Below are 55,469 nucleotides of genomic sequence, written 5' to 3'. Positions count from 1 at the left end.
GCACGGTGACGCCGCGCGCGCAGGCGGGCAACCCGAAGCCGCGCATGTTCCGTGTCCCGGCCGCGCAAGGCATCATCAACCGCATGGGCTTCAATAACGGCGGCGTCGACGCGTTCGTCGCGAATGTGCAGGCGTCGCGCTTCTACCAGGAGCAGCAGGGCGTGCTCGGCCTGAACATCGGCAAGAATGCCGACACCCCGATCGAACGCGCGGCCGACGACTACCTGGCCTGCCTGCGCAAGGTCTACCCGTACGCGAGCTACGTGACGGTCAACATCTCCTCGCCCAACACGAAGAACCTGCGCCAGCTGCAGGGCGCCTCCGAACTCGACGCCCTGCTCTCGCAGCTGAAGCTTGAGCAGACCCGCCTCGCCGACCAGCACGGCCGCTACGTGCCGCTGGCGCTGAAAATCGCACCGGACATCGACGCCGAGCAGATCCAGAACATCGCCGGTGCCCTGCTGCGCCACAAGATCGACGGCGTCATCGCTACCAACACCACGCTGAACCGGCGCGATGTCGAGCGCTACCGGCACGGCATGGAGACGGGCGGCCTCTCGGGCGCGCCCGTGTTCGACCTGTCGAACATCGTGATCCGCGCGATGAAGAAGGAACTCGGCGATGCGATCCCGATCATCGGCGTCGGCGGCATCCTGTCGGGCCGCGACGCGAAGGAAAAAATGGCGGCCGGCGCCCAACTGGTACAGCTGTACAGTGGCCTGATCTACCGTGGCCCGGCCCTGGTGCGCGAATGCGCCGACGCGCTGCGCGCATAAGGAGAGTTTTTATGGAACGCAAACGGCTCGGGCGCAGCGAGCTTCTCGTATCGAAGGTCTGCCTCGGCACGATGACTTTCGGCGAGCAGAACACGGAGAGTGAGGCCCACCGCCAGCTCGACTATGCGGTGGAACGCGGCATCAACTTCATCGACACGGCCGAGATGTACCCCGTTATGGGCCGCGCCGAAACCCAGGGCTCGACCGAGCGCTTCATCGGCAGCTGGCTGAAATCACGCGGCCGGCGCGACGAGCTGGTGATCGCCTCGAAGATCGCCGGCCCGAACGCGAACATGAACTGGATCCGCGGCGCGGCGCACGATCTCGACGCCGCCAACGTGCGCGCCGCCGTCGAGACCAGCCTGCAGCGCCTGCAGACGGACTACATCGACCTGTACCAGATCCATTGGCCGAGCCGCAACCTGCCGATCTTCGGCGCCAACAGCTTCAACCCGAAGCGCGAGCGTGCGGGCGTGCCGATCGAGGAAACGCTGGGTGCGCTGGGTGAGCTGGTCAAGGCGGGCAAGATCCGCGAGATCGGCGTGTCGAACGAGAGTTCCTGGGGCGTGTGCGAATATGTGAAGCTGGCCGAGACGCACGGGCTGCCGCGCATCGCCACCATCCAGAACCTGTACAACCTGACGGCGCGGGCGTTCGAAACCTCGCTGCTGGACGAGACCTGCTTCCGCTCGGACGTGAGCCTGCTGGCCTACAGTCCTTTGGCGTTCGGGCAGCTGACGGCCAAGTACCTGGATAATCCGAAGGCGCATGGCCGCCTGACGATCTTTCCGCCGAACTGGAGCCCGCGCTATGTGCGGCCCGAGGTGCTGGCGGCGACCGCCGAGTATGCGGCGCTGGCGCGTTCACATGGCATGTCGCCGGCGCAGATGGCGCTGGCCTGGTGTTATTCGCGCTGGTTCGTGGGCTCGACCATCATCGGGGCGACGACGCTGGAGCAGTTGAAGGAGAATATCGATGCGGCGGAGATCACGCTGTCCGCCGAAGTCGTTGCGGCGATCGATGCCATCCACGCTCGGATCACGAATCCGGGGCAGTAAAAACCGCGCGGTGTCTCGACGACCGTTGAACGCGTGGACGGCGGAGCCGTCCACCCTACATCAGTCAAATCCCCACCGCCTCATCCGCCGCCAGCGAGCGCTCGATATCCTGCTTCGTGAACCCCGGCGCAAAACGTTCGATGAAGTGATAGGCATACGCCCGAAGATATGCCCCGCGCCGCACGGCCAGGCGCGTCACGTTCGGCGCAAACAGGTGCGAAGACTCGATCGCCCTTAGTCCCCTGTCGCGTCCATGGTCGAAGGCCATCGAGGCGATAATTCCGACGCCCATCCCCAGCGACACATACTGCTTGATGACGTCCGAGTCCATGGCGGTGAGCACCATGTCCGGCGCCAGTTCGGCTTTACTGAAAGCCTCGTCGATGTGGCTGCGGCCCGTATAGCCGACGTCGTAGGTGATCAGCGGATGCTCGGCCAGGTCTTCCAGGCGCAGCGGCGTCTTACTCAGCAGCGGATGGCCGTCGGGCGCGACCACCACGTGGCTCCAGCGATAGCACGGGAAGGACACCAGGTCCGGGAAGGCTGTCAAACCCTCGGTCGCGATGCCGATGTCGGCGCGGCCCGAGAGCACATATTCGGCGATGTGTTCCGGTGCGCTCTGCTGCAGGGCGATGCGCACGTTCGGAAAGGCGTTGCGGAAGGACTGCACCACTTGCGGCAGCGCGTAGCGCGCCTGGGTGTGGGTGACGGCGATGGTCAATGTGCCGCTGTCCTGGGCCGAATATTCCTGGCTGGCCTGCGCCAGGTTTTCCGCTTCCACCAGCAGGCGCTCGACGATTTTTAAAATGCCCTTGCCCGGCGCAGTGAGGCCGGTCAGGCGCTTGCCGTTGCGCTCGAAGATGACGACGCCGAGTTCGTCTTCGAGTTCGCGGATCTGGCGCGACACGCCAGGCTGCGAGGTGAACAGCGCACTGGCGACGTCGGTCAGGTTGAAATTGCGGCGCGCGGCTTCACGCACCGAGCGCAGCTGCTGGAAGTTCATATGCCGCCTCCCTCGTCGACGAAGACTTGGATCTGGCGCGGCCGCACGACCAGGGTCTCGCCTTCCTTGAGACCGAGGCCGGCGAAGCGCTCGTTCGGTATCACGGCTTCGATCAGCTGGGCATTGTCCGTGCGCTCGAGGTCGAGCTGGGCCAGCGGGCCGATCGCATGCGCGCGGCGCAGCTTCACCACGATGCCCTGCTTGCCTGCCGCATAGCGTTCGACGTCGAGGTCGTGCGGACGTACGTAGCCGATGCCGTCGGCGTTCTGCACGCCGCCAAAACCGGGCGCGTCGAACAGCGCGTCGCCGCTGGCCAGCACGCCATCGTGCACGCGGCCGTGGAACAGGTTGACGTTGCCGAGGAAGCTGTACACGAAGGGCGACGCGGGCGCGTTGTACACGCTCTCCGGCGTGCCGAGCTGCTCGACGCGGCCCTTGTTCATGACCACCACCTGGTCCGCCACTTCCAGCGCTTCTTCCTGGTCGTGGGTGACGAAGATCGAGGTCACGTGCAGCTCGTCGTGCAGGCGGCGCAGCCAGCGGCGCAGTTCCTTGCGCACCTTGGCGTCCAGTGCGCCGAAGGGCTCATCCAATAACAGCACGCGCGGCTCCACGGCCAGGGCACGGGCCAGCGCGATACGCTGGCGCTGGCCGCCGGACAATTGCGGCGGATAGCGGTCGGCGATCCAGTCCAGCTGCACCAGTTCCAGCAGCTGCTTGACCTTGTCGCGGATCTGCTGCTCGCTCGGACGCTCGCGGCGCGGACGCACGCGCAGGCCGAAGGCCACGTTCTCGAACACCGTCATGTGTTTAAAAAGCGCGTAATGCTGGAACACGAAGCCGACCTGGCGCTCGCGCACGTGGCTGCTCGACGCATCCTGGCCGTCGAGCAGCACGGAGCCGCTGTCGGGATGCTCGAGGCCGGCGATGATGCGCAGCAGCGTGGTCTTGCCGCAGCCCGAAGGGCCGAGCAAGGCGGTCAGCTCGCCATTCGGGAATTGCAGCGAGACGTCGTCGAGCGCCTTGAACTGGCCGAACTGCTTGCGGATGTGTTGGACTTCGATCGTCATTGCGTGCGCTCCGTGGTACCGGTGTCTGCGCTCCTGGATTGGTGCAGACGCCATTCGATAAAGGTCTTGATGGCCAGCGTCACCAGCGCGAGCAGCGCCAGCAGGGATGCGATCGCGAACGCGGCCGTGAAGTTGTATTCGTTGTAGAGGATCTCGACCTGCAGCGGCATGGTGTTGGTCTCGCCGCGGATGTGGCCCGAGACCACCGACACCGCGCCGAACTCGCCCATCGCCCGCGCATTACAGAGAATGACGCCGTACAGCAGGCCCCACTTGATGTTCGGGAGTGTCACGCGCCAGAAGGTCTGCCAGCCCGAAGCGCCCAGTACCAGCGCGGCTTCTTCTTCCTCGGTGCCCTGCTGCTGCATCAGCGGAATCAGCTCGCGCGCGACAAACGGGAAAGTAATGAAGACGGTGGCCAGCACGATGCCCGGGACCGCGAACAGGATCTTGATGTCGTGCTCCATCAGCCATTCGCCGAACCAGCCCTGGGCGCCGAACAGCAGCACGTAGATCAGGCCCGCAATCACGGGAGACACCGAGAACGGCAGGTCGATCAGCGTGAGCAGCACGCTCTTGCCCTTGAAGTCGAACTTCGCGATGGCCCAGGCCGCAGCCACGCCGAACACGAGGTTCAGCGGCACCGCGATGCCGGCCGCGATGAGCGTGAGCTTGATGGCCGAGATGGCGTCCGGGTCGAGGATGGACTCGACATAGGTGTCCCAGCCGCGCTTCAAGGCCTCCGTGAACACGGCCACCAGCGGCACGAACAGGAACAGGGTCAGGAAGATCAGCGCGACGGCGATCAAGGTGTAGCGCACCCAGTTCGGCTCGAAGGCATTCGTCTTCACGCGGCGTGTGGTCGTTTGTGGCGTCACGAGTGGTTTATCGAGGACTGCACTCATTTCTTGCCTGCCCTTCTACGGGTCCAGGCCTGCAACAGGTTGATCGTCAGGAGCAGGATGAAGGACACGATCAGCATCACGACCGCAATCGCGGTGGCGCCGGCGTAGTCGTACTGTTCCAGTTTGGTGATGATGAAGAGCGGCGTGATTTCCGAGACCATCGGCAGGTTGCCGGCGATGAAAATGACGGAGCCGTATTCGCCGGTGGCGCGCGCAAAGGCCAGCGCGAAGCCGGTCAGCAACGCCGGCACGATCGAGGGCAGGATCACGCGGAAGAAGGTCTGCAGCGGGCTCGCGCCCAGGCTGGCCGCCGCTTCCTCGAGTTCGCGCTCGGCTTCTTCCAGCACCGGCTGCACCGTGCGCACCACGAAAGGCAGGCCGATGAAGGTCAGCGCCACCACCACGCCCAGCGGGGTGAAGGCGACCTTGATGCCAAAGGTTTCCAGGTACTTGCCGATCCAGCCGTTGTTCGAATACAGGGCGGTCAGCGTAATGCCGGCGACGGCGGTCGGCAGTGCGAACGGCAGGTCGACCAGGGCGTCGACGAAGCGCTTGCCGGGAAATTTATAACGCACCAGCACCCAGGCGACGATGCCGCCGAACACGACGTTCAACGCGGCCGCGATCAGCGAGGCGCCGAAGCTGAGCTTGTAGGACGCGACCACGCGATCGGACGAGACCGCCGTCCAGAACGCGTCCCAGCTCATCGTGAAGGTTTTCAGGAAGACGGCCGACAGCGGGATCAGCACGATCAGTGCAAGATAAAAGATCGTGAACCCGAGCGACAGCCCGAAGCCGGGGATGACCCGGCCTGGTGCGCGCGGCTGCAGTATGTTCATGGAGGCCTTATTACAAATTCTTCTAACGGACTGTAATAATCTCACTTCCAACTCATAAAACAAACGAAGGAATCTTCATTTGCATAGACGAATTACGCTATTAGCGTGGTGAACCTTACATCGCTCAGTAGATGAGTTTTACTGCAACGCCGGTCAAGGTCATCGCCAGCAGGGCGCGCAGGAAGCGCTCCGGTACCTTGCGCGCCAGCATGGAACCGAGGGTAATGCCTGGCAGCGAGCCGATCAGCAGAGTCACCAGCAGCGTCCAGTCGATCGAGCCCAGCCACCAGTGACCAGCGGCCGCAATTGCGGTCAGCGGCACGGCGTAGGCGATGTCGGTACCGGCCACTTGCGCCGGGGTCAGCTTCGGATACAGCAGCACCAGCAAGGTGGCGCCGATGGCGCCCGCGCCGATCGAGGACACGGTGACGAGGGTGCCGAGGATGGCGCCGGCAAGGATGGTAGCGGCGCTCAGCTTTCTCCCCTGCAGCTGGCGCTCCGGGTGGGCGTTAACCCAGGCAATCATGCGGCGGCGGAACAGCAGCGCGACGACGGTCAGCATGACGGAACCGGCGATCGAATAGCGGATGAGCTGGCCGATGGCTGCGTCGAGAGCGCCGTAGCGGCTCAGGATCAGGGTGGCGATCAAGGCCGCGGGCAGCGCGCCCAGGCACAGGCGGCGCACGATGGCCCAGTCGACGGTGCCGTTGAAACGGTGGGTAATGGTGCCGGCGCTCTTGGTGATCGAGGCAAAGGCGAGATCGGTGCCGACCGCGACCGTGGGAGAGACGCCGAACAGCAGCGTCAGCAGCGGCGTCATCAGCGAACCGCCGCCTACGCCGGTCATTCCGACCAGCAAGCCGACCGCGAAGCCGGCGGTAATATAGGTCATCAACATGCCCCAAGAGTAAGCCGGGTCAGCCGTGGGACAAACGATGAGATTCTTATTTGCTTATGCGGGGCGCGGGAATGGGGGGTGTAGGGTGGGCACTCCGTGCCCACGCGGTTAAACGTTTGAATATCGAAACGTGTTTAAGGCCGCAAATAATCAAGCGGTAAGACCGCGTGGGCACGGAGTGCCCACCCTACAGCTTCGGCGTACGTTTCGTAGACGCCGCCGGAGCGATGTCGATTATTTGTTGGGCTGCGGCGTCAGGCGCAGGTATGGGCGTGGCGACGTAAAACCTTTTGGATATTTCTCGGCCAGCACCGCCGGATCCTGCACGGTCAGCGGAATGATCACGTCGTCGCCATCCTTCCAGTTGCCCGGCGTGGCCACCGTGTAGCCGTCGGTCAGCTGCAGCGCGTCGATCACGCGCAGCACTTCGTCGAAGTTGCGGCCGGTGCTCATCGGGTAGGTGATGGTCAGGCGGATTTTTTTCTTCGGATCGATCACGAACAGCGAACGCACGGTTGCCGTGGCCGACACTTCCGGGTGGATCATGTCGTACAGGGTAGAGACGGTCTTGTCGGCATCGGCGATGATCGGGAAGCCGACCACGGTCTGCTGGGTTTCCTCGATATCCTTGATCCAGTTCTTGTGCTGCTCGGCCGGGTCGACGGAGAGCGCGATCGCCTTCACGTTGCGCTTGTCGAATTCCGGCTTCAGCTTGGCCGTCAGGCCCAGTTCCGTCGTGCAGACCGGCGTGAAGTCGGCCGGGTGCGAGAACAGCACGACCCAGGAATCGCCCGCCCACTCGTGGAAGCGGATACGGCCGATGGTGGAATCCTGCTCGAAATCAGGTGCGGTGTCGCCGAGGCGTAAGGTCATGGTCATCTCCAGGGTTTGTCAGGAACAGGCGTGACGGCGGTAGACGACGCCGCAAGCCATCCGGCTATTTTGCGGCATTTTCGACAAGCTTGCTGTGCTGTTATCGCAGTTCCTTAGGCGAATCGGTTATATAGCACCGTGCCCCAGGTGATCGCGGCCAGCAATACCGTCAGCCCGACGGCGGCGCTGCCGAAGTCCTTCGCGTTCTTCGACAGCGGATGGCGCTCGAGCGAGATACGGTCGACGATGGCCTCGATGGCCGAGTTGATCAGTTCGACGATCAGCACCAGCAGCAGCACCCCGATCAGCACCAGGCGCTCGAAGCCCGAGACCGGCAGCACGAAAGCGAAGATGAGGCCGAGCGCACAGACCAGCACTTCCTGGCGGAAAGCGTGCTCGATACGCCAGGCCATGGCCAGGCCCTGCACTGTATAGCTCGATGCGTCCAGGATGCGCTTGAAGCCGCCCTTGCTCTTGAATTCGCTGGTCTGATGTTCCATCATATTTCTAAGAAGACATGAAGCTGCCATTATGCCCGTTCTACGCGAGGCCGGGAAACGGTGTGTGTTAGACGAACAATACTAGCGAATCGATCGCTGCTTTTCGCATTATGGTATAAAGTAGGGACGATACCGCACTGCACCAACCACATCATGAAAATCGAAACACTTGAACCGCCCAAGACATCGATCCAGGTGATTGAACGCATGGTCGCCCTGCTCGATGCGCTGGCGACCTATCCCGATCCGGTGAGCCTGAAGGAATTGTCGAAGGTCTCGGGCCTGCATCCCTCCACCGCGCACCGCATCCTCAACGACATGGTCGTGACCCGATTCGTCGACCGCGTCGAACCCGGCACCTACCGGCTCGGCATGCGCCTGCTAGAACTGGGCAACGTCGTGAAAAGCCGGCTCTCGGTACGCGAAGCGGCGCTCGACTTCATGCGCGCCCTGCACAAGAAAACCCAGCAGACGGTGAACCTGTCGGTGCGCCAGGGCGACGAGATCGTGTATATCGACCGTGCCTTCTCCGAGCGCTCGGGCATGCAGGTGGTGCGTGCGATCGGCGGACGCGGTCCGCTCCACCTCACCTCGACCGGCAAGCTGTTTTTATCGGTGGACGAGGCCAAGGCGATCCGCGCCTATGCCACGCGCACGGGCCTCGCAGGACACAACAAGAATTCGATCACAGATCTCACCAAGCTCGAACGCGAATTGAGTCTGGTGCGGGCGCGCGGCTATGCGCGCGACAACGAGGAACTGGAACTGGGCGTGCGCTGCATGGCCGCGGGCATCTACGACGACGGCGGCAAGCTGGTGGCGGGATTGTCGATCTCGGCGCCGGCCGACCGCCTGCAGGAAGACTGGCTCGACGACCTGGCGCAGACAGCCAGCCAGATTTCGGCGGCGCTGGGGTTCCGGCCTGCCTCGGTTGCCTGAAGCGGCTTCATGAACAAGAACGGCGCCCGCGGGCGCCGTTGTTCTTTGTTTTCGTCAAATTATCGTTTCTGCAATATCGCGCCGGCCGACAAGGTCGAAAACGAGGTCGGGGTGGCGTCGTTCGTGCTGACCGGGCTCGCGACCGGCACGCTGATGCTGTCCGGCGTCAGCGCTTCCAGCCAGCGGCGCATGCGTCCCGCGTCTGCGGTACGCGACATCTTGCCCTTGGAATCGAGGAAGACCATGATCACGTTGCGGCCCTGGATCATGGCCTGCATCACAAGGCAGCGCCCTGCTTCGTTGATGAAGCCGGTCTTTTGCAGGCCGATGTTCCAGTCCGGCAGCGCCACCAGGTAATTCGTATTGTTGTAGCGCATCGGACGGCCGCTGGCTTCGACCACCCAGTTCGGATCGGTCGAGTACTGGCGCAGCAGCGGCTTCTGGTGCGCGTAGGCCACCAGCTTCGCCAGGTCGCGCGCACTGGAAACGTTCTGGCTCGACAGGCCGCTGGAATCGACATAACGCGTGTCGTTCATGCCCAGCTCGCGCGCCTTTGCGTTCATCGCCGCGACAAAGGCATTGATGCCGCCCGGGTAGTTGCGTCCGAGGGCCGATGCGGCGCGGTTTTCCGAACTCATCAGCGCGATGTGCAGCAGGTTGTTGCGGGTCATGCGCGCGCCCACCGGCAGGCGCGAGCTGCTGTACTTGTGGCGGTCGACGTCGTCGTTGGTGATGGTGAGGGTTTCGTTCAGGTTCTGCTCGGCCTCGACCACGACCAGGCCCGTCATCAGCTTGGTGATCGAGGCGATCGGCAGCGCGACATTCGCATTCTTTTCGAACAGCACTTCCGAGCTGTTCTGGTCCATCACGAAGGCGACGTTCGAGCGCAGCGACAGCGGGTCGCCCGTCTTGTTCAGGCCGGCCAGGTCGCCGGCGGTACGGGCCGCGGGAATGGCCAGCACGGCCGGTGCGGCGCGGCGGATGGTCTGGTACACGACGCGGCGCTTGCCGTTGACTTTCACGACCCGGCGGATCAGACGCGGACGGTCGTCGGCGGCGGCAACGGTGGCAGCCTCTTTTCGCTTGCCCTTGGCCGTCGTCTTCTTGACGGCCTTTTTCTTGACCGCCTGGCGCTTCTGCTTGCTCGAACTGGCCTGCGCACCGGCACCGGCGCCAGCGGCCGACACAGGCTCGGCAACCAGGAACAGCGATACCAGGACAGACAACAGGAGCTTCAACATGGGTACTTCCTTTTTCACGCGAACCGATCAGGCACTAATCAAGTGTATTCGTCCGCAACTCAACTGCAAGCGAATTTAACACCCTCGCGTCTATTTTGCCGCACAACAACGGACTCATGCACAACGCATGGCCGCGTGTGCGGCGAACTTCTTCAAATGTGTAACGAGCGCAACACTTAATTTACAAAATGAACAAAGGCCGACAGCGGTTCGCGTTCGGTCACCAGCGTGTTCTCGATTTTCGACGGATCGGCCCAGCCCAGCGCCATGCCGCAGACCACCGTTTCGTTTTCCGGCAGTGTCAGTTGCTCGGCAATGATGCGGTGGTATTGCGTGAAAGCCGCCTGTGGGCAGGTGTCGAGACCGCGTCCGCGCGCCGCCACCATGATGTTCTGCAAAAACATGCCGTAGTCGAGCCAGGAACCCTGCTCCATGATGCGGTCGATCGTGAAGATCAGCCCGACAGGCGCATCGAAGAAGCGGAAGTTGCGCGCATGCTGGGCCGCCATGCCGGCCTTGTCTTCGCGCGTCAGGCCGAGCAGGCTGTACAGGTCCCAGCCGACCTTGCGGCGGCGGTCGATGAAGGGCGAGACCCACTCGCGCGGATAGTAGGCGTATTCCTCGGTATGCTGGCGCGACTGTTCGGGATCGAGATGCACGGCGAGGATCGCATCGGACAGCGCGACCCGCGCCGCTCCCGTCAGCACATACACCTTCCATGGCTGGGTATTGGTGCCGGACGGGGCGCGCGACGCCACTTCCAGGATGCGCGCGATGTCGTCCTGCTCGACCGGCTTGTCGAGGAAGGCGCGGATCGAACGGCGCGAGGTGATGGCGGCATCGACCGCTTCTTGTTGCTGGCTTGAGATCATGAGTGCTCCTGTTTCTTGACGACGAATGCGACACCGGTGACGGCCACCGCCATGCCCAGCAGTCCGAGCGGGCTGAGCGACTCGCCGAACAGCAGCCAGGCCATGACGGCGGTGGTGGGCGGCGTGAGGTACAGCAGGCTCGTTACCTCGGTAGCGTTGCTGCGGCGGATCAGGCTAAACAGCAGGAAGATCGCGCCGATCGACAGCGCAAATATCGACCACAGCAGCGCGGCGACGAAGTCGGCGTTCCACCTTACTTTAGACAAGGATGGGTCCAGGTGTTCAAATAGGATCGCGCAGGGCAGCAAGGCGGCGACGGTGGCCGCGAACTGGATCACGGTGCCGGTGCGCAGGTCGAAACTCGGGCAGTAACGGCGCTGGTACATGGTGCCGATCGTGATCGACAGCAGCGCGAACAGGCAATACCCGATCGCGAGCGTCGACAGCCCGCTGAGATTGATCTTGGCTGCCACCACCAGCGCCACGCCGCCCAGGCCGAGCAGCAGGCCGATCCACTGGCGCGGCCGCACCCGCTCGCCGATCAGCGGCGCCGCCACGGCAGTGAGGATGGGCTGCATGCCGACGATCAGGGCCGACAATCCCGCCGGCATGCCGATCTTGATGGCGCTCCAGACGCCGCCCAGGTAGCCGGCCTGCAGCAGCAGGCCCGCCACCGCCACGTGGCCCATGCGCCCGTGCGGCCAGGGCGCGCGCGAGACCAGCACCAGCGGCACCAGCACCAGCAACACGCCGAGGCAGCGCAGCAGCAGGAAAGTCAGCGGCGGCGCATACGGCAGGCCGAACTTGGCCACGATGAAGCCGGTACTCCAGAGGAAGACGAAAAAGGCGGGCACCAGCCAGCGGTGCTGCGTGAGGGATGCGCCTGGACTTGCGGTGGTGTCGGCCATGATCTCTTTAGTCGGGCGCTGTGACACCGGATGGCGAATAGCGCAATGGCAAGTCTAACATGGGCGGCAAAAGCCTTCCGGCCACTGCCTTTGTCTGTCCAACAATGGCAAACAGGCGATAAAAGTTGTCGGCAAGTATTTCTTCCGATGCAAGAACACAACAAAGATTTCCAGCATGGTGCGTCGCACCAAAATCGCTTGACGGGGTCGTCAAAATGGGCAAAACTGCGCTCTGTTGCGGTGCACAATGTCTAGTTCACCCGTTTCACAGCACAGATTTCAGCAACATATTCCCAGCAGCAAAACTCGCAGCAAAACTTCTTATAACGTCTTGTTTGGAGAATCTCATGTTTGCAATCCCAGAGCAGTTCTCGAATGCCACCAAAGCCAATTTTGAATCGCAATTCGCCCTGCTGTCCTCGCTGACCGCGAAGACCTTCGAAAGCATGGAGAAGCTGGTGGAGCTGAACATCAGCACCGCCCGTGCGACCCTGGCTGACAACTCGAACACCGCCCGCCAGCTGCTGTCGGCCAAGGACCCGCAAGAGTTCTTCCAGCTGTCCGCCGCCCAGGCCCAGCCTGCCGCCGAGAAAGCCGTCGCCTACAACCGCCAGCTGGCCGCCATCGCCACTGCCAATGGCGCCGAGTTCTCGAAAGCCGCCGAAGGCCAGATCGTCGAAGCCAACCGCAAGGTCATCGCCCTGGTCGACGAAGTGAGCAAGAACGCCCCTGCCGGTTCGGAGACCTTCGTCGCCGCCGTCAAGACCGCGATCAGCAACGCCAACGCCGGCTACGAGCAGTTCAGCAAGACCACCAAGCAGGCTGTCGAAGCCATCGAAAGCAATGTGAACGCCGCCGTGTCGCAGTTCTCGCAGGCTGCCGCCAAGGCGCCGGCTGCTGCTGCCAACGCTGCTGCTGCCGCTGCTGCCTAAGTAATACCGGCCCGCTTCTGCGGGCTGTAAAACAAAAGGGCCGCCTGATAAATCAGGCGGCCCTTTTGCATTGTCGGTCCAAAATCGGCGATACGGTATGGACGCTCTGTACGCGCGGGCATGCCCGCCCTACGTGCGCCACAGCAAACTACTGACGGTTGCGTACCGTAGGGCGGGCATGCCCGCGCGTTTTCACCGCATGCAATCCGGCGCCGGCTTACTCACCCAAATACGCCGCCTGCACCCGCGGATCGTTCAACATCGCCTGCGCGTTCCCAGTCATCGTGATCGCGCCGGAATCCATCACATACCCGCGATGCGCGGCCTGCAGCGCCAGCTTCGCGTTCTGTTCGACCAGCAGGATCGTGATGCCCTGCTGCGACACGTCGCGAATGACCTCGAAAATCTTCTCGACCATGATCGGCGCCAGGCCCATCGAGGGTTCGTCCAGCAGCAGCAGGGTCGGGTGGCACATCAGGGCGCGCGCCATCGCCAGCATCTGCTGCTCGCCGCCGGACAGGGTGCCGGCCAGCTGGCTGGAGCGCTCCTTCAGGCGCGGGAAGACGCCGAACCATTTCTCGATGTCGGCCTCGATCCCCGCCTTGTCGTCGCGCGTATAAGCGCCCATCAGCAGGTTTTCGTGGATCGACATGCGGGTGAACACGCCCCGCCCTTCCGGCACCATGGCCAGCTTCTGCTGCACCAGGCGGAAGGATTGCGTGCCCGTCAGGGGCTGGCCGAGATAAGACATCGTCCCCTCGACCTTGCAGGCCGGCAGGGTGCCAGTGATCGCCTTCAGGGTCGTGGTCTTGCCGGCGCCATTGGCGCCGATCAGGGTGACCAGTTCGCCCTTGTTGACCTCGAGGTCGATGCCCTTGACCGCCTTGATGCCGCCGTAAGCGACTTTCAGGCCGCTGATTCTCAATACGTTGTCGCTCATCAGTGCGCACCTCCCAGGTAGGCCGCGATCACCGCCGGATCCTTCTGGATGTCGGCCGGGACGCCTTCGGCAATGCGCTTGCCGTACTCGAGCACGGTAATGCGGTCGCACAGGCCCATCATCAGTTTCACGTCGTGTTCGATCAGGAGCACGGTCTTGCCTTCGTTCTTGATCTTCACCAGCAGCTCGCGCAGCGCCAGCTTTTCGGTGGCGTTCATGCCGGCCGCCGGTTCGTCCAGCGCCAGCAGCTGCGGATCGGTGGCCAGGGCGCGTGCGATTTCCAGGCGGCGCTGGTCGCCGTAGGACAGGTATTTGGCCGTGCGCTTGGCAAACTGCCCGATGCCGACGAAGTCCAGCAATTCCTGGGCCCGGGCGCGGATCGCCGCCTCTTCCTCGCGCGCCGCCTTGTGGCGGAAGATCGCGCCGAACACGCCCTGCTTCGAGCGCACGTGGCGCCCGACCATCACGTTTTCCAGCGCCGTCATCTCGCCGAACAGGCGGATGTTCTGGAAGGTGCGCGCGATGCCCGCCTTGGCCACCGCATGCGGGGCCGAGGGCGAATACGGTTTGCCGCCGAGTTCGAACTTGCCGCTGTCCGGCTGGTAAAGGCCGGTGATGACGTTGAAGAAGGTGGTCTTGCCGGCGCCGTTCGGGCCGATCAGGCCATAGACCTGGCCGGGACGAATCTGGATGCCGACGTCGGTCAGGGCCTGCAGGCCGCCGAAGCGTTTATTCACGCCCGCAATATTCAAGAGAAATTCGCTCATGGGGTATCCGGCGCCTCAGACGGCCGCCGCCTCCTGTTCTTCTTCGCGCGCATTCGCCACGTTGGGCCGGTCTTCCTTGTTCGGCGACGGCCACAGGCCGGCCGGACGCACCAGCATGATGGCGACCAACGCCAGGCCATACAGCAGCTGGCGCAGCACCTCGGCTTCGATGATCACCTTGCCGAACATCGCCATCTGCGCCGGCTCGACCACGTGGCGCAGCACTTCCGGCAGCGCCGCCAGCAGCACGCCGCCCAGCACCACGCCCGGGATGTGGCCGATCCCGCCCAGCACCACCATCGCCAGGACCGCGATCGATTCGGTCAGCGAGAACGATTCCGGAGAAACAAAGCCCTGGAAGGCGCCGAACATCGCACCGGCCACGCCGCCAAAGGAGGCGCCCATCGAGAAGGCCAGCAGTTTCACGTTGCGCGTGTTGATGCCCATCGCCTTGGCTGCGATCTCGTCTTCGCGGATCGCGACCCAGGCGCGGCCCAGGCGCGAATGCTGGAGGCGGCTGGTCACGAAGATGGTCGCGATGCACAGGAACAGGAACAGGAAATAATAGGCGTTCACCGAGGGCATGCCGTAGCTGCCGATATAGACCGTCGATTGCGAACCCGCTTCGCCGGCCAGCGACACGCCGAAGATGCGGATCGGATCGATCATGTTGATGCCCTGCGGCCCGTTCGTGAAATTGATCGGGTCGTTCAGGTTGTTCATGAAGATGCGGATGATCTCGCCGAAGCCGAGCGTGACGATGGCCAGGTAGTCGCCGCGCAATTTGAGCGTCGGCGCACCGAGCAGCGCGCCGAACAGGGCTGCAACGAGACCGGCCAGCGGCACGATCGCCCACACCGACAGGTGGATGCCGTTCTGCTGAATCTCCGGGCCGAACAGGGCGACGAGCGACTCGCCGATCGCCGGGTGGTAGTTCACCACCGATTCCAGCAGGGCCGCGAACTGCGGCGAGGAAAACAGTCCGGTCAGGTAGGCGCCGACGGCGAAGAAGGCGATGTAGCCGAGATCGAGCAGGCCGGCAAAGCCGACCACGATGTTCAGGCCCAGCGCCAGCATGATATACAGGAGCGCGATGTCGATAATGCGCACCCAGGAATTGCCGTACTGGGCGGCAAAGAAGGGAAACGCCAGCATCACGGCCAGCAGCAGGCCCATCGTGACATAGGCCTGGCGCTTGTTGTGGTGGACGTCGAAGGTAAGGAAGGCCATGTCCGACTCCTTATGCGCGGTCGGCTACGCGCTCGCCCATGATGCCGGACGGACGCAGGGTGAGCACCAGGATCAGCACCACGAAGGCGAAGATGTCCTGGTAATGGCTGCCGAGGAAGCCCCCGGTCAGGTCGCCGATATAGCCGGCGCCGAGCGCCTCGATGATGCCGAGCAGAAGGCCGCCGATCATGGCGCCGTAGATATTGCCGATCCCGCCCAGCACCGCCGCGCAGAAGGCTTTCAGTCCAGGCAGCACACCCATCGTGAACGTGATCGAGGCATAGTTCGCGCCCCACATGACGCCGGCCACGGCCGCCAGCGCGGCGCCGATGGCGAAGGTGGCGACGATCACGCTGTTCGAATCGACACCCATCAGCCCCGCGACGCGCGGATTCTCGGCCACGGCGCGCATCGCACGCCCCATTTTGGTGCGTTCGACCAGCAACACCAGCCCCACCATGGCGAGGGAGGCCAGCACCAGCAGCAAGACCTGGGTTTGCGAAATCATGGCGCCGCCGACCATGATCGGATCGGAGGACAGCAATTGCGGGAACGGCAGCGGGCTGCGGCCCCACCAGGGCATGGCCATGACGAAGGTCTGCAGCAGGATCGAGACGCCGATCGCGGTAATCAGGGGGGCCAGGCGCGGCGCATTGCGCAGGCGGCGGTAGGCGACGCGTTCGATCAGGACGTTGACCAGCATCGCCACGGGAATCGCACCGAGAATGGCGACGGCCAGCTGGACGAAGCCCGGTAGGCCAGGGAAATAAGCTTCAAGCAGCTGCAGGATCGACAGGCCGACCATGGCGCCGATCATCAGCACGTCGCCGTGGGCGAAATTGATGAGGTTCAGCACCCCGTAGACCATCGTGTACCCAAGCGCGACCAGTGCATACATGCTGCCTAGCACCAGCCCGTTGAGTATCTGCTGGACAAAAGTCTCCATCGTTTCCGCACCTCTAGATTTCGATAACAAAAACGGCACCCCGAGAATCCCGAAGTGCCGCTCATTGGCCTGACACAGCTGCCGTCAGCAGGAAAAACAGTTGCCACGACAAAAATTCCGAGCGTCGCCATCATAGCGAGCTTTTTGAGAAACTAACAACGGAAAATTGGCCTGACAACTGCGTTATCGAAAACCTTGCAAAACCTATGCCACCTCAGCCTTGGCGCCATCCAGCCCCTTCGGCAGCGGGAAGGTGACGTTCTCTTCCACGCCTTCGAGCGCACGCACGCTGGCCGCCCCCAGTTGCTTCAGGCGGTCGATGACGGCCTGCACCAGCACTTCCGGGGCCGAGGCGCCGGCAGTGAGCCCGATGCGCTTCTTGCCGGCGATCCATTCCGGATTGATCAGCTCGGCCTGGTCGACCATGTAGGCCGGGGTGCCCAGCTTGTCGGCCAGCTCGCGCAGGCGGTTCGAGTTCGAGCTGTTCGGGCTGCCGACCACGATCACCACTTCCACCTGCGGCGCCATGAATTTCACGGCTTCCTGGCGGTTGGTGGTGGCGTAGCAGATGTCGCCCTTCTTCGGCTCCATGATGTTCGGGAAACGTGCCTTCAACGCCGCGATGATTTCGGCCGTGTCGTCGACCGACAGCGTGGTCTGCGAGACGTAGGCGAGGTTGTCCGGGTTCGCCACCTGCAGGGTCGCCACGTCCTCGACGGTCTCGACCAGGTGCATGCCCTCTTCCGCCTGGCCCATCGTGCCTTCGACTTCCGGATGGCCGTCATGGCCGATCATGACGATTTCGGCGCCCTGCTTGCGCATCTTCGACACCTCGACGTGCACCTTGGTGACCAGCGGGCAGGTGGCGTCGAAGATCTTCAGGCCGCGCGAATCGGCTTCCGCACGCACGGCCTTCGAGACGCCGTGGGCCGAGAACACCAGCGTGTTGCCGGCCGGGACATCGTCGAGGTTCTCGATGAAGATCGCGCCCTTGTTGCGCAGGTCTTCCACGACATACTTGTTATGGACGATCTCGTGGCGCACGTAGATGGGCGCGCCGAACTGCTGCAGGGCGCGCTCGACGATCTCGATGGCACGGTCGACGCCGGCGCAGAAGCCGCGCGGCTGGGCAAGAAGAATCTCGTTTTCCACGTTTTCCATAATATTCCTGTTACAGGACCGAAATCAGTTTCACTTCGAACTGCAGATCCTGGCCGGCGAGCGGATGGTTGAAATCGAACAGCGCCGCGTCCTCGCCCATTTCGCGCAACATGCCGGCAAAGCGGCCGCCGCCGGGCGCGGCGAAGTCGACCAGGTCGCCCGCCTTGTAGTCGGCGTCGGGGACCGAATTTTCCTCCAGGGTCTGGCGCGAGACCCACTGGATCAGTTCCGGATTACGCTCGCCGAAAGCGTCAAGCGCCGTCAAGGTGAACGTCTTGTGCTCGCCCTCAAGCATGCCGAGCAGGCGCTCTTCAAGAAAGGGCGCGAGCTGCCCCTGGCCCAGCATCAGTGTGGCCGGGTTGGTGCCGAAGGTGGTGACGATGTCGGTGCCGTCCGCGCCGGCAAGGCGGTAATGCAGGGTCAGGTAAGCCGATTCGGTGACGACAGCAGGAGAAGCGTTGGACATGGTGTTCGCGTTTTTCGTAGAGCGGGCAAACCGCTATTGTAAAGCCTTGTGTCCGTTCCCGCCCGAGTGTCGCACCCGCGCATCGCCTATGATGTCAAGCAAACATTTGAACAGGCATGCGTTATTCAACAGCGCGCCCAGCCTGCCAAGTGCTAATGTTGTTCGGATTTCCCGCAAGCAATCCCCCACTACTGAGGAGTGAACGATGGCACATCCGGAATCCGAACTGATCTACGCTGGCTTTTGGCGCCGCGTCGGCGCCTATTTTCTCGACACCGTTCTCATTGCTGTGCTGAGTTTTGCTCTGTTGCTCATGGCGTATGGCCTGAGCTACATGGACGACCCGAATGCCTATTGGGGGCCGATGCAGGCACTGATCTCCTACGGCTTGCCGCCGGCCTTGATTCTGTCGTTCTGGATCCAGAAATCGAAGACGCCGGGAAAAATGGCCGTTGCCGCCACCATCGTCGACGCCCAAACCGGCGCCAAGCCAAGTACGAAGCAATTCGTGATCCGCTATGTTTCGTATATCGTGTCGGCGCTGCCGCTGTGCCTCGGTTTTCTCTGGATCGTTTTCGATTCGCGGAAACAGGGCTGGCACGACAAGCTCGCCGGAACGGTCGTCGTTCAGCGCAAGGCGGGCAGCTCGGAACCGGTACGCTTCGACACGCCAATGACCGGCCCTGTGGCCTGAACGCAGTACGCCTGCGCCGTTCAAAATTATTTACCGATCGTTCCAAAATAGTTATTGACCACCCGTTCCAGAATCGGCAGAATGGGTTCGTCAACACTACGCTGGAACCGATCACATGGCCCGTCCCCGGAATTTCGAAGAAGACACCGTCCTCGCCCAGGCCGCGCAATTGTTTGCAGGCCTGGGTTACAACGGCGCTTCGATCGACGATCTGTTGACCGCCACCGGCCTGCAGCGCGGCAGCCTGTATAAAGCCTTCGGCTCGAAACGCAATCTGTTCGAAAAGGTGCTGGCGGCCGCACTCGCCCCGGGCTGGACGGACAGGCCGGCCGCGGTCGATCTCCTGATCGTCGCCTTGAAGGAACTGGCTTCCGAGGATGCGCCGATTGCCGCCCTCTGCCGCCAGGCGATCCTCGAATCCGGCACCGACACCGCGCAGCTGCTGGGCGCGCGCCTGCTTGCACATCTCGACTGAAAGGAAGGCCATGCCTGTACTGGAATTGACGAAGGACGAACTGGTGGTGCACCTGAAGGCCTGGGAGGCGGTGGCTTCGCTCCAGCGCAGCATTCGCATTCCGCTGGCGAACGTGCGCGGCGCGAGCGAGGATGAGGGTTTCCGCGGCCGCGAACTGGGCTTGCGCGCGCCGGGAACCGGACTGCCGGGCATCCTGCATGCCGGCACCTTTTACAAGGATGGCGACCGGCAGTTCGTCTTCATCGGTCCCAACACCCATCCGGTCGTGATCGAATTGGCCAACGAAAAGTGGAATCGCATCGTATTGGGCGTCGAGGATGCGCGCCGTACCGCGGCCGAGGTGAGCAGCGCTATTCAAGCCTGAACAGCGAGGCCTGAACAGCGAAGCTTGAACAGCGCATCCATTGCACGCGGCGCGCCGTGATGCTACCGTGGGTCGCGGCCATTCCGGCCGCGCTGACTGGAGCATATTGAGCATGACGGTGGTCGACGAAGCAGAATACGAATATGCCGGTTTCTGGGCGCGCGTCGGCGCCGCCCTGATCGATACGGTCCTGACGATTTGCCTGACGCTGCCACTGCTGAGGCTGGTGTACGGCGAAGGCTATTGGGAGAGCGAACAATTTCTCCTGGGGCCGGCCGACTTCCTGATTTCCTATGTGCTGCCCGCGGTCGCCGTGATCGCCTTCTGGGTCGCGCGCGGCGCGACGCCCGGCAAGATGGCGGTCGGGGCCCGGGTCGTCGACGCCCGCACCGGCGCCAAGCCGACGACCGGCCAGTCGATCGGGCGCTATCTCGGCTACTACGTCTCGACCATCCCGCTCGGACTCGGCCTGATCTGGGTCGCCTTCGATCCCAGGAAACAGGGTTGGCACGACAAGCTGGCCGGCACCGTCGTCATCCGGCGCAAGGGCGGCGCGGCGCGGCCGGTGAGCTTCGAAGGCGCCGCCAGGGACACGAAGTCCTGAGCGCTTCCCTGCCGCACCTCAGCGGCAGATCAGAACCGCATCCGCCCGGATGCCGATAATCGGCTCTCCCTCATTCATTCTCATGGAGCGCTATGGGCATCAACGACTGGCCGGAACAGCACCGGCCGCGCGAACGGCTGGCGCGCGAAGGATCGGCGGCCTTGTCGAACGCCGAATTGCTGTCCATTTTTCTGCGCGTCGGCGTGCGCGGGCGCAGCGCTGTCGAACTCGGCAGCCACATGCTCGATCACTTCGGCTCGCTGCAGCGCCTGCTGCACGCGACACCCCAGGAATTCTCTCAAGTGCACGGCCTCGGCCTGGCGAAATATGCGCAGTTGCAGGCCGTCATGGAATTGTCGCGCCGCGCGATCTCGGAAGAATTCTTTCGCCAGGCCCTGTGTTCGCCTGACACCGTGAAAGCCTATTTGCGCGCCAAGTTCGGCTTGCAGGCCTATGAATCCTTTGTGGTCCTGTTCGTCGACGTGAAAAATCGCCTGATCGACGCCCAGGAAATGTTCAAAGGCACCCTCACCCACACCAGCGTCTATCCGCGCGAAGTCGTGATGGCGGCGTTGCGCCGCAATGCCTCGGGCGTGATGCTGGCGCATAACCATCCGTCCGGCATTCCCGAACCGAGCGAGGCCGACCTGCAGCTCACGCGCGCCCTGGCGCAGGCCCTGGCCCTGGTCGACGTACGCGTGCTCGACCATTTTGTGGTGGCGGGAACACAGGTGCACTCGTTTGCCGAGCACGGCCAGCTCTAGCGCCATCGTTCAATTAACTGCGTCAAAACAAGGCGCTAGCCGCGATTTTACAATTGTTAAATTTAACCGCATGAGAAAGACACAATTGTTTTTCGCAAGTGATTGATTCCGCGATGGTTTTCACGCTATACTCTCGTTTTTCCGAATTCGGAAGTTTATCTTTAAGGAGTGCACTATGGCACGTGTCTGCCAAGTTACCGGCAAGGGTGTGATGGTTGGCAACAACGTCTCCCACGCTAACAACAAAACCAAGCGTCGTTTCCTGCCGAACCTGCAGAACCGTCGCATCTACGTGGAATCCGAAAACCGCTGGGTCTCGCTGCGTTTGTCCAACGCCGGCCTGCGCGTCATCGACAAGCTGGGCATCGACGCCGTTCTGGCCGACATGCGCGCTCGTGGCGAAAAAGTCTAATTAGGGAGCTATCATGGCAAAAACTGGCCGCGACAAAATCAAGCTGGAATCGACCGCAGGTACCGGTCACTTCTACACCACCACCAAGAACAAGCGCACGATGCCGGCGAAGATGGAAATCATCAAGTTCGACCCGAAAGCTCGCAAGCACGTTCCGTACAAGGAAACCAAGATCAAGTAATTGGTCCGGTTGCTGTACAAGAAAAGCCGCCCACGCAAGTGTGCGGCTTTTTTGTTTATGTGTCCGTTATGCACCATGTGTGACAATTGGTGCATTTTTAGCAATCCTGAATGGGTATAGTGGAGGGGTTCGTAACCCGACAACCCCCCCCCCGCCATGCGACGCCCTCACGTCCTTCGCTCCGCTGCCCTGGCCGCCCTCTTGACGTGGGCCGGCGCCACGCATGCGGCCCAGCCGGCCGTTCCCTACCCAAATACTGAGGGCTTCGGCATCGATTTCGAGAAGAGCGAGGACTGGTACCAGAACTGCATGCGCGCACTGCGGGCTGCGCCTCCCCCCTCCCCTATACTTGGCAAGCTGCGCTGCGATGCGACTGACCTGTATTACCGGAAACGGGACCAGGAAAGCACCTCGAGCGCCGAGTGGCGCGAGGTGCACGACTGCGCCGAAGCGACGGGCGACGACGCCGTCCTGATGATGCTGTACGCAAACGGCTACGGCGTCGCGCGCGACCTCGAGCGTGCGGTCTATCATGCCTGCAAACTCGACAGCGCAAAGGCCGAAATGGAAATACGGGTCGGCTACCTGGCCTCCCCTGCCGCCGCCTCCGACGGCCAGGCTTTCGATCTGTGCGACCACATCACGAGCGGACGCATGGGCGGGGTGTGCGCCGCCATCAGCCAGACCCGCGCCGAGCGTGTCCGCGCCGCACGCCTGGACCGCTTCGCTGCCGGCTTACCGCCCCGCGCCCGGCCAGCCTTCGCGCGTCTGCGCGAAGCCGCCGCCGCATTCACGCGAAAGTCGGCCGGCGAAGTGGACATGACGGGCACGGGCGGCGCCGGCTTCACCTTCCGGCACAGCGGCCGCCGGGCCGAAGAGTTCCTGGACACCCTGTTCAAGGCCGCCGGCGGCAAGCTTCCCGTTGCCAGTCCGGCCCAGTTCGCTAAGCTGGACCGCGAGCTGAACGATGCATACCAGAAGGTGCTGGCGCTTCCATCGGAACAGGACACCCATCCGGAACGGATTCGCGGCTCGACGGTAAAGCGCGCGGATGTGCGCGATGCGGAACGTGCCTGGCTGGCGTATCGCGATGCCTGGGAACCGTTTCTGGCCACGGCCGGCCTGCCCACCGATGCGCTCACCGTCAAGGCCCTGCTGACGCGCCAGCGCATCGCCCAGCTGAAGCGGCTCTGAAAATAACAACGGCTCCCGCAGGAGCCGTTGTTCATTACAGCGCAGTAGCGCTTATGCGTAGCTACGCAGGCGCAGCGAGAAATCCTGCAGTGACTTGATGCCCGAGGCTTCGGCGCGGGCGCACCAGTCCTGCAACTGGTGCAGCAGCTGGTCGCGGGTCGAGTGCGAACGCTCCCAGATCGCGCCCAGCTCCACGCGCATCTGGTGCATGGTTTCCAGCGCCTTGCTGTGCTTGAACAGCTCGATCAGCTGCTGCTTGTGCGCCAGATCCAGCTTGCCCGGCTCGCGCTGCAGCAGCTTGCGCGAGGACTTGAGGAAGCGCTTTTCCAGCTGGGCCTTGTCCTTCAGGTGTTCCAGCTCTTCGCGGAAGGCATGCTTGACCGACTTGGCATACTTGGCCATCACATCGTAGCGGTTGGTAATGACCGACTGCAGGGTGTCGAGGTCGGCCACGGTTTTTCCCTTGGCGAACTTCGGCTCCGGTGCGACTTTCTTCACTTTCGCCAGGCCCAGCATTTCCAGGCCGCGGATGTAGGCCCAGCCGAGGTCGACTTCATACCACTTGCTCGACAGCTTGGCCGAGGTGGCATGAGTGTGGTGGTTGTTATGCAGTTCTTCGCCACCGATCAGGATGCCCCATGGGAAGACGTTGGTCGCCGCATCGCTGCAATCGTAGTTGCGGTAGCCCCACCAGTGGCCCAGGCCATTGATGATGCCGGCCGCCGTGATCGGAATCCACAGCATCTGGATCGCCCAGATGGTGATGCCGATGACGCCGAACAGGACGAAGTTAATCACCAGCAGCGCGGCGACGCCGAACCAGCTGTACTTGGTGTACAGGTTGCGCTCGATCCAGTCGTCCGGGGTGCCGTGGCCGTACTTCGCCATCGTTTCCAGGTTCTTGCTTTCGGCACGGTACAGTTCCGCGCCTTCCAGCAGCACTTTCTTGATGCCGCGGGTCACCGGGCTGTGCGGATCTTCCTCGGTATCGCATTTCGCGTGGTGCTTGCGGTGGATGGCGGCCCATTCCTTCGTGACCTGGCCCGTGGTTAGCCACAGCCAGAAGCGGAAGAAGTGGCTCGGGATCGCATGCAGTTCAAGTGCGCGGTGAGCCTGGTGGCGGTGCAGGTAAATCGTGACGCTGGCGATCGTGATGTGGGTCACGACCAGGGTGTACAGAACGACTTCCCAGCCGCTCAGGCCGATGAGGCCGGTATTCAGGAATTCCAGGACGGAATGCAGGATGTTGCTAAAGCTCATTAAGGCTCCAAGAGTAATTGCTGTCTGGTGCACGCCGTCTTTTCTGGGAGAGGGTCGTCAGGGACGGGCCGGAATGGCCCGGATCGCCAAGCACGCATTTTACGCACTTCCAGTGACGCACGGCATGACGAACGCAGCTAAATTGCGTCGAAATGCGAAATGTGCGCCACATTCATGGCAGATGTGCATCAAACCTGGGGGATTTGTGGCGGCAAGCCCAAACGGATGCTGCCCGAATGAACAAGAGAATAGATATTCTTGTTCACGGCCGAGATCACGCCGCCCGTACCCTTCTCGGCATCAATGATCGAAAAGCCCAGTTCCAACTCATAGCCGGCCGGTCCGAAAGCATTCAGCTGGACCGATGGTGCCGGGTCCGCGATCACGCGCTCGACATTGTCCGCCTGGCGCACCAGCAGGTTCATGACTTCGTCCAGGTCGCTGTCGTAGGCCACCGTGATGCGCGTAGTCAGGCGCACCGCCTTGTTGGTGGCGGCCTGGTTCAGCACCACGCCCGTGATGAGCATTTCGTTCGGCAGCAGGGTTTGCGTACCGTCAAGCGCCTGCAGGACCGTGGTACGGGTGTTGATGCGCGCCACCCGGCCGGAGTATTTGTCGACCGTGATCGGATCGCCGATCGACAGGCTGCGCTCCAGCAGGATGATGAAGCCGGACACGTAGTTACTTGCGATCCTTTGCATGCCGAGACCGAGACCGACGCCGAGGGCGCCGCCGAACACCGACAGCACGGTCAGGTCGAGACCGACCAGGTTCAGGCTGACCAGTACCGAGACCAGGATCAGCAGCGCCCGCGCCACGCGCGCCAGAACCACGCGCGAGGAGGTGTGCATCCCCTGCAGGCCCATCAGGCGTTCCTCGATGGCCGCACCGGCCCACAGGGCCAGCATCATCAGCACGACGACCGACACGGCCCCCTGCAGGATGTCCAGCAGGGTCGCCTTGTGTTTGCCGATCGGCAGCACTTTACTGTCGAGGAACTGGACGATGTCCGGCCACATGCCGGTCAGGTAGAGGGCGACGCCGAGCCAGACCACCAGCGCCAGGATCTTCTCGAAGGTCTGCAGCGCCGTACCCAGGGGACCATGACGCGCGAACACCCGGCGCAGCAGGTAGAACACGATACGGATCAGCGCCATCGAGGTGAACAGCGGCAAGGCCACGCGCAGCAGGTGCACGCTTTGATGCTTCTGCAACGCGATCTTCGCGCCCCAGACCAGGGCCGCGATCAGCAGCGGTGCCAGCACGCGGCCGAAGCCTTCCACGCCGATGCGGCGGATCGCATTCTGGGAATCGTCTTCATGCAGCCAGCTGCGCCGGATCAGGCGCGCCAGCAGCAGGCCGACGAGCACCGCGCCGACGATGGCCAACGCCTGCCACAGGATGCGGGGATTGCTGATGTCTTCCAGCAGGTCCTGCAGCAGGTCGGTGATCGGCATCGGGCTGCGGCTCCTCAATTACGCTTCGGTATCGTCAGTGTCGGCAGCGTCGGCCTTCGGCTTTTTCGCGGCCATTGCCTTACGCTCCAGCACGGCGGCGAAGAAGCCGTCGGTGTTGTGCTTGTGCGGCAACAGTTTGAGGTAGCGGTCCATCTCGAGATCGATCTTCTGCTCGGCCAGCACCTTGCTCATCGGCACCAGTTCGAAGTCCGGATGCGAAGCCAGGAATTGCTCGACGATGAAGTCGTTCTCTTCGTTCAGCAGCGAGCAGGTGGCGTAGACCAGGCGGCCGCCGCCCTTCAGGAGGCGCGCGGCGCCGTCCAGGATCGACGCCTGTTTTTCCTGCATCTCCGCCACGGCGCTTTGCGGCTGGCGCCATTTGACGTCCGGATTGCGGCGCAGGGTGCCGAGGCCCGAGCATGGAGCGTCGACCAGCACGCGGTCGATCTTGCCGGCCAGGCGCTTGATCTTCGCATCGCGTTCGTGCGCGATCAGGACCGGGTGCACGTTCGACAGGCCGCTGCGCGCCAGGCGCGGTTTGAGCTTGCCGAGGCGTTTTTCCGAGACATCGAAGGCGTACAGGCGGCCGGTATTGCGCATCGTCGCGCCCAGGGCCAGGGTCTTGCCGCCGGCACCGGCGCAAAAGTCGACCACCATCTCGCCGCGGCGCGCGGCCAGGATCTGCGCCAGCACCTGGCTGCCCTCGTCCTGCACCTCGATCGCGCCTTCTTTGAACAGCGGCAGGTTCTGCAGTGCCGGCTTCTTCTTGATGCGCAGGCCGAGGGGCGAATACGGAGTCGGCTCGGCGGCGATCGGCGCTTCCGCCAGCTTGGCGATGACCTCGTCGCGATTCGCCTTGATCGAATTCACGCGCAGGTCGAGCGGCGCCGGCGTGTTCAGCACGGCCGACAATTCCTTCGCTTCCTGCTCGCCGAACTGGGCCACCAGCTTATCGAACAGCCACTGCGGCATGTTCGCCTGCGCCAGCGGCGGCAGCAGGCTGCGGTCGATTTGCTGCATGCGAGTGAGGAATTCGGTTTCGTCCTCGTGCAGGCCGCTCAGGGCGTCGATGCCGACCGTTTCGGCCAGGCCCAGCAGGGCCAGGCGGCGCATCGAAGGCGTGCCGCCGGTGCCGCCGAATTCGGTGAAGAAGGTTTTGTTGCGCAACACGGCATACACCGCTTCGGCAACGACGCCGCGCTCGCGCGAACCGAGACGTTGATGGTCCTTGAAATAACGCGACAGGGTGACGTCGGCCGGGGCCGTAAAGCGCAAGATCTCGCGCAGCACCTCTTCGGTGCTGCCGAGAATTGCTGGTGGCAATCTCATGAAAATCCTTGAATGACTACGAACTACGAATTAATTACTAATGGGATCGGCAAGGCGCGCATCCAGGATGCGTACGTTGCCATGTTCGATACTGAGCCGGTCCTCGACGAAGAGGCGCACGGCATGTGGGTAGAGCTTGTGTTCCTCGGCAAGCACGCGCGCGGCGAGCGTGTCCTCGGTGTCGCCCGGCAGCACGGGAACCCGCGCCTGCGCCACGACCGGACCGTGATCGAGCTCGGCAGTGACGAAATGCACGGTCGCGCCATGCTCGAGCACGCCGCCCTCGAGCGCCTGCCGGTGCGTCGCCAAGCCCGGGAAGGCCGGCAGCAGCGACGGGTGGATGTTCAGCATGCGCCCGGCGTAATGTTCGACGAAACCTGGGGTCAGGATCCGCATGAAGCCGGCCAGCACGACCAGGTCGGGCGCGTGACGGTCGATCTCCTGCTGCAAGGCTGCATCGAATGCCTCGCGGCTGGCGAATTCCTTGCTCGGCACGACGGCAGTCGGGATGCCGCGTGCCTGCGCGAACGCCAGGCCCGCCGCATCGGGCCGGTTGCTGATGACTGCCGCGATTCGGGCCGGCCACCCCTCAACTTGCGCGGCGCGCACGACCGCTTCCATATTGCTGCCGCGGCCGGAAATGAGGATGACGATGTTTTTCATAGCGCGCATTGTACCGCAAGCCCCTGTGGCGGCCGCGGCCCCGGGAGGCTGGAAGGCCTTACTCGAAGGAATAGAATACGCGGAACGGAACTTTCTTCTCGGCCCAGAATTCGGCCGCGTCGCGAAACACGTCGAGCAGGGTCTCGCGCGCTTCCTTGTCGAATTTCTGAGTGTTTGGCAATTGCTCCAGCACGACGAGGAAGCCCGGCTGGGCGCCCGCCTCGGAAACGGTATTGGTCAGGCAGTTACGCAGGGCGTCGAAGTTCTTGCTGCAGGGCTTGGTGAAATAGAAGTTTTCGCCGATGCGGGCACACACCTGTTGCTTGGTCAGCGTGTTCGCGCAATGCGCGTACAGGAAATGGTGGCCCAGTCGCGCCGCTTCTTCCTGCAGCTCGGGCACACGATAGGCACGAATCGACTGCACAAGATTGGACGGCACTCTCATCAACATACTCATTTTTCCCTCAAGTCGACCTGGTGTGTGGTTCGAATCGCCGGGCCGCTCACCATGCGCGCCTGGTCGGTAACGCTGTTCTCCTAAATCGTTGCCACGCGCCAATAACCCTGAGTGTGTAAGGGTAACGTTTTGTGGTAGCCGAAGCAACCCGAATGTGTCCTTACGCCGTAAATTTGAAAGAAAATGCCGCTTTTGGGGCGGAATCGAGGCCGAATCGGGGCTGTTTCGCGTGTTTTGCCATTCTGTCGGTAGCGCTGAGGTATATGCATCGCTGTTACATTTTGTTGCCACACAGATCGTTATTGCAGGCGCGCCGGGATTAACATACATGGGTGGACGTGAATCCTTACTATGCAGCACCAACGACGAGGTTCCTGATGAACATGCAAACCAAACTGATGATTTCCGCCCTGGGTCTGTGCGCACTGCCGCTGGCCCAGGCAGCCGAATTCGAAGACTTCGGCCGCGTGGTGCGCGTACAGCCACGCGTCGAGCAAATCCGCCAGCCGCGCCAGGAATGCCGTACCGAATACCAGCAAGTACCGGTCCAGCAGCAGCGCGGCACCGGCGGCTCGGTGGTCGGCGGCATCGCCGGCGCCCTGCTCGGCAGCCAGGTCGGCAGCGGCAACGGTAAAGTCGCGGCAGCCGCCGCCGGCGCCATTGCCGGCGCCATGGTCGGCGACCGTGTCGAAAACAACGGCCGCCAGGATTACAACGGCGTGCAGGAACAAGCCGTGCGCCAGTGCCGCACCGTCGACGCTTTCGAGCAGCGCACCACCGGCTACGACGTGACCTACGAATACCGCGGCCGGACCGAGACCGCCTTCATGCAGCGCGACCCGGGCAACCGTATCCGCCTGCGCGTGTCGGTGGAACCGGACCAGTATTAATTTGTAAGCTTGCCATCGGCGCGGAGGACGCCCCCTCCTTCTCCACGCCGACCTCTTCCCGTTGCGCTTGCGCAGCGGGAACCCCGCACCTGATAATAGGACGATTCAACCAGGTCGCCCTATGCTTATCAAACGCAAGTCCATCGAACAAGCCGAATCCTCGCGCCGCCCCGCGCGCAAACCCAAATTCGCTCCCGTGACGCTGTCCGAACAGGACGGTGTGCGCTATCTCCATTTCGGCACCGAATGGGTGCAAGGCGCCATGCGCATCCGGAAGCCGGACTGGCCGGAACTCGAATACGCGCAGCAGATGATGGCCTGGATGCTGTTCATCGAGTCTCCTCGTCAGATCGCACAACTCGGCCTGGGTTCGGCCACGCTCACCAAATATTGCTATCGCCAGTTTCCGGAGGCGCAAGTAACCGCCGTCGAACTGAATCCCTCGGTGATCGCCATCTGCGACACGATGTTCAAGCTGCCGCCGCGCGACGAGCGCCTGCAAATCCTGGAGATGGATGCCCTCGACTTCGTCGAAGACCCGGCCAACCACGGCGTCTTCGACGTGCTGCAGTGCGATTTGTACGACGCCACCGCGCGCGGCCCGGTCCTCGATACCCCCGAGTTCTATGCCGCGTGTAACGACTGCCTGACCGAGCAGGGCGTCATGACGGTCAACCTGTTCGGCGACCACCCGAGCTACAACAAGAACATCAAGGCGATGAACTTCGCCTTCGACCACGTGATCTGCCTGCCCGAGGTGCACGATGGGAACGTCGTCGCCCTGTGCTTCAAGACCCGGCCCACACTCGACGACGCCGCCCTGGCCGCCCGTGCGGCCGCCATTGTCGCGGCAACGAAACTGCCGGCGAAATCGTGGGTCAAGGGCATCCAGTCAGCGCGATAAACTGAACGACGAGGGAACATGAACGCCAACGCACCCCAGCCCGCTTCCCTCCCCCGCCCCCCGGCGCGCCCGCGCCGGCTCGACCTGCAAACCATTTTTTCGTGGCTGCTGGCCGACGGTATCGTCGAAAAGGACAAGGTCAAGGCGCATTTCGCCCAGGCCCAGGGCATTCTCAAGAATGCGGCGGGCTCGATGCACCCGCTGACCAGCGTGGCCCAGTGCAAGCTGGTCTCGCAGCAGCCGCCGCACCGCCTGCTGACGCTGGACGTGCTGAGCGAATGGTGCGCCGCCAAGGTCGGCCTGCCCTTCATCCGCATCGATCCTTTAAAAATCGATTTCACCAAGGTAGCGGACGTGATGTCGGCCAGCTACGCGGCGCGTTTCAACATCCTGCCGGTCGACATCAGCGCGACGACGCTGACGGTGGCCACCGCCGACCCGTTTGCAACCGAGTGGGAAGCCGAGATCGCCAAGGTCGCGCGCCGCCGCATCGAGCTGGTGCTGGCCAATCCCCTCGACATCGCGCAATACATTTCCCAGTTCTTCAGCCTGGCGAAATCGATTCGTGACGCCAACAAGACCAATGCCCAGGACCTGGCGTTACGCAACAACTTCGAGCAGCTGGTCGAACTGGGCAAGGCGAATAAACAGTTCGACGCCAACGACCAGCACATCGTCAACATCGTCGACTGGCTGTGGGGCTACGCCTTCGAGCAGCGGGCGTCGGACATCCACCTGGAACCGAAGCGCGAGATCGCGGTCATCCGCTTCCGCATCGACGGCGTGCTGCACCAGGTGTACCAGGTGCCGGCCGCCGTGATGCTGGCGATGACGGCGCGCATCAAGCTGCTGGGCCGGATGGACGTCATCGAAAAGCGCCGCCCGCAGGACGGCCGCATCAAGACCCGCACCGCCGCCGGCCAGGAAGTCGAGCTGCGCCTGTCGACCATGCCGACCGCCTTCGGCGAAAAGCTGGTGATGCGGATTTTCGATCCCGAAGTCGTCGTCAAGACCCTGCCGGAACTCGGCTTCCCACCCGACGACGCCGCGCGCTGGGACGCACTGACGAACCGCCCGCACGGCATCATCCTCGTCACCGGACCGACCGGCTCCGGCAAGACGACGACGCTGTACACGACACTGAAAGCGCTGGCGACCAACGAAGTGAATGTTTGCACGGTCGAGGACCCGATCGAGATGGTCGAAGCGTCCTTCAACCAGATGCAGGTCCAGCCCGGCATCGACCTGTCCTTTGCCGACGGTGTGCGCGCGCTCATGCGCCAAGACCCCGACATCATCATGGTCGGCGAGATCCGCGACCTGGCGACAGCCGAGATGGCGATCCAGGCCGCACTGACGGGCCACCTGGTGCTGTCTACCCTGCACACCAACGACGCGCCCTCGGCCGTGATGCGCTTGCTCGAACTGGGCGTGCCCGATTACCTGCTGGAAGCGACCCTGATCGGCGTGATGGCCCAGCGCCTGGTCCGCACCCTATGCCCGGACTGCAAGGCGCCCGACGGCGAGCTGGGCGACGACGTCTGGCAAAGCCTGGGCGGAAGCTGGAACTTGCCGAAGCCGGCGACAGTCTATCGTCCAATCGGTTGTCCCGAATGCCGCCAGACGGGTTACCGTGGCAGAACTGGGCTGTACGAGTTGCTGACGGTATCGGAGGCCTTTACCCGCCTGATCGGCGAGTCCGTCGACCTGGCCGGTCTGCGGCAGCAGAGCGTGCAGGATGGCATGAAGCCGCTGCGGATCGCGGGTGCGATGAAGATCATCGAGGGCGCGACGACGGCCGAGGAAGTGCTGAAAGTGACGGCGGCGCTGTCGGCTGCTTAGCTTGCTGCTAGTTGGCACTAGCGCAAACGCGAATCACCGGCTATAATGCTGCCTCTTTCGGGTCGTTAGCTCAGCTGGTAGAGCAGCGGACTTTTAATCCGTTGGTCGCAGGTTCGAATCCCGCACGGCCTACCACGAATTTAGTAGCAGCAATGAAGGCGTCATGATTGATCATGGCGCCTTTTTTGTTTTGACTCTCAGCCGGCCAGCCTATCGGGATCATTGGTGGAATTCGCCGAGAGCAGAACCGCATCCTCCCCCCCATATACCTTCCGAAAACGCAAGTATCCTGCTTTGCCACCCATAAATGGTTCTCGTGCCCCTGCAATCTTGAATGCAGCGCGCGAATCGTGCACATAGTTGTCAAAAAAGGAGACCACTGCGTCCGGCGGTCGTGGCGACTCTTGCCACCATCTGGCAATCTCCTCCCACTCTGCCAGGTGCTCGTTATCGAAACCCATTTTTTGCTGGGCCGGGCGGAACGTAGGGCCTTTCTCTTTGCGCCAGCGAATAAACGCGGCAATTTCTTCTTCAAATTCTTGTGCAGCGCCTTGCAGATCACTTTGGTCAAGCTTCGAGGCGCGCAGAAAGCTCGCTGTTTGCTGCAGTGGTGTCTTTTGCGTGACGCGACGCATCAAACGCCACTCCATCTGCTTGCGCGCTTGTTCGCGCATGATCTGATGGATTGATCCTTGCGTAATCTGGCACGTTGAGATGTAAGCGTTGAACGCTTCGATTGTCGTGGCTTTCAGTGCAAAGCGATTCTTTGCGATGGCGTTCGCCGTCTCGAGTTTTAGCGGAACGCCGTTCATGCGTGCTGCTTTATACATCATTAGTAGGGGAATCCGAGACAGCATATCGTCGCCATTCGCATCAGTTCCTTTTCCCTGTTGACATGGACTATAGCCGCAACCGATATCCGAATGCACACCCGGAACAACGATCTCCTCACTACCCGCCGGCAGATTCCCGTTAACCGAAATGGAATCGACCGGAAAGCTGCGTCGCGCTTCATGTGCAGCAACAAGATGCAGACATTTAAGGCCCGCCGGAATTCTTAGGCTATCCTCGGCATCTGCCCATGCGCCGTGACCATCAAGGAAGGCTAATGCCATATTACTGCCCATCGTATTACCGAGACCCACTGAAGCAACTGTGTCGAATACCCCAAGAAAATCGAAGACAACATCAAAGCCGCCCAGCGACATCTGCCCTCGACGCTCATGAACTTCGGCATCGAGCTTGCACAAGGATTGGAGCCAATTTGTGAAGACCCGCGCCTGTGTCGCCCCCCGCGAAAAACCGAATATCGACACATAGATTGTTTTGACAACAGCTGGATCAACTTTTGCAGGCTTTCCAGTTTTAGGATCTGGCCTGTGCTGAGCAATGGCGCTCTTAAGCTTGAGTAGGATTTTTTTGAATTCTTGCCGCGCACGGATGTTGGTTGAGTTACCTCCTACCCCATTGTAGGCGGCTCCCGGATTAGTCATCATCGCTCTCGCATACTTGTTGAGAAAAATACGCCGAATTAAGCAATCTATCTCAGCTTGCGTGATCAGTGGTGTTTTCAGGAAGTATCGGTGAATATTGTTGATCGCCTGTAGGAGTGCCCAGATAATTCGGCGCTCACCAAGTGCCCCCGAAGCGCCACCTGTGGCTTCATCGAGTCCAGCACCTGTATCGCCGACCTGGGCAAATGGTGAAGATACACCAGGTATGTAGACCTTGAAAAAGTGTGTGTACCGCTCGGGCTTGTGCTGCCAGTCAGTAGAAGTAGGTAGCACACCAGGCACGCTCAAGCCTGGAAAGCAATCATATAGTCGGGCGACGTTGGAATGATTTTTTATAGCGTCTGCTTGAACATAGTTGTTCTTGGTTCCATCAAAAAAGAAGCCGAAGAAAAGATTGGTTTCGCACGATTTTCCTGGCACCCCGATTATTGGTTGCTCTCTAGATTCAAATTCCTTACCGATTATCTTCTTTTGTATGCTACTAAAAAAATTTTCAAGATCGATAGCCTTACTAAACTCCACCCCAACCGGCATTGATAACTTAGCACTCATGCCTTTTGATCCATAATAGTTTTCCATGATCTAAGACTATTCTCAAGCCCCTCATCGTATTCTTTACGCAAAGAATCAAGATATTTCTGATCATGTGGACCTTCAAATCCTTCTAGATCTGAGGGAGCGCTCTTTTTTGACTCAGCCCAAAAAAATTCGGCATGCTTTTGAGGATTCACCCCTAAATCGTCCAAGAGAGAAACGTAGAGTCTTACGAAGATTTCTTCATGTTTTCGATATACCTCCCATTTCTCGCGCTGGTATTCAATCGACGGCACTGGCCAGCCTTTTACTTTTCCTGGCCATTGCGCGTGATCTGGCTGAAAATCGCTAGAAACGACCCCGATACTCCCGTCCGCGTTACGCAAGACCCAAAGTTCGCCCGGTTTGCCGTCAACATACTTCGGCACCTCGACAACATGCGCTTGCTTAATCTCAGGCAGACTGCCGTCGGGCAGCTGTTTCAGCCAGTGGATCGTGCGAATGTGAAGCTTGGTCCCAGGCCGCCATTTGCGCGGCAGCGTCGCGCAGCATGTCGTACCGCCTGCGCTGAAGGAATCGATGTGCTCTCCGCCGACGATTTGATCGGGCTTCGCCGGATTCATGACCATGTAAGTGAACGGTTCCACGGTGTAGTTGACTCCATGCAGACTGACGCTAACTGTGGATTCTCCGCAGGCAGACAAAAGAGATGCACCGAGTAGGAGTACCGGCAGCCAAAACGACCGAGTCATTACTGCTCCTCAAAAAGGTAACTTGTTTTCCATATCTCGAACGCCGCTCCTGCAATGCCGTCGGGCTGATTTTCGGCGTATTGCCAATACCAAATGCACCATGAGAGAAGGCTGTCATCAGCCAGCTCTGCCGAGATCGCAGTTTGTAGAGCGGCTACCATCCGCGCATGGCTGATAGAAGGATGCGTACCTACCTCGCACCCTCGATCCCCGAGCAGTACGAGCAGCTCGTCTACCCTGCTGTCATCGACAAGGGTGGCAAACTGACCGTCATTCAAGACAGGATTGATAGCGGGCTGTGCCATGGCGCCTTCAACATCGAATTCATCCCAGCAGCCATTTCGATTGACATATGACCAGCGCGCAACAGGACCAAGGAACTGCATGCGTTGTGCTGGCTCGAGGGTTCGGATAATCGCGGGCAGACGCCGCGTATCGGCAAAGCGGAAATTGAAGCGTTGCCTGTCGGCCTCGATGACACACCATGCAGACAAGCGCTCGGACAACTGTGCCAGCGATTCGGATGTTTCAATCAGGCTCAGCATGGGCCATCCGATGCAGCGATGCAGAAGCGACCGCATCCGTTTGTCGGACGGGACGTAAGGCGTCAGGAATGGCGACGCATCGGCCGCTTCGTCGCTGCAAGCTGGAAGAGAGGCAAACAACAGGGATTTGCACTCGGCGGCAAGCATTTTGTGCAAACCTGGAACAAATGCACCGTCAATCAGCAGATACAGCTTGTTTGAATCGATCAGCTCATCTGCGCGCTGATCGAGCTCATCGAATACGTCATAATGAAAGGCATCGATCAGCATGTCATTCCACCATCGTGAATGCGGGGCCTGCTTCCAGCGATTTCTTCAAGCAGGCGACGCAGATACTGTTCGGCAGCGCAGGCAGGTCGTAGACCAGTTTGACGGGCCCCGTAAAACTCTTCTTCCCCGCATGCACCCTGATCTTCCCCGGACACTGCACCGTAATATTCCCTCCCTCGATCGTGATATTCGCCCCACCAGCCGTCGATAACCTGATCCGCTTCGCCGCTGCCCAGTCGATATGCGCGTTCGCGCTGACGACATTGATCTCATCGCGTGCCTGCACCTTCAGTTCGTCGGCCTGGGCCTGAATATCGATGGCGTCCTTCGCTGTGATCAGGTGCAGCCCGAGCCCGTCCTCGCCAACTTTTACGGCACCGCCCAGCATGCCGATCGCCTGCCCGGAATGAACCCGCATCTGGCCGCCGGTGACAAATTGCGTGTCCTGCCCGCTCATGACGGTCACCGTTTCGCCGTTCGCCAGTTGCAGGCTCTGCCCGGCATTCGCGGCGAAACCGTCCTGCGCGGCGATGGCAATGAGGGGATCGCTGAAATGTGGAAGCCCAGCATCGGCGGCGCCAAAGCTGTCCTTGCCCGACGCTCCGGATGCGCTCGCGAGCATGGCCTTGAGCGGCGCGGATTTTTCATCGAGAACGCTGGCGTTGGACTTGCCGGCGCCGAGGTGACTGGAAAACGCCACTGTCTGGTGCGTCTGCGCGGCCGTACTGAAGGTGTCCGCCCATTGCGTTGCCTGCTTTAACAGAGCGAGCGCACCGGCGACCTCGCCGGCCGCGTCGCGCGCCGCGGCGCTGTGCTGGATCTTGTAGATCGTGATGAGCAGGCCCGCTCCCGCCCTGACGGCGCCGTAGGCGTCGGTCCGCAATTCCGCGCCCAGGCCGCGGAAGCTGCCGCGGTAGTTGTCGGCGGCGTGGATCAGGTGGCCGAGGTTGAGCTCGGTCGAGGCATGGGTGCAGCGCAACTGGACGCGTCCCTGGCCGTCCGTGTCGTCGAACAGCAGCTGGTTGTAGCCGGCGCCGCCGAATTCCTTGCTGCGGATACCCCACTGGGCGGCGCCGTTGCGGTGGCCCGCGTTATCAGCCGACGCGCCGTGCCAGACGGGGCTATTGCCACCGGCCAGGTTGGCCTGTCCGGATGGCGCGTGGTCGTGGGCCTGGACGAAAGGCGATGCGGGGTCGGCAGTGCGCTGGCCGCCCGGCGTCGGGGCAATACCGCCCTCCCCCTGGCCGTTGTACAGGGCGCCGATGACGATTGGGCGGTCGATGTCGTTTTCGAGAAATTGCACCAGCACTTCCTGGCCGATGCGCGGCAGGAACTGGCTGCCCATGCCGCCGCCGGCCGCGCGCTGTGCCACGCGTACCCAGCAGCTGGCCTGTCCGCTGTCCTGCCAGTGGTAGCGGATGCGTACCCGGCCCAGGCGGTCGCAATGGAGTTCGTCGGCGTCCTGTGGTTGATCATTGCCGTCGGCGCCGATGACGATTGCGCTTTGGGCGCCGCGCGCGGTGGGCCGAGCGCACTGGCGGCTGTCCGGGCGCCAGGGCAGCTCGGCGGGCATGGCGTCGAAACAATTGGCGTAGCCGGTTTCGCGGGCCTGGACGATGGCCCGCGCGAAGTCCACGGGAAGGTCGCGCCCAGCCGCTTCTTCCAGCAATTCCGGAATCGGCCCGAACAGTTCCGCAAGCGCATGCTGCGCCGCGGGCGGCATGTTGTTGACACCGACGCTTGCCACGCGCAAGACCGTGAACGCCGCTTCTTCCGCCAAGCGGCCGAGCGGCATGTCGTTGACCGTGAGGCGCGTGCCGGCACGCAGGGTGCGCACCGTCGAACGGCCCTCCCACAGGGCGGCGCGTGCTTCCTGTTCCTGCATCCGCAGGTCGGCATAACGCCGGGCCTGCTCGCGGTTGGCGTAAGCGTACTGGCCGGGCACATCGTAGGATTCGAGCATGGGCAAGTTCTTGCCCTGCGCCAGCCGGGCGGGCGAGCTCGCGGCGACGGCGCCCTTGGCCTTGTAGTCGTAGCTTAATACGGTCGTGAGCGAGGCGTGCAGGCGGCGCCGTGCGCTCAAGGCCTGGACCGTGTCGCTGGCCTCGACCGAACGCACACCGTGATAGCGGACCGGGCTGCTGGTGTCGTCGGGCACGGCGCCAAGGCTGGTGCTGTCGGCAAACAGGACCACGGCCACACCGTCTGCGCCCTGCTCGCAACGCCAGCCGAGGCCCTCTTCCGCCAGCAGGCGCTGGACGAAGTCGAGGTCGGTTTCTCGGTACTGGCAGCAATAGCTGCGTAGCAACGCCTGTCCCGTGCAAGCAGCGGTGTCGTCGCTCCAGCGCCAGCGCGCCAGCGGCTGATACGCGGCAAAGACGGCGTCGACGATTTCGATCACGCTGCGGTCTTGCCATACCCGGCTGTTGCGCACCTGCCCCAGGCGCCAGATCCAGGGGACGATGCGCAGCCGGTAGCGCGCCAGGCCGCCGTCGCTGCCGAGCATCGCCACTTCGTTGATCTCGCCGGAGAAACGCTCGCGGCCACCGTTCGCCAGAGTGATGTCGAGCGCGGCAGGCTGTCCCAGCAGCGTCGCCGGGTCGAGATGGGCACTGGTCGACAGGACGATCACATCGCGCCAGCCCGGTTCCTGCAGCGCCTCGATGGCGGCGAAGGCCTCGACCAGTATGCCGCCCGAACCGCAGGCTGGATCGAGGAACGACAATTCGTACAGCCTGGTGCTACTCGAAAACTCTTGCAAGGCATCGGTGACCTGTCGAACCAGCGCACTAGTCATGGATGAACGGGCTCCTTATGCGGCGACAATATTGGGGTGGCCCGAACAGGACGGGCGTTGCCACGATACAAGTGCCGCCCCTACAGGCGCTTGCGCCCGATCATGACGTTCGCCAACTGAATCATTTCGACAACATCCGTGAGTGCATTCCGAAGTGCACTGCCGAACAGAGTCGGGCAGGAATCGCTGCTACGCTGCCTCCAACCATGACCAGTGAGGTATTCCGTGAAATTCCTGCATCGCATCAGTTCCATCGGCTACGTCATCGTTGCCCTGCTCTTCTTCATCTGCAGCTTTGCCCTGATCGTGCTTGCCGGGATGGAGATCTGGGCCGCGCTGACACCCTCCGGCGAGCAGACGGTGCAGGAGCGCTTCAAACTCATCCTGGAATGCGTGGGCTTGCTGACCATCGCCGTGGCGGCGCTCGAACTGGGGCAGACCGTGCTGGAGGAAGAGGTGCAGCGCGCGGTGCACGTCAGCGCGCCGACGCGGGTGCGGCGTTTCCTGTCGCGTTTCCTGATCGTGGTGGTGGTGTCGCTAGGCGTCGAATGCCTGATCGGCGTGTTCCAGTTCCTGCACACGCAGCCTGAACTGTTGCCGCACGTGGCCTCGATCGGCGTGGCGGCCGCGGTGCTCCTGATCAGCTGGGGCATGTTCATCCGGTCGAACGTGGATGCCGAAAAGCTCGAGCCGGAAGCCATGAAAGAAGCCCAGGAGGAAGACAAGCACGTCGAAACCTGAGGCTTTTTGCACGCGTGCGCAGGAAGTTCTTGGACATTTGCAAGAGTCCGGCTATAATCTTGCCTTCTTCGGGTCGTTAGCTCAGCTGGTAGAGCAGCGGACTTTTAATCCGTTGGTCGCAGGTTCGAATCCCGCACGGCCTACCAAAGATTCAGCGAAAACGCCAACCTTCACCGGTTGGCGTTTTTGTTTATGCGCCCGCTTTTGCTTCGATGCCTAGCGCCATGCCCCAGACCATCCTCGCCCCCGTCCACCACGAACTCCTCATCAAGAAGAGCCGCTTCATCGCCTGCGTGCAGCCGATGGCGGACCGTGCCAGTGCGCAGGCGGTCGTGAGCGACCTGCGCACCCGGCATCCGCAGGCGGCCCACGTGTGCTGGGCACTGCTGGCGGGCGGCCAGTCCGCCGCCGTCGACGATGGCGAGCCGAGCGGCACTGCCGGGCGGCCGATGCTCGATGTGCTGCGCCACCAGGACCTGGAAGGCGTGCTCGCCACCGTGGTGCGCTACTTCGGCGGCGTCAAGCTGGGCGCCGGCGGCCTGGTGCGTGCTTACACCGACAGCGTCGCCCAGGCGCTGCTGCAGGCCGAGAAAGTCGCGATCGTGCGCCATACCCTGCTTCGCTGCAGCGCGCCCTATGCCCAGGAAGGCATGATCCGGCGCGAACTCGAGGCGATGAACGCCACCCTGCTCGAGGTCAGCCACGGCGACGCCGTCGTCTTTTCCTTCAGCCTGGCCGAAGCCGACGCCCCGGCGCTGGTGGCGCGCCTGAACGAGGCCGGCCACGGCCGCATCGGCTGGATCGACGACGCTGCCGGGTAGGCCGCCCTCGCTATCAGGGCACCGAATACCTGACATCACAAGCGGAAAGCGGACTGCGCGTGCGTGGCGGGCTATAGTGGCCGGTTCCACTCGGCCCGGCATGGCGCCCGGCCGGTGTCACTACTGTAAAGACACCTTATTTTGATCAAGAAAAGCCTGCTCCCGCTGGCCCTTGGCGGCTTCGGCATTGGCATGACCGAATTCGTCATGATGGGCATCCTTCCCGATATCGCCACCGGCCTGGCCATCACGATTCCCCAGGCCGGCTACCTGATCACCGCCTATGCCCTCGGCGTCGTGGTCGGTGCGCCGACCCTCGTCAGCATGCTGGCCAAGCGCCCGCCGCGTAGTGTGCTGATCTGGTTCATGCTGATGTTTGCGGTCTTTAATGCCTTGTCCGCATTGGCGCCGAACTTTGGCTTGATGCTGGTGTCGCGCTTCCTGGCTGGCCTGCCGCATGGCGCCTTCTTCGGCGTCGGCGCCATCGTCGCCCGCCGCCTCGCCGACGAAGGCAAAGCGGCCGCCGCGATGGCGACCATGTTCACCGGCCTGACCCTGGCCAATGTGCTCGGCGTGCCGCTGGGTACCTGGCTCGGCCACAACATGAGCTGGCGCCTGGTATTCCTGATCGTGGCCGGCATCGGCCTGCTGACCGCGCTTTCGCTCAGGCAGCTGGTGCCCCACTTCGACGCGCGGCCGAGCGGCGGCATCATGAAAGACCTGCGGATTTTCCGCAGTCCGGGCTTGTGGATGGCACTGGCGATCACCTCGATCGGCACCGGTGGCTTCTTCGCCTGGTTCAGCTACATCGCGCCGCTGCTGACGGACCTGTCGCGCTTTGAACCGGGCCAGATCCCGATGATCATGACCGTGGTCGGCATCGGCATGACGGTCGGCGTGACCGCCGGCGGCCGCCTGGCCGACCGCGTCGCGCCGCTGCGCGCCGTCATGATCCTGCTGAGCACGATGACGCTCCTGCTCTTGCTCAATGGTCTGCTGGCCACCTCGCAGCCGGCCATGCTGGCGCTGGCCTTCCTCACCGGTGCGAATGCGCTGGCGCTGGGGCCGCCGATCCAGATGCTGCTGATCGACCATTCGCGCGAGGCGGAAATGCTGGGCTCCTCGCTCGGCCAGTCGGGTTTTAATATCGGCAACGCGACCGGCGCCTTCCTCGGCGGCGTCCCGCTGACCCTCGGCTACGCCTACACCGCCCCGCAATGGGTCGCAGCGGGCCTGGCCTTGACCGGTGTGCTGCTGGCGCTGGCGATGCGCTCGATGCGCTCTGCCAAGGCGCCGCAGGCGCATGCCGCTGCCCCCATCCCTGTGCGCGAAACCGAATCCGTCTAGCGCCCGCGTCCCTCGAGCAGGCTTGACAACATGTCCACCGGCAGCGGAAAGACGATGGTCGAGGTCTTGTCGCTGGCCAGCGTGGACAGGGTCTGCAGGTAGCGCAGCTGCATCGCGCCCTGCTGCCGGGCCAGCACTTCGGCGGCCTGCATCAGCTTTTCCGAAGCCTGCAATTCCCCTTCCGCATGAATCACCTTGGCGCGCCGCTCGCGTTCGGCCTCGGCCTGGCGCGCGATCGCGCGCACCATCGATTCGTCGAGGTCCACGTGCTTGATCTCGACATTGGCCACCTTGATGCCCCAGGCGTCGGTCTGGGCGTCGAGCACCTGCTGGATGTCGATGTTCAGGCGCTCGCGTTCGGCCAGCATGTCGTCCAGTTCGTGCTTGCCGAGCACCGAGCGCAGCGTGGTCTGGGCCAGCTGGCTGGTCGCCTCCATGAAGTTCGCCACCTGGATGATGGCGCGCTCCGGATCGACCACCCGGAAGTACAGCACGGCGTTCACCTTCACCGACACGTTGTCGCGCGAGATGACGTCCTGCTTCGGCACGTCGAGCACCACGGTGCGCAGGTCGACCCGCACCATTTGCTGCAGCACCGGGATCAGCAGGATCAGGCCCGGCCCTTTCACTGCCCAGAAGCGCCCTAACTGGAACACGACGCCGCGCTCGTACTCGCGCAGCACGCGCACCGACATGGCGAACAGGACCAGCACCACGACGATCAGCAGGGACAGGCCGAAACTCAGGTTGAACAGCATTTGCTTCTCCTAGTGTCCATTGGCGGGCGGATGCGATCCCTGCTCGAGCGGGGCCACCAGCAGTACACGTCCGCGCCGGCCCAGCACGCGCACCCGCTCGCCGCGCTTCAAGGGTGCCTCGGCCGCCACCTGCCAGGTCTCGCCGCCGACATTCGCCCAGCCTTCGCGCGCATCCTTGCCGGGCGCGTCACTCAGCATTTCGCCGATACCGCTCTCGAGCGCGCCCAGTGCGCCGGGACGCGGCCGGCGCCGCGTGCGCAGCGCGACCTGGGCGGTGCCCACCACCAGCAGCGCGGCGACAAAACCGATGCCGGCCACCAGGCCCAGCGGCAAACCGAAGCCCGGCGCTTCGCTGTCGAGCAGCAGCAAGGCGCCGATCACGAAGGCGATCACGCCGCCGAAGCCGATCACGCCGAAGCTGGGCAGGAAGGCTTCGGCCAGCATGCACGCCAGGCCGAACAGGATCAGCGCCAGTCCGGAATAATTGATGGGCAGCAGCTGCAAGCCGTACAGGCCCAGCAGCAGGCAGATCGCCCCGGCCACGCCGGGCAGCACCGCACCCGGACTCATGAATTCGAACAGCAAGCCGTACACGCCGACCGACAGCAGGATCAAGGCTACGCTCGGATTGGTGATCGTGGCCAGCAGGCGCGTGCGCCAGTCCGGCGGCGTGGCGGCCAGCACCAGGCCGGCGCTGTCGAGGCGCCAGGGCTGGCCGCGCACGCTCACCGTACGTCCGTGCGCCTGCGCAAGCAGCGCCGGCACGTCGCGCGCGACGATGTCGACCACCTTGGCCGCCAGCGCATCCTCGGCCGACAGGCTCACTGACTGGCGCACCGCGGCCTCGGCCCAGACCGCATTGCGTCCGCGCAGCTGGGCCAGGCCGCGCAGGTAGGCGGCGGCGTCGTTGATCGCCTTGTTTTCCATGGCCGAATGCTGGCCCTGCTTTTCTTGCGCGGGCTTGTCGGCGTCCGGCTTATCGGCGCCCGGCGAAGCGTCGCCCGGCGGAGCGCTCCCCGGCGGATCGGGCCCAGTGCCGATCTGTACCGGCGTGGCCGCGCCGATATTGGTGCCGGGCGCCATCGACGCGATGTGGCAGGCATACAGGATGTAGGTGCCGGCGCTGGCGGCGCGCGCGCCGCTCGGCGCCACGTAGCAGGCGACGGGCAGCGGCGCGGCCAGGATGGCACGCACGATGAGGCGCATGGAGGTGTCCAGCCCGCCCGGCGTATCGATCTGAAGGACGAGCAGCCGGCTGCCCCTGGCTGCCGCCTGGGCGATGCCGCGTTCGATGTAGTCGGCGTAGGCGGGACCGATCGGCCCATCGACGGTGAGCAGGCTGGAGGAAGAACTGGAAGCCGGCGCGGCCGCATCCGCCCACCCAGGTGTATGCAGCGCGCAGGGCAGGAAGGCAAGGCAAGCGATTACCCACAGCGGAAGCTGACTGATCCTTGAAAGCAAAGATGTCGGCTGACGACTCACGTTTCCTCCGCGTGGAGAACGACTCCTTGCGGTTAGAACGGCTGGCTTCGGCCTTGGTTCCCAGCTTTGCGGCCTGGCTTGACGCCGCGCGAGGACCGGCACGTTAGCCTTTAAACAACTGCACCTGGGAAGCGTTTCAGAGCAATTCTCGCGCTATTCCGTGGCAGCCGCAAGCGCAACGCGTCAGACCAGCAGCGGTCCGCCCATCGCCTTGCAGGTCTCCAGCGCCTCGGCACGAATCTCTTCCAGCAGCGCTTCGTCGAGCACGAAATCGAGGGCGCTGTCGCCGTGCTCCGGCAGCTCCGGCTGCTCGCTGCCCAGCGGCGAGGCCACCGGAGCGTACTGGTTGGCCAGCAGCAGCGTGTCGAGCAGGGTCGAAGGCGGCATGTTGATCCAGGCGCGGCGCAGGGCGCCGATCGCATCGGCCACCGGCGTGGGCACCGAGAGCTTCTTGAGGACCTCGAGGCTGACCACGTCCTCGCACAGCTCGCCCCACTTCTCCGGATCGTCGTCCAGCAGGCCGGGGAATTCGTCGGCGCGCGAGAGCAGATAAAAGCCACCGACCTCGTGGATGATGCCGGCGAACAGGGCCGTGTCCGGATTCACGCCCGTGACGTGGCGCGCCAGCGACCAGGCCAGCGCCGCCACGTGGGTGGTGTGCTCCCACAATTGTTCGGCCTTGGCGCGCAGGCCGGGATCCTTGATGCGGCTGCCGAACTGGCGTACCACCAGGCTGGCGACCAGCGCCTGCAGGCGCCGGTACCCCATGCGGGTGACGGCGGCGCGCACGTTGGTGACAGCCGGCCCGCCGCCGCTAAAGGCGGCCGAATTGGCCAGGGCGACGGTGCGCGCGGCCAGCTGCGGTTCGGCCAGCACCAGGCGGATCGCCTCGTCGAGCGGGCAGTCGGGATCGTCGAGCGCCTGCTGCAGGCGCAGCACGGCATTGACGCTGGTCGGGAAAGTGATATCACCGCGCGAGGCTTGCGCCACGATGTATCCGAAGGCTTCGAGTTTGTTCACCCGAAAATTATACCTGCCCGCCCTGCCGCCCACGTCATTCCAGCGCGCCTTGGCCTCCGATCCCGGCAGGAATGCGGCGTGCATACGACAACGCGCGCAGCCATCGATGACGACTGCGCGCGCTGCTCTCGAAACGGCCCGCGCGGGCCGCTCGAACCTTCCGTTCTTACTTGACCTTGATGGCGCTCTTCACGCTGCTCACGCCTTCGACTTCCTTGGCCGCCTTGACGGCCTTGTCGGCCTCGGCCTTCGATTCGACGAAGCCGCTCAGCATGACGACACCTTTCTCGGTCTCGACGTGGATGCCCAGCGATTTCAGTTCCGGCTGCGCCAGCAGGTTCGCCTTCACCTTGGTGGTGAGGGCCGTGTCGGACGCGGCGACGGCGGTCGTGCGGCCGGCGTCGCGGGTCTTGTCGGCGGCGCGGTCGGTGGCGTTATCGGTCTTGGCAGCGGCTTCCCTGCTTTCTTCCTTGGCGTTGGCGGCCACCTGGCGGGTCTTGTCGCCGACGTTTTCGGCAGCGTTCTCGGTCTTCTGGGCAACCGTCGAGGCAGCGGCCTTGGTCTTGTCGACCACGGTCGATGCGACTTCCTTGGTCTTCTCGGCAACGGTCGCGGCGACGGCCTTGGTCTTGTCGACGGCGGTCGAGGCGGCATCCTTGGTCTTGTCTGCGGCGCGCTCGGTGGCGTTCTCGGCGCGGCCGGCCATGGTGGTCACGTTGCCCTTGCTGTCGACCAGGCAACCGGTATTGCTGTTGCCGGCAGCCTGTTCGCACTTGGCGACGGCGGCGGCTTTCACCGGATCCTTGGTATCGGTGCTGGCGATCAGGCCGGCGCTGCCGCTGGCGCCGGTAGCCGTCGAGCCATCGCGGCCGGCCTTGGCGTCGGCCAGCGCCGCGGTGCGCACCGACTTGGCATTGTCCATGCAGCTGTCCTTCTCGGCGCCGCTCTTGGCGTCGCACTTGGCTTTCGCCACTTCGTAATCGGCTTCGGCGACCTTGCTGCGGGCGCTGGCGCGGCCTTTTTCGGAATTGTTGTACTTGGCGATGGCATCGGATTCGCTGCGGGCGCGCGCTGCTTTCGCCTCGGCCATGCAAACGTCCTTGTCGTTGCCGCTCTTCGCATCGCACTTGGCGGTGGCCGCCTTGTATTCGGTCGCGGCCTTCTGGTTCACGTTGCGATAGGTTGCCGGATCGTGGTTCAGGGCGGCGGTCGGGGCGGCGGCGAAGGTGGCGCCGGCCGCGGTAGCCAGCAGAGTTGCGAGCAAGGTTTTCATGGCGGATTCCGTGGGGTAGGTTGTTGTGATAGCGCCATTAAACGCCCCCACCCCCACAACATCTGTGCGACAACGAACACTTGCCGAAAAAACCATAAACCGCACGATCTGCCGACGGCTTCAGTCCTGCAGCAACCCTTCCTTCCACACGGGCGCCGCGTCCTCGAACGGCGCCTCGGCCTTGCCGAAGCGGCCGCCGTCGCTGGCCAATGCGACCCAGGTCCGGGTGTCATGCCCGCCGCGCGGAGTTTGCCCGGCACGCACGCTGCTCAGCCAGCCGTGCACGCGCGCATAAGCCTGCGGATGGCTATGGCGGGTCCAGGCCAGCGCCGCCATGTCGGCATAGGCTTCCTCGCGGCGCGATTCGCGCAGGGCGCGCGAGATCGCCAGCAGCGAACCGTCGCTGGCCGTTTCCTCGCCGACTTCGACGAAGCCGGCCGGCAGCGCATTCCAGGCGCCATTCGCATGGCGCCAGCAATGGGCGATCTCGTGCGCCGCCATCGCCTCGATCAGCTCGCCCTGCTCATTCTCTGCAATACCCGCGAACACGGATTCCGCCTGGGGATTGCCGCGCAAGGACAGTACCAGCTTGCAGCGCCCGTCCGCATAGCCCATTGCCAGCGGCACGTCGGTGGCGCGCGCCTGCGGCTGGACGATGATGTCGATCGGAAGTTTTAGTGCCTGGGAGTAGACCAGGACCGGGGACGCCGCTTGCAGCCAGCGGGTTTCCAGCGCCGTCAGTTCAGCGGCCTGGGCAGTGGCGCCGGCGAGCAGCGCGAGGGACAACAAGGATTTCAACATGGGACACATCCGGATCAACGAAATGCTTCAAGGCAATTCTATGATCCAGAATATCTTCCCGCGCAGAAATATTTTTGTCCCTGTTCAAACCGACAACGCCAAGGCAGGCTTGTGGGGCGCCGAAACAACAGAACGCGCCTGTTGCTGTTCCATTTTGAAGACACTGACCACCTCGGCCAATGCCGCGGCTTCCTCGTTGAGCGAGGCGGCCGCCGCGCTGGCCTGCTCGACCAGGGCGGCATTCTGGCGCGTCGCCTCGTCCATGCGGCCGATGGCGCTGTTGACCTGTTCGATGCCGGCGCTTTGCTCGGCGCTTGCCGAACTGATCTCCGCCATGATGTCGGTCACGCGCTTCACGCTGCTCACGATGTCTTGCATCGTGCTGCCGGCCTCGTCGACCAGCCGGGCACCGGCGTCGACCCGTTCGACCGAGCTGCCGATCAGGGTCTTGATCTGCTGCGCGGCAGCGGCCGAACGCTGGGCCAGGTTGCGCACTTCGGTCGCCACCACGGCAAAGCCGCGCCCCTGCTCGCCGGCCCGCGCCGCTTCCACAGCGGCGTTCAAGGCCAGGATATTGGTCTGGAAAGCAATACCGTCGATGACGCCGATGATGTCGACGACCTGCTTCGACGAGGCGTTGATCGCTGCCATCGTCTCGACCACCTGGGCCACCACCGCACCGCCCTTCGATGCGACGCTGGATGCCGATTCGGCCAGCGCATTCGCCTGGCGCGCATTGTCCGCGTTCTGGCGCACGGTGCCGGTCAACTCTTCCATCGAGGCGGCGGTGTCCTTCAGCGTGTCGGCCTGGTTTTCGGTGCGATAAGACAAGTCCTGGTTGCCGGCGGCGATCTCGGTGGAGGCCCTGGCAATGGTCAGGGTGCCGGTGCGCACCTGCGCGACGATCTCGACCAGGCTGTCGCGCATGCCGGCCATCGCGAAGAGCAGGCTCGAGCGGTCACCGGGCGCGGTGTCGATGCGTACGCCCAGATTGCCGGCAGCAATGCTGCGTACGATGTGAGCGGCGTAGCCCGGCTGGCCGCCGAGCTGGCGCAGCAGGCCGCGGCTGATGAACCAGGCGCCGAGGCTGCCCGCCGCCACGGCGATGGCGCACAGTACAGCCATCCAGCCGAAGAAGCTGCCGGACAGCGCGCGCGCTTCGGCGGCGGCATCCTTGTTCATCTGTTCCTCGAGGTCGATCAGGCGATTCACGCTGGCCAGCCAGGACACGAAGGCCGGCGCGGCGCCCTGCGCCAGCAAGGCGCGCGCACCCTCGACATCGCCGGCCAGGCGCAGGGCCGTCACCTTCTCGATCAGCGGCTGGGTCTTGCGTTCGTCTTCCTTGATCGCGGCCAGCGCGCTCTTTTCTTCAGGGAGGATATCGCTGCGCGCCGCAAAAAGCGCATCGAGGGCGGTGCCGGCGCGCTCGTAATTGGCGGCCAGCACGCGGATCTGTTCGATGGCGGGCTGGGCGGCGGCGTTGTCGCCGGCCAGCACGACGTCGCGCAGGGCGATCGCGCGGTCGTGCACGCTGCCGCGGAAATTGATCGCGTGACGTTGCTTGACGTTGTTGACGTCATTGATACGGTTCAGGGTGGCATCGATGTTGCCGACGCGGCTCACCGCCAGCGCCGTCAACACCATCATCAGCGCCAGCACGGCGCCAAAGCCCAGCGCCAGACGGGCGCCGATCGTCATTCTCGAAGGAAACATGGAAGCTCGCTAAAGTCAGCAGGATCGACCGCAGGCAATTAATTGCCTTAAGGAAATAACCTGCGACTATAGCAGAGTTCCATGTGATTTCGTCAAATATACTTCAGATACCTGGTCAAATCCTGGTCAAAGTGATGGATTTGTCAAACATACCGGCTTAGCGCTGTCCTCCCGCCGCCAGTGCCGTCGCCGTGACAAAGGCCGGCCGGATATCGTTCGGCACCGCCTTCATCTTGTCGAGCGCCTTCTGTACGTCCGGGCGGATGACGACGTACTTCGTCATCATCGCCTTGGCGCGCGCGTAATCCCCGGTGGCCTCGATGGTCAGGAATTCGCGGTCGAGGTCGATCACGGCCTGCTTGATCTTCTTGAAATCGACCGAGAACGTGCCGTCGCCATGCGAGACGAAGGCGCCCTTGTCGAGCAGGTAGTTCACCTGGATCGCCATGCCGCGCGCGTGCGAGTCGGTCAGGCCGAAGTGCAGCGTGCGGAAGCACGACGCGAGGAAGGTGTTGTAGAGCTTGCGCTCGGCCGCTTCGCCCTGCCCCAGCGTGTCCTTCAACTGGCCCTTCTCCATCATGTAGGCCAGCGCCCAGAGGCCGGTCACGTCGGCCTTGGCTTCCTCGATCGTCGAATAGGCTTCCTTCAGGTCTTGCCGCGGCGTTGATTCCTTGCCGTTCTGTTTCGTGTGGTGCGGGCCGAGGCCGTGCGTGATTTCGTGCGCCAGGATGTGGGTGAAGAAGGAATCGAAATCGAGGTCCTTCTGGTCTTGGGGCCGCAGCACCAGTTTCGTGATCGGCTTCAGGGTCGATTCGAACTTCGCTTCCTGGATGTTCTTCAGCATCACGCGCTTCGAGCCGCGTTCGCGGATGATGCGCTCGTCGTTCGGCAGGTTGTAGGCCGCCGTTTGCACGCCCATGTTGCCGTCGCCGGCGCCGTACACCTGGTTGACGACCACCATCGGCGCCATCCCCCCGACCTTCGGATTGCGGTACTGTTTATCCACCGGCAGGTTGTCTTCCAGCTCCTGCATGTGCTTGCCGAAGAAGTTCAGCTTCTGCGTCTCCTTCGGATCGCGCACGCTGACATAGGCCTCGAAAGCGGCCTTGTAGCCGAACAGTTCATCGTTATAGGTTTCGTACGGACCGATCGTGATTTCGACCGGCGAATCCAGGTCCATCCAGGCGAAATCGGAGGCGAGATAGTCGTTCGAGAGGAAGGCGTCGGCGCGCAGCAGCAGGAATTTTTTCAGGGACGCGTTGTCGGTGCTGGCGGCGCCGTCGCGCAAGAGCTTCGCCAGCTGCGTCAGCTCGGTCTTGTACTCCTCGGAATACGGCACGACACGGAATTTGCCGTCCGGGCCGGTGCGGATCGTGGTGAAGAACCATTGCGCCGCTTCCTTGTCCTTGGCCGGCAAGCCGTTCATCCAGGCTTCCAGCGCTTCCTTGCTGGTGCCGGCCGGATAGAAGTTCGCGCCGTCGGGCTTGCGCGCGGGGATCTGGATGCCCGCGTACTCGGGCGGCATGAAGGAGGCGTTGCCGTCGATGATGGACCACGGGCCCTTGTTCAGCCAGAAGTAATCGCGGCGCGCCTTGCCGAGCCGCGTGTTGTCCTTCTGCAGCGCCGTCCACAGCGCCTCGTTGCCTGCCCAGCGCTGGCGCAATTGCAGGGTATCGACGATCTTCGCCGCTTCGATCAGCTTGCCAATGGCGACGCGGTCGCCTTTCGACAGCCCAGCGGTCTCCGCGCGCAGGTCGACCGGCGCGAAGCGCTTGGCCATCGCGTTCAGTTCGGCGGCAGTGGCCGCATGCGGCTTGGCGGCAGGCGCTTCGGCCGCCATGACGGCGCCGGCGGCAATGGTCAGCACGAGTGGTGCGAGAAGGTGTTTCATGTGTCTCCTGTTATGTTCCGATTTCCGTAGGGCGGGCATGCCCGCCAAATTCGTATGCATTTACTCACAACATGCACGACACGTTTGCGCCGGCACATATGGCATTGTGCATCACGCGGCTACGATGCCGCACCATGCCCAACTACCGCCGCCTCCGTTCTGGCCCCACCTATTTCTTTACCGTCGTCGCCTACCAGCGCCGGCCGATCTTCTGTGACCCGCGCTTTCGCGCCGCACTCCGGCAATCGATCACCGCCGTCCGCGCCACGCGCCCATTCACGATCGACGCCTGGGTGCTGATGCCGAACCACATGCACTGCATCTGGACCTTGCCGGAACGGGATTTCGATTATGGACGTCGCTGGGGCGAAATCAAGCGATATGTTTCGTACTTGTGCCGCGAGACGCTGCACGACCCTGCGCTGTTGACACGAACAGCGAAGAAGCAGCGCGAATCGACGATCTGGCAACGCAGGTTTTGGGAACACCAGATACGCGATGACACCGATCTTGAAAAGCATATGGATTACGTGCATTTCAATCCGGTGAAGCATGGGTTCGTGCTCAACGTCGGCGAGTGGGAGCATTCGACGTTTCATCGGTATGTGCGGGATGGGGTGTATGCGCAGGATTGGGGTGGCACGGTGGACGCGCGGACGCGCAATTTGGATTGAGCGGCCGGGCGGGTGCCCGGAAGTACGGCGGGCATGCCCGCCCTACGTTAACGGACCGTTGTTAGCGCCGGGCCCGTGTACTTCATCAGCAAGCCCTTCGGCCCCACCGCCCAGCCGACCGAGGGATTGGCGAAGCCGACCGTATTCACCGGCGTGTCGTCCAGCACGGTCCAGCTCTTGCCGCCGTCGCGCGAGAAGCCGGAGCCCGCCAGGCCGGCGGCAACAAAAGCGCGCGGCGTACCCGGCACCGGGACCACCACCGACATGTAGCCGGCCGGTGCTACCTGCGCCGGACTCCAGGTCGCGCCACCGTCCGAGGTTAGCGCGCCGTTGACGCCGGCCAGCAGCCGCTCCTTGTAGTCGCCGCCCACCGCCACGCCCTCTTTCGCGTTCGCGAAGGCGACCGAGAACACGCCCTTGGCCGCAGCGCCGGCCGGGATCGGCGTCGTTGCGGCGCGCCAGGTCCGTCCACGGTCGCTGGAATGAAAAACGCGGGAGCTGCCGGCGCCGCCGGTAGCGATCCAGGCATCGTTCGTTCCGGCCACGGTGAGGCAGGTGCCGCTGGCGGCGAACGCGCCCTCGTTCGGCATGGCTTCCAGGCCGCTGGCCTCTACTGCCCGCCAGCTCGCGCCGCCGTCGGCGGTGACGTAGACCTGGAAGCGGCCCTTGACCGGATCGCCGAACAGGATGCCGTTGTCCTTGTCCCAGAAGGCCATCGCATCCCAGAAGCCGTCCGCGTAGCTGTTGGTGGCCAGCAGGCGCCAGCTCGCGCCGCCGTCGGCGGTCGCGTAAAGGCGCGAGGCCGCGCCCGGCCCGGCCCCCATCGCGATGGCGGACTGCGCGTCGAAAGCGTGGATGTCACGCAAGTCGATGGCGCCGGCGTCCGGTACCTGCAGCACCTGCCAGCGGACACCGTCGACCGTACGCAGCACGGTGCCTTTCGTACCGCTGGCCCAGGCAATCTTGTCGCTGACGACGGAGAGGCCGCGCAGCTCCGCAGTGGTGCCGCTGGACTCGGCGTGCCAGGATGGGGAAGACTGCGCGGAGGCGGAGCCCGCGCAAAGCAGGGCTGCGATGAGAAGGGAGCGAGCGGGCATATGTGGCATCGAATGATAAGGTCCGCCGATATTACACTGCCTGCCTGCGCTTGCGGCGGTTTGAAAAAAGGCCGGTACGGGAAAGCATCCCGTACCGGCCTTGTTCACGCGAAGAGGATCAGCGCACCGTCGCGAGGGCCGGTCCCTGCGACCAGCCGCCGCCCAGCGCGCGCGCCACAGCGACCGAGGCCAGCAGGCGCTGGGTGCGGATCTGCGCGGCGGCGCGGTCGGCGGCCAGGGCGCTGCGCTGGGCATCGGTGACGTCCAGGTAGGTCGAGACGCCGCGCTCATAGCGCGCCTGCGCGACCAGCAGCGCGCGGCTTGCCGCTTCCTGGGCTTGCGCCTGGACGTCGCCCTGCTTCTGGCGCTGCTGGGCGTCCGACAGGGCATCCTCGACTTCGCGCAGCGCGGTCAGCAGGCGGTTCTCGTGGTTCGCCACCGCTTCTTCGTAGCGCGCCTTGTACAGGGCGAGATTCGACTTGTTGCGGCCGCCGTCGAAGATCGGCAGCGACAGGGCCAGCGGACCGACCGAGAACTGGCGCGCGCTGCCGCCGGCGAGGTCGCGCAGCGATTCGGAGGCGTAACCGAAGTTACCGGTCAGCGTCAGCGAAGGATAAAACATGCCTTCGGCCACGCCGACTTGCGCATTCGCCGCGCGCAGGTTGGCGACGCTGGATGCGAGGTCCGGACGCTGCGACAGCAGGCTGGCCGGCAGGCCGACCGGAATCGTCGGCGGCAGCGGCAGTCTTGGGGTGGCATCGGCCGCCAGCAGGCGCGTGCTCGGCGAGACGCCGACCAGCAGCGCCAGCGCGTGTTCGACGGTATTACGCTGGCGCTGCACCTCATGCAGGTCGGCTTCGGCGTTGGCGCGTTCGACGCGGGCGCGCGAGACGTCCAGTTCGTTGGTGAGACCCGCATCGAAACGGGCCTCGACCAGTTCCTGCGCTTCGCGCCGCGCCGCCAGGGCGTTGACCAGGATCGCCTGCTCGGCATCCAGCCCGCGCAGCTGCCAGTAGCTTTGCGCCACCTGGCTCGACAGCATCAAGAGCACGGCGTCGCGGTCGTCTTGCGCGGCCAGCGCCTGGGCATCGGCCGCTTCGATCACGCGCCGCACGCGGCCCCAGATGTCCAGCTCATACGAGAAGGCCGCGCCGACCGAGAAGTTGTTGCCTTCGATCGAGCGGCCGCCCAGGGCCAGCGCCTGCGAGGTCTCGGCCGAGGTGCGCGAATTCGACACGCCGGCATTCACCGACACGTTCGGCGCCTGGCCGGCGCGCAGCACGCCAAGCTGGGCTTGTGCCTGCACCAGGCGCTGGGCCGCGGCCTTGGCGCCCGGGTTGTCGCGCAGGGCGCGTTCTTCCAGGTCGTTCAGGGTGGGATCGTTGAACACGGTCCACCAGGTGGCCGGCAGCCGCGCAGCATCGGATGACGTGGCCGGCGCCGCGTCCGCATGGCGGTAGGCCGGCGTCTGCACCGTGGCGGGCGCCTTGAAATTCGGACCGATGGTGGAGCAGCCGCTTGCCATCAGGGCCAGCGCGGCGCTCACGCCGACGGTCAAGGCATGCCGTGAGAACTTCGGCGGGAACATGCGAATCAGGGAATCGAACATCGTTTTTCTCTTCTCTTCTCTTAAATTGGTTCAGTGGCCGCCACCGCCGGCGCCGCCGGGGGACTTGACCTTGTCGGCGAGCCAGACCATGGCGATGCAGCCGATCAGGATCGCGCCGACGATGAAGAAGCCGTCGTTGTAGGCCATCACATAGGATTCGCGCCGCACGATGCGGTCGAGCGCGGCCAGCGCCTGGTTGGCCGCCGTGGCCGGATCGATGCCGTTGGCGATGAAGGCTTGCGTCATCTGGTCGATGCGTTCCTGGGTCGGCGCCGCATAGGACGACACCGATTCGCCCAGGCGCGCCGAGTGGAAGTGTTCGCGGTTGGTGAGCGAGGTTGCCAGCATCGCGATGCCGACTGAACCGCCCAGGTTACGCGTCATGTTGAACAGGCTCGAGGCCGAGGGCATGTCCTTCGGCGCGATGCCGTTCATGGCGAAGTTCGACAGCGTCAGCATCACGAAAGGCTGGCCGATGGCGCGCACGATCTGGGTCACCATCAGCTGGTCGTAGCCGGTAGTCGCGTCCATGTAGGCGTTCATCAGGCAGGAGCCACCGAACAGCAGCAGGCCGAAGCTGCACATGATGCGGTTGTCGACCTTCGAGGACAGGGCCGCCGCGAAGGGCATCACGATCAGCTGCGGCAGCCCGACCCAGGCAATCACTTCGCCGATCTGCATCGGTGTGTAGCCGGCGATCTGGCCCAGGTACAGCGGCAGCAGGTAGGAGGAGCCGTACAGGCCCATGCCGGTGACGGCCGACAGCACGGTCGCGATCAGGAAGTTGCGCTGGCCGTAGAGGCGTAGGTTCACAAACGACTGCTGGCGCGTGAAGGCGGTCGCGACCCAGCCGAGGATGCCGATCAGGGCCAATGCGGCGAAGGTGATGATGAACTGCGAATCGAACCAGTCCTTCGAATTACCCTCTTCCAGGAAGATCGTCAGGCAGCCCAGGCCCAGCGCCATAAAGCTGATGCCGAGCCAGTCGGCGTGAACGAGCGTGCGCGCCTGCGAGGGCTCGCGGTCGAGGCCATACACCATGCCGGCAATGAGCAGCACACCCGGCACCCAGTTGATGTAGAAGATCGAGGGCCAGCCGTAGATTTCGGACAGGTAGCCGCCCAGCGTCGGACCCATGGCCGGCGCCAGCGTGGCGGTGAGGCCGAAGATGGCCATGCCGACCGCGCGCTTGGAACTCGGCAGGCGCGTCATCACGAGGGTCATCGCCATCGGAATCAGGGCGCCGCCCGTAAAGCCCTGCAGCATGCGGAAGACGATCATGCTCTCCAGGTTCCAGGCCGCGCCGCAGAGGGTCGAGAACACCAGGAACAGGGAGGTCGTGCCGATCATGTAGCGGCGCACGCCGAAGGCGCGCGCGAACAGCGCCGTCATCGGGATCACGACGATCTCGGCGCACAGGTAGGCGGTCGAGATCCAGGAGCCCTCTTCCTGGGTCGCCGAGAGCGTGCCCAGGATGTCGCGCAGCGAGGAGTTCGTGATCTGGATGTCGAGCACCGCCATGAAGGCGCCCAGCATGCCGGCGGCGACCGCGATCCAGGTGCGCGCATCGACGCGCGCACCGGCGGCGGGTGCGCCAGGGAACACGGCCGGTGCGGCCTTGGTCGTACTCGTCATGGAGCGTCCTTACTTGGCAGAGGCGGTACGAGCAGCTTCCGCCTTCTGGCGCAGGTCGACTTCGGCGACCACCGACATGCCCGGCACCAGGCGGCCCGTCAGGCGCTGCACGTCGGCCGGTGCCAGGGTGATCTTCACCGGCACGCGCTGCACGATCTTGGTGAAGTTGCCGGTGGCGTTATCGGCCGGCAGCAGCGCGAACTGGTTGCCCGAGGCCGGCGAGAAGCTGTCGACGCGGCCGACCAGGTGCTCGTTCGGCAGCGCATCGATCTCGAGGTCGACCGCCTGGCCAGGCTTCAGGCCGGCCAGTTGCGTTTCCTTGAAGTTGGCGGTGACCCAGACCTTGTCTTCGACCACGGCGACCAGCTGCTGGCCCGGCTG

55 protein-coding genes and 2 tRNA genes (2 of these 57 running past the window's edge) are annotated in these 55,469 nt (G+C 63.5%); 21 read left to right on the top strand and 36 right to left on the bottom strand.

Annotated elements, in window-relative coordinates:
• Positions 1-776, top strand: the 3' portion of a protein-coding gene (locus C2862_RS05105) for a quinone-dependent dihydroorotate dehydrogenase (protein WP_136219024.1). Its footprint begins 262 nt before the window's first position; only the last 776 of its 1,038 coding nucleotides appear in the window; the start codon falls outside the window, past its left edge; its stop codon occupies positions 774-776.
• An 11-nt stretch (positions 777-787) separates the two neighbouring features.
• Entirely contained in the window at positions 788-1,834 is a 1,047-nt protein-coding gene (locus tag C2862_RS05100) for an aldo/keto reductase (RefSeq protein ID WP_136219023.1), read from the top strand.
• 64 nt (positions 1,835-1,898) lie between these two features.
• Here the strand turns inward: C2862_RS05100 and C2862_RS05095 are convergent, their stop codons facing one another.
• The 7 genes from C2862_RS05095 to C2862_RS05065 all read right to left on the bottom strand — a co-directional run bounded on the left by C2862_RS05095 (position 1,899) and on the right by C2862_RS05065 (position 7,922).
• A complete protein-coding gene (locus C2862_RS05095; RefSeq protein WP_136219022.1) occupies positions 1,899-2,837 on the bottom strand; it encodes a CysB family HTH-type transcriptional regulator in 939 nt (312 codons plus the stop codon).
• Positions 2,834-3,907: a sulfate/molybdate ABC transporter ATP-binding protein gene (locus tag C2862_RS05090; protein WP_136219021.1), complete on the bottom strand. Its 1,074-nt coding sequence runs from the start codon at positions 3,905-3,907 to the stop codon at positions 2,834-2,836. The genes C2862_RS05095 and C2862_RS05090 overlap by 4 nt, the downstream gene beginning before the upstream one ends.
• Entirely contained in the window at positions 3,904-4,812 is a 909-nt protein-coding gene (gene cysW / locus C2862_RS05085; RefSeq protein ID WP_136219020.1) for a sulfate ABC transporter permease subunit CysW, read from the bottom strand. Before cysW ends, C2862_RS05090 begins: the two co-directional genes overlap by 4 nt.
• The gene (cysT, locus tag C2862_RS05080) at positions 4,809-5,651 is read right to left on the bottom strand and encodes a sulfate ABC transporter permease subunit CysT (protein WP_136219019.1); all 843 of its coding nucleotides are present in this window, start codon (positions 5,649-5,651) and stop codon (positions 4,809-4,811) included. The genes cysW and cysT overlap by 4 nt, the downstream gene beginning before the upstream one ends.
• A gap of 124 nt (positions 5,652-5,775) precedes the next feature.
• Complete coding sequence (locus C2862_RS05075; protein WP_136219018.1) at positions 5,776-6,549, bottom strand: sulfite exporter TauE/SafE family protein; 774 nt, start codon at positions 6,547-6,549, stop codon at positions 5,776-5,778.
• A gap of 234 nt (positions 6,550-6,783) precedes the next feature.
• The gene (locus tag C2862_RS05070; protein WP_136219017.1) at positions 6,784-7,422 is read right to left on the bottom strand and encodes a peroxiredoxin; all 639 of its coding nucleotides are present in this window, start codon (positions 7,420-7,422) and stop codon (positions 6,784-6,786) included.
• A gap of 113 nt (positions 7,423-7,535) precedes the next feature.
• Positions 7,536-7,922, bottom strand: a complete 387-nt coding sequence (locus C2862_RS05065; RefSeq protein ID WP_136219016.1) for a diacylglycerol kinase — start codon at positions 7,920-7,922, stop codon at positions 7,536-7,538.
• Positions 7,923-8,075: 153 nt separating this feature from the next.
• Between C2862_RS05065 and C2862_RS05060 the strand changes: the two genes are divergently transcribed.
• A complete protein-coding gene (locus C2862_RS05060) occupies positions 8,076-8,861 on the top strand; it encodes an IclR family transcriptional regulator (RefSeq protein WP_136219015.1) in 786 nt (261 codons plus the stop codon).
• A 59-nt stretch (positions 8,862-8,920) separates the two neighbouring features.
• On the opposite strand, the gene C2862_RS05055 is transcribed toward C2862_RS05060, so the two are convergent.
• From C2862_RS05055 to C2862_RS05045, 3 genes are all read right to left on the bottom strand, one after another.
• Positions 8,921-10,102, bottom strand: a complete 1,182-nt coding sequence (locus tag C2862_RS05055; protein WP_136219014.1) for a serine hydrolase — start codon at positions 10,100-10,102, stop codon at positions 8,921-8,923.
• A 176-nt stretch (positions 10,103-10,278) separates the two neighbouring features.
• Positions 10,279-10,974 (bottom strand): nitroreductase, encoded by a 696-nt coding sequence (locus C2862_RS05050; RefSeq protein ID WP_136219013.1) that lies wholly within the window; start codon positions 10,972-10,974, stop codon positions 10,279-10,281.
• Entirely contained in the window at positions 10,971-11,882 is a 912-nt protein-coding gene (locus C2862_RS05045; protein WP_136219012.1) for a DMT family transporter, read from the bottom strand. The genes C2862_RS05050 and C2862_RS05045 overlap by 4 nt, the downstream gene beginning before the upstream one ends.
• A gap of 347 nt (positions 11,883-12,229) precedes the next feature.
• Here C2862_RS05045 and phaP point away from each other — a divergent pair, with 347 nt between their 5' ends.
• Positions 12,230-12,814 carry a TIGR01841 family phasin gene (gene phaP, locus C2862_RS05040; protein WP_136219011.1) on the top strand — a complete coding sequence of 195 codons (585 nt, stop codon included), beginning with the start codon at positions 12,230-12,232 and terminating at the stop codon, positions 12,812-12,814.
• Between the two features lie 217 nt (positions 12,815-13,031).
• Here the strand turns inward: phaP and C2862_RS05035 are convergent, their stop codons facing one another.
• The 6 genes from C2862_RS05035 to C2862_RS05010 form a co-directional block, all read right to left on the bottom strand.
• A complete protein-coding gene (locus C2862_RS05035; protein WP_136219010.1) occupies positions 13,032-13,754 on the bottom strand; it encodes an ABC transporter ATP-binding protein in 723 nt (240 codons plus the stop codon).
• Positions 13,754-14,521 carry an ABC transporter ATP-binding protein gene (locus tag C2862_RS05030; protein WP_136219009.1) on the bottom strand — a complete coding sequence of 256 codons (768 nt, stop codon included), beginning with the start codon at positions 14,519-14,521 and terminating at the stop codon, positions 13,754-13,756. Before C2862_RS05030 ends, C2862_RS05035 begins: the two co-directional genes overlap by 1 nt.
• Positions 14,522-14,536: 15 nt before the next feature.
• Positions 14,537-15,751: an ABC transporter ATP-binding protein gene (locus tag C2862_RS05025; RefSeq protein ID WP_136219008.1), complete on the bottom strand. Its 1,215-nt coding sequence runs from the start codon at positions 15,749-15,751 to the stop codon at positions 14,537-14,539.
• Positions 15,752-15,761: 10 nt separating this feature from the next.
• Positions 15,762-16,697 carry a branched-chain amino acid ABC transporter permease gene (locus C2862_RS05020; RefSeq protein WP_136219007.1) on the bottom strand — a complete coding sequence of 312 codons (936 nt, stop codon included), beginning with the start codon at positions 16,695-16,697 and terminating at the stop codon, positions 15,762-15,764.
• A gap of 204 nt (positions 16,698-16,901) precedes the next feature.
• Positions 16,902-17,858 carry a 4-hydroxy-3-methylbut-2-enyl diphosphate reductase gene (gene ispH, locus C2862_RS05015; protein ID WP_136219006.1) on the bottom strand — a complete coding sequence of 319 codons (957 nt, stop codon included), beginning with the start codon at positions 17,856-17,858 and terminating at the stop codon, positions 16,902-16,904.
• A gap of 10 nt (positions 17,859-17,868) precedes the next feature.
• Positions 17,869-18,324, bottom strand: coding sequence for a peptidylprolyl isomerase (locus tag C2862_RS05010; RefSeq protein ID WP_136219005.1), 456 nt, complete (start codon positions 18,322-18,324; stop codon positions 17,869-17,871).
• Between the two features lie 205 nt (positions 18,325-18,529).
• Here C2862_RS05010 and C2862_RS05005 point away from each other — a divergent pair, with 205 nt between their 5' ends.
• From C2862_RS05005 to C2862_RS04970, 8 genes are all read left to right on the top strand, one after another.
• Positions 18,530-19,018, top strand: a complete 489-nt coding sequence (locus C2862_RS05005; RefSeq protein WP_136219004.1) for an RDD family protein — start codon at positions 18,530-18,532, stop codon at positions 19,016-19,018.
• A gap of 115 nt (positions 19,019-19,133) precedes the next feature.
• Entirely contained in the window at positions 19,134-19,493 is a 360-nt protein-coding gene (locus C2862_RS26005; protein ID WP_136219003.1) for a TetR/AcrR family transcriptional regulator, read from the top strand.
• Between the two features lie 10 nt (positions 19,494-19,503).
• Positions 19,504-19,857, top strand: a complete 354-nt coding sequence (locus C2862_RS04995) for a hypothetical protein (protein WP_136219002.1) — start codon at positions 19,504-19,506, stop codon at positions 19,855-19,857.
• Between the two features lie 112 nt (positions 19,858-19,969).
• Positions 19,970-20,461: an RDD family protein gene (locus tag C2862_RS04990; protein ID WP_136219001.1), complete on the top strand. Its 492-nt coding sequence runs from the start codon at positions 19,970-19,972 to the stop codon at positions 20,459-20,461.
• Between the two features lie 92 nt (positions 20,462-20,553).
• Positions 20,554-21,225: a DNA repair protein RadC gene (gene radC, locus C2862_RS04985; RefSeq protein ID WP_136219000.1), complete on the top strand. Its 672-nt coding sequence runs from the start codon at positions 20,554-20,556 to the stop codon at positions 21,223-21,225.
• Between the two features lie 175 nt (positions 21,226-21,400).
• The gene (gene rpmB / locus C2862_RS04980) at positions 21,401-21,637 is read left to right on the top strand and encodes a 50S ribosomal protein L28 (protein ID WP_005665737.1); all 237 of its coding nucleotides are present in this window, start codon (positions 21,401-21,403) and stop codon (positions 21,635-21,637) included.
• Between the two features lie 10 nt (positions 21,638-21,647).
• Positions 21,648-21,818, top strand: coding sequence for a 50S ribosomal protein L33 (rpmG, locus tag C2862_RS04975; RefSeq protein ID WP_182991897.1), 171 nt, complete (start codon positions 21,648-21,650; stop codon positions 21,816-21,818).
• 156 nt (positions 21,819-21,974) lie between these two features.
• The gene (locus tag C2862_RS04970; RefSeq protein WP_136218998.1) at positions 21,975-23,012 is read left to right on the top strand and encodes a lysozyme inhibitor LprI family protein; all 1,038 of its coding nucleotides are present in this window, start codon (positions 21,975-21,977) and stop codon (positions 23,010-23,012) included.
• A 51-nt stretch (positions 23,013-23,063) separates the two neighbouring features.
• Here C2862_RS04970 and C2862_RS04965 read toward each other — a convergent pair whose 3' ends face one another.
• The 5 genes from C2862_RS04965 to C2862_RS04945 form a co-directional block, all read right to left on the bottom strand.
• Positions 23,064-24,272: a fatty acid desaturase gene (locus C2862_RS04965; RefSeq protein ID WP_136218997.1), complete on the bottom strand. Its 1,209-nt coding sequence runs from the start codon at positions 24,270-24,272 to the stop codon at positions 23,064-23,066.
• A gap of 188 nt (positions 24,273-24,460) precedes the next feature.
• Positions 24,461-25,729, bottom strand: a complete 1,269-nt coding sequence (locus C2862_RS04960; protein WP_136218996.1) for a mechanosensitive ion channel family protein — start codon at positions 25,727-25,729, stop codon at positions 24,461-24,463.
• A gap of 18 nt (positions 25,730-25,747) precedes the next feature.
• On the bottom strand, positions 25,748-27,058 hold the full coding sequence (locus C2862_RS04955) for an RsmB/NOP family class I SAM-dependent RNA methyltransferase (RefSeq protein ID WP_136218995.1): 1,311 nt from the start codon (positions 27,056-27,058) through the stop codon (positions 25,748-25,750).
• Between the two features lie 30 nt (positions 27,059-27,088).
• Positions 27,089-27,721 (bottom strand): phosphoribosylglycinamide formyltransferase, encoded by a 633-nt coding sequence (purN, locus tag C2862_RS04950; protein ID WP_136218994.1) that lies wholly within the window; start codon positions 27,719-27,721, stop codon positions 27,089-27,091.
• 58 nt (positions 27,722-27,779) lie between these two features.
• Positions 27,780-28,178, bottom strand: a complete 399-nt coding sequence (locus C2862_RS04945) for a barstar family protein (protein ID WP_136218993.1) — start codon at positions 28,176-28,178, stop codon at positions 27,780-27,782.
• Between the two features lie 377 nt (positions 28,179-28,555).
• Between C2862_RS04945 and C2862_RS04940 the strand changes: the two genes are divergently transcribed.
• The 4 genes from C2862_RS04940 (at position 28,556) to C2862_RS04925 (ending at position 31,949) form a co-directional block, all read left to right on the top strand.
• Positions 28,556-29,068 (top strand): glycine zipper 2TM domain-containing protein, encoded by a 513-nt coding sequence (locus C2862_RS04940; RefSeq protein ID WP_136218992.1) that lies wholly within the window; start codon positions 28,556-28,558, stop codon positions 29,066-29,068.
• A 121-nt stretch (positions 29,069-29,189) separates the two neighbouring features.
• Positions 29,190-29,972: a spermidine synthase gene (locus tag C2862_RS04935; RefSeq protein WP_136218991.1), complete on the top strand. Its 783-nt coding sequence runs from the start codon at positions 29,190-29,192 to the stop codon at positions 29,970-29,972.
• Between the two features lie 18 nt (positions 29,973-29,990).
• On the top strand, positions 29,991-31,814 hold the full coding sequence (locus tag C2862_RS04930; RefSeq protein ID WP_136218990.1) for a GspE/PulE family protein: 1,824 nt from the start codon (positions 29,991-29,993) through the stop codon (positions 31,812-31,814).
• Between the two features lie 59 nt (positions 31,815-31,873).
• Positions 31,874-31,949, top strand: a tRNA-Lys gene (locus C2862_RS04925).
• A gap of 62 nt (positions 31,950-32,011) precedes the next feature.
• Here C2862_RS04925 and C2862_RS04920 read toward each other — a convergent pair.
• Genes C2862_RS04920 through C2862_RS04905 form a run of 4 tightly spaced genes read right to left on the bottom strand, consistent with a single transcriptional unit; the run spans position 32,012 to position 38,226 of the window.
• Positions 32,012-33,907 carry a DUF2235 domain-containing protein gene (locus C2862_RS04920; RefSeq protein ID WP_136218989.1) on the bottom strand — a complete coding sequence of 632 codons (1,896 nt, stop codon included), beginning with the start codon at positions 33,905-33,907 and terminating at the stop codon, positions 32,012-32,014.
• On the bottom strand, positions 33,877-34,614 hold the full coding sequence (locus C2862_RS04915) for a DUF3304 domain-containing protein (protein ID WP_136218988.1): 738 nt from the start codon (positions 34,612-34,614) through the stop codon (positions 33,877-33,879). Before C2862_RS04915 ends, C2862_RS04920 begins: the two co-directional genes overlap by 31 nt.
• Positions 34,614-35,429: a DUF4123 domain-containing protein gene (locus C2862_RS04910; RefSeq protein WP_136218987.1), complete on the bottom strand. Its 816-nt coding sequence runs from the start codon at positions 35,427-35,429 to the stop codon at positions 34,614-34,616. Before C2862_RS04910 ends, C2862_RS04915 begins: the two co-directional genes overlap by 1 nt.
• Before the next feature lies 1 nt (position 35,430).
• Positions 35,431-38,226, bottom strand: coding sequence for a type VI secretion system Vgr family protein (locus C2862_RS04905; RefSeq protein WP_136218986.1), 2,796 nt, complete (start codon positions 38,224-38,226; stop codon positions 35,431-35,433).
• 225 nt (positions 38,227-38,451) lie between these two features.
• Here C2862_RS04905 and C2862_RS04900 point away from each other — a divergent pair, with 225 nt between their 5' ends.
• From C2862_RS04900 to C2862_RS04885, 4 genes are all read left to right on the top strand, one after another.
• Positions 38,452-38,967, top strand: a complete 516-nt coding sequence (locus tag C2862_RS04900; protein WP_229467294.1) for a hypothetical protein — start codon at positions 38,452-38,454, stop codon at positions 38,965-38,967.
• 70 nt (positions 38,968-39,037) lie between these two features.
• Positions 39,038-39,113 (top strand) — tRNA-Lys (locus C2862_RS04895).
• 78 nt (positions 39,114-39,191) lie between these two features.
• Positions 39,192-39,788 (top strand): YigZ family protein, encoded by a 597-nt coding sequence (locus tag C2862_RS04890; protein ID WP_136218985.1) that lies wholly within the window; start codon positions 39,192-39,194, stop codon positions 39,786-39,788.
• A 141-nt stretch (positions 39,789-39,929) separates the two neighbouring features.
• The gene (locus tag C2862_RS04885) at positions 39,930-41,135 is read left to right on the top strand and encodes an MFS transporter (RefSeq protein WP_136218984.1); all 1,206 of its coding nucleotides are present in this window, start codon (positions 39,930-39,932) and stop codon (positions 41,133-41,135) included.
• Here C2862_RS04885 and C2862_RS04880 read toward each other — a convergent pair.
• The 7 genes from C2862_RS04880 to C2862_RS04850 all read right to left on the bottom strand — a co-directional run bounded on the left by C2862_RS04880 (position 41,132) and on the right by C2862_RS04850 (position 50,073).
• The gene (locus tag C2862_RS04880) at positions 41,132-41,893 is read right to left on the bottom strand and encodes a slipin family protein (RefSeq protein WP_136218983.1); all 762 of its coding nucleotides are present in this window, start codon (positions 41,891-41,893) and stop codon (positions 41,132-41,134) included. The genes C2862_RS04885 and C2862_RS04880 overlap by 4 nt on opposite strands.
• A 9-nt stretch (positions 41,894-41,902) precedes the next feature.
• A complete protein-coding gene (locus C2862_RS04875) occupies positions 41,903-43,354 on the bottom strand; it encodes a nodulation protein NfeD (protein ID WP_229467293.1) in 1,452 nt (483 codons plus the stop codon).
• A gap of 204 nt (positions 43,355-43,558) precedes the next feature.
• On the bottom strand, positions 43,559-44,395 hold the full coding sequence (locus C2862_RS04870; RefSeq protein WP_229467292.1) for an HDOD domain-containing protein: 837 nt from the start codon (positions 44,393-44,395) through the stop codon (positions 43,559-43,561).
• Positions 44,396-44,561: 166 nt separating this feature from the next.
• Positions 44,562-45,668, bottom strand: coding sequence for a BON domain-containing protein (locus C2862_RS25895; RefSeq protein ID WP_136218980.1), 1,107 nt, complete (start codon positions 45,666-45,668; stop codon positions 44,562-44,564).
• A 120-nt stretch (positions 45,669-45,788) separates the two neighbouring features.
• Positions 45,789-46,469, bottom strand: a complete 681-nt coding sequence (locus C2862_RS04860; protein ID WP_136218979.1) for a hypothetical protein — start codon at positions 46,467-46,469, stop codon at positions 45,789-45,791.
• 84 nt (positions 46,470-46,553) lie between these two features.
• Complete coding sequence (locus tag C2862_RS25965) at positions 46,554-48,182, bottom strand: methyl-accepting chemotaxis protein (RefSeq protein WP_307723533.1); 1,629 nt, start codon at positions 48,180-48,182, stop codon at positions 46,554-46,556.
• A 157-nt stretch (positions 48,183-48,339) separates the two neighbouring features.
• A complete protein-coding gene (locus tag C2862_RS04850; protein ID WP_136218978.1) occupies positions 48,340-50,073 on the bottom strand; it encodes a hypothetical protein in 1,734 nt (577 codons plus the stop codon).
• A gap of 134 nt (positions 50,074-50,207) precedes the next feature.
• Here C2862_RS04850 and C2862_RS04845 point away from each other — a divergent pair, with 134 nt between their 5' ends.
• Complete coding sequence (locus C2862_RS04845; protein WP_136218977.1) at positions 50,208-50,747, top strand: transposase; 540 nt, start codon at positions 50,208-50,210, stop codon at positions 50,745-50,747.
• Positions 50,748-50,794: 47 nt separating this feature from the next.
• On the opposite strand, the gene C2862_RS04840 is transcribed toward C2862_RS04845, so the two are convergent.
• The 4 genes from C2862_RS04840 to C2862_RS04825 all read right to left on the bottom strand — a co-directional run.
• A complete protein-coding gene (locus tag C2862_RS04840) occupies positions 50,795-51,844 on the bottom strand; it encodes a hypothetical protein (protein WP_136218976.1) in 1,050 nt (349 codons plus the stop codon).
• Between the two features lie 118 nt (positions 51,845-51,962).
• A complete protein-coding gene (locus C2862_RS04835; protein ID WP_229467291.1) occupies positions 51,963-53,453 on the bottom strand; it encodes an efflux transporter outer membrane subunit in 1,491 nt (496 codons plus the stop codon).
• A gap of 30 nt (positions 53,454-53,483) precedes the next feature.
• The gene (locus tag C2862_RS04830; protein WP_136218975.1) at positions 53,484-55,088 is read right to left on the bottom strand and encodes a DHA2 family efflux MFS transporter permease subunit; all 1,605 of its coding nucleotides are present in this window, start codon (positions 55,086-55,088) and stop codon (positions 53,484-53,486) included.
• A 9-nt stretch (positions 55,089-55,097) separates the two neighbouring features.
• Positions 55,098-55,469, bottom strand: partial view of an HlyD family secretion protein gene (locus C2862_RS04825; RefSeq protein ID WP_136218974.1) — the end only. The gene runs 768 nt beyond the window's last position; 372 of the gene's 1,140 nt are visible here — the last part of the coding sequence; the start codon falls outside the window, past its right edge; it ends in the stop codon at positions 55,098-55,100.

The sequence above is a fragment of the Massilia sp. Mn16-1_5 genome (assembly GCF_004798585.1).
In the GTDB taxonomy this organism is placed as follows: Bacteria; Pseudomonadota; Gammaproteobacteria; order Burkholderiales; family Burkholderiaceae_D; genus Telluria.
The sequence above is the reverse complement of the archived record's forward strand: the minus strand, read 5'-3'. Positions and strand labels throughout refer to the sequence as shown.

What these genes read in the sequence shown, in the direction of transcription:
- C2862_RS04840 (WP_136218976.1), bottom strand. Translation starts at nt 51,844, where the DNA reads ATGCCCGCTCGCTCCCTTCTCATCGCAGCCCTGCTTTGCGCGGGCTCC.
- C2862_RS05005 (WP_136219004.1), top strand. Translation starts at nt 18,530, where the DNA reads ATGGCACATCCGGAATCCGAACTGATCTACGCTGGCTTTTGGCGCCGC.
- C2862_RS25965 (WP_307723533.1), bottom strand. Translation starts at nt 48,182, where the DNA reads ATGTTTCCTTCGAGAATGACGATCGGCGCCCGTCTGGCGCTGGGCTTT.
- C2862_RS04955 (WP_136218995.1), bottom strand. Translation starts at nt 27,058, where the DNA reads ATGAGATTGCCACCAGCAATTCTCGGCAGCACCGAAGAGGTGCTGCGC.
- C2862_RS04845 (WP_136218977.1), top strand. Translation starts at nt 50,208, where the DNA reads ATGCCCAACTACCGCCGCCTCCGTTCTGGCCCCACCTATTTCTTTACC.
- C2862_RS05010 (WP_136219005.1), bottom strand. Translation starts at nt 18,324, where the DNA reads ATGTCCAACGCTTCTCCTGCTGTCGTCACCGAATCGGCTTACCTGACC.
- phaP (WP_136219011.1), top strand. Translation starts at nt 12,230, where the DNA reads ATGTTTGCAATCCCAGAGCAGTTCTCGAATGCCACCAAAGCCAATTTT.
- C2862_RS04890 (WP_136218985.1), top strand. Translation starts at nt 39,192, where the DNA reads ATGCCCCAGACCATCCTCGCCCCCGTCCACCACGAACTCCTCATCAAG.
- C2862_RS04850 (WP_136218978.1), bottom strand. Translation starts at nt 50,073, where the DNA reads ATGAAACACCTTCTCGCACCACTCGTGCTGACCATTGCCGCCGGCGCC.
- C2862_RS04920 (WP_136218989.1), bottom strand. Translation starts at nt 33,907, where the DNA reads ATGGAAAACTATTATGGATCAAAAGGCATGAGTGCTAAGTTATCAATG.
- C2862_RS25895 (WP_136218980.1), bottom strand. Translation starts at nt 45,668, where the DNA reads ATGAAAACCTTGCTCGCAACTCTGCTGGCTACCGCGGCCGGCGCCACC.
- C2862_RS05065 (WP_136219016.1), bottom strand. Translation starts at nt 7,922, where the DNA reads ATGGAACATCAGACCAGCGAATTCAAGAGCAAGGGCGGCTTCAAGCGC.
- C2862_RS05050 (WP_136219013.1), bottom strand. Translation starts at nt 10,974, where the DNA reads ATGATCTCAAGCCAGCAACAAGAAGCGGTCGATGCCGCCATCACCTCG.
- C2862_RS04835 (WP_229467291.1), bottom strand. Translation starts at nt 53,453, where the DNA reads ATGTTCGATTCCCTGATTCGCATGTTCCCGCCGAAGTTCTCACGGCAT.
- C2862_RS05075 (WP_136219018.1), bottom strand. Translation starts at nt 6,549, where the DNA reads ATGTTGATGACCTATATTACCGCCGGCTTCGCGGTCGGCTTGCTGGTC.
- purN (WP_136218994.1), bottom strand. Translation starts at nt 27,721, where the DNA reads ATGAAAAACATCGTCATCCTCATTTCCGGCCGCGGCAGCAATATGGAA.
- C2862_RS04915 (WP_136218988.1), bottom strand. Translation starts at nt 34,614, where the DNA reads ATGACTCGGTCGTTTTGGCTGCCGGTACTCCTACTCGGTGCATCTCTT.
- C2862_RS05055 (WP_136219014.1), bottom strand. Translation starts at nt 10,102, where the DNA reads ATGTTGAAGCTCCTGTTGTCTGTCCTGGTATCGCTGTTCCTGGTTGCC.
- rpmB (WP_005665737.1), top strand. Translation starts at nt 21,401, where the DNA reads ATGGCACGTGTCTGCCAAGTTACCGGCAAGGGTGTGATGGTTGGCAAC.
- C2862_RS04970 (WP_136218998.1), top strand. Translation starts at nt 21,975, where the DNA reads ATGCGACGCCCTCACGTCCTTCGCTCCGCTGCCCTGGCCGCCCTCTTG.
- cysT (WP_136219019.1), bottom strand. Translation starts at nt 5,651, where the DNA reads ATGAACATACTGCAGCCGCGCGCACCAGGCCGGGTCATCCCCGGCTTC.
- C2862_RS05030 (WP_136219009.1), bottom strand. Translation starts at nt 14,521, where the DNA reads ATGAGCGAATTTCTCTTGAATATTGCGGGCGTGAATAAACGCTTCGGC.
- C2862_RS04860 (WP_136218979.1), bottom strand. Translation starts at nt 46,469, where the DNA reads ATGTTGAAATCCTTGTTGTCCCTCGCGCTGCTCGCCGGCGCCACTGCC.
- radC (WP_136219000.1), top strand. Translation starts at nt 20,554, where the DNA reads ATGGGCATCAACGACTGGCCGGAACAGCACCGGCCGCGCGAACGGCTG.
- C2862_RS05070 (WP_136219017.1), bottom strand. Translation starts at nt 7,422, where the DNA reads ATGACCTTACGCCTCGGCGACACCGCACCTGATTTCGAGCAGGATTCC.
- C2862_RS05090 (WP_136219021.1), bottom strand. Translation starts at nt 3,907, where the DNA reads ATGACGATCGAAGTCCAACACATCCGCAAGCAGTTCGGCCAGTTCAAG.
- C2862_RS04990 (WP_136219001.1), top strand. Translation starts at nt 19,970, where the DNA reads ATGACGGTGGTCGACGAAGCAGAATACGAATATGCCGGTTTCTGGGCG.
- C2862_RS04965 (WP_136218997.1), bottom strand. Translation starts at nt 24,272, where the DNA reads ATGAGCTTTAGCAACATCCTGCATTCCGTCCTGGAATTCCTGAATACC.
- C2862_RS05020 (WP_136219007.1), bottom strand. Translation starts at nt 16,697, where the DNA reads ATGGAGACTTTTGTCCAGCAGATACTCAACGGGCTGGTGCTAGGCAGC.
- C2862_RS04960 (WP_136218996.1), bottom strand. Translation starts at nt 25,729, where the DNA reads ATGCCGATCACCGACCTGCTGCAGGACCTGCTGGAAGACATCAGCAAT.
- C2862_RS05025 (WP_136219008.1), bottom strand. Translation starts at nt 15,751, where the DNA reads ATGGCCTTCCTTACCTTCGACGTCCACCACAACAAGCGCCAGGCCTAT.
- C2862_RS26005 (WP_136219003.1), top strand. Translation starts at nt 19,134, where the DNA reads ATGGCCCGTCCCCGGAATTTCGAAGAAGACACCGTCCTCGCCCAGGCC.
- C2862_RS04930 (WP_136218990.1), top strand. Translation starts at nt 29,991, where the DNA reads ATGAACGCCAACGCACCCCAGCCCGCTTCCCTCCCCCGCCCCCCGGCG.
- cysW (WP_136219020.1), bottom strand. Translation starts at nt 4,812, where the DNA reads ATGAGTGCAGTCCTCGATAAACCACTCGTGACGCCACAAACGACCACA.
- C2862_RS05100 (WP_136219023.1), top strand. Translation starts at nt 788, where the DNA reads ATGGAACGCAAACGGCTCGGGCGCAGCGAGCTTCTCGTATCGAAGGTC.
- C2862_RS05045 (WP_136219012.1), bottom strand. Translation starts at nt 11,882, where the DNA reads ATGGCCGACACCACCGCAAGTCCAGGCGCATCCCTCACGCAGCACCGC.
- C2862_RS04880 (WP_136218983.1), bottom strand. Translation starts at nt 41,893, where the DNA reads ATGCTGTTCAACCTGAGTTTCGGCCTGTCCCTGCTGATCGTCGTGGTG.
- C2862_RS04935 (WP_136218991.1), top strand. Translation starts at nt 29,190, where the DNA reads ATGCTTATCAAACGCAAGTCCATCGAACAAGCCGAATCCTCGCGCCGC.
- C2862_RS04940 (WP_136218992.1), top strand. Translation starts at nt 28,556, where the DNA reads ATGAACATGCAAACCAAACTGATGATTTCCGCCCTGGGTCTGTGCGCA.
- C2862_RS05060 (WP_136219015.1), top strand. Translation starts at nt 8,076, where the DNA reads ATGAAAATCGAAACACTTGAACCGCCCAAGACATCGATCCAGGTGATT.
- C2862_RS04995 (WP_136219002.1), top strand. Translation starts at nt 19,504, where the DNA reads ATGCCTGTACTGGAATTGACGAAGGACGAACTGGTGGTGCACCTGAAG.
- C2862_RS05035 (WP_136219010.1), bottom strand. Translation starts at nt 13,754, where the DNA reads ATGAGCGACAACGTATTGAGAATCAGCGGCCTGAAAGTCGCTTACGGC.
- C2862_RS04830 (WP_136218975.1), bottom strand. Translation starts at nt 55,088, where the DNA reads ATGACGAGTACGACCAAGGCCGCACCGGCCGTGTTCCCTGGCGCACCC.
- C2862_RS04905 (WP_136218986.1), bottom strand. Translation starts at nt 38,226, where the DNA reads ATGACTAGTGCGCTGGTTCGACAGGTCACCGATGCCTTGCAAGAGTTT.
- ispH (WP_136219006.1), bottom strand. Translation starts at nt 17,858, where the DNA reads ATGGAAAACGTGGAAAACGAGATTCTTCTTGCCCAGCCGCGCGGCTTC.
- C2862_RS05095 (WP_136219022.1), bottom strand. Translation starts at nt 2,837, where the DNA reads ATGAACTTCCAGCAGCTGCGCTCGGTGCGTGAAGCCGCGCGCCGCAAT.
- C2862_RS04945 (WP_136218993.1), bottom strand. Translation starts at nt 28,178, where the DNA reads ATGAGTATGTTGATGAGAGTGCCGTCCAATCTTGTGCAGTCGATTCGT.
- C2862_RS04910 (WP_136218987.1), bottom strand. Translation starts at nt 35,429, where the DNA reads ATGCTGATCGATGCCTTTCATTATGACGTATTCGATGAGCTCGATCAG.